The 57671-nt window shown below is 35.1% G+C and carries 41 protein-coding genes and 4 tRNA genes (1 of these 45 running past the window's edge); 38 read left to right on the plus strand and 7 right to left on the minus strand.

The window, feature by feature from the left end; genetic code table 11:
- Positions 1 to 444 precede the first annotated feature (444 nt).
- The 6 genes from gyrA to dnaA all read right to left on the minus strand — a co-directional run bounded on the left by gyrA (position 445) and on the right by dnaA (position 9253).
- Positions 445 to 2940, minus strand: coding sequence for a DNA gyrase subunit A (gyrA, locus tag EP747_RS08835; RefSeq protein WP_129689566.1), 2496 nt, complete (start codon positions 2938 to 2940; stop codon positions 445 to 447).
- 69 nt (positions 2941 to 3009) lie between these two features.
- A complete protein-coding gene (gene gyrB, locus EP747_RS08840; protein WP_129690142.1) occupies positions 3010 to 4932 on the minus strand; it encodes a DNA topoisomerase (ATP-hydrolyzing) subunit B in 1923 nt (640 codons plus the stop codon).
- Between the two features lie 96 nt (positions 4933 to 5028).
- Complete coding sequence (gene recF, locus EP747_RS08845) at positions 5029 to 6150, minus strand: DNA replication/repair protein RecF (RefSeq protein WP_129689567.1); 1122 nt, start codon at positions 6148 to 6150, stop codon at positions 5029 to 5031.
- Positions 6151 to 6167: 17 nt separating this feature from the next.
- On the minus strand, positions 6168 to 6386 hold the full coding sequence (gene yaaA, locus EP747_RS08850) for a S4 domain-containing protein YaaA (RefSeq protein ID WP_069033635.1): 219 nt from the start codon (positions 6384 to 6386) through the stop codon (positions 6168 to 6170).
- Between the two features lie 218 nt (positions 6387 to 6604).
- The gene (gene dnaN / locus EP747_RS08855) at positions 6605 to 7750 is read right to left on the minus strand and encodes a DNA polymerase III subunit beta (protein WP_129689568.1); all 1146 of its coding nucleotides are present in this window, start codon (positions 7748 to 7750) and stop codon (positions 6605 to 6607) included.
- A 156-nt stretch (positions 7751 to 7906) separates the two neighbouring features.
- Positions 7907 to 9253, minus strand: coding sequence for a chromosomal replication initiator protein DnaA (gene dnaA, locus EP747_RS08860; RefSeq protein WP_129689569.1), 1347 nt, complete (start codon positions 9251 to 9253; stop codon positions 7907 to 7909).
- Positions 9254 to 9999: 746 nt separating this feature from the next.
- Between dnaA and rpmH the strand changes: the two genes are divergently transcribed.
- The 10 genes from rpmH to EP747_RS08910 all read left to right on the plus strand — a co-directional run bounded on the left by rpmH (position 10000) and on the right by EP747_RS08910 (position 18963).
- Positions 10000 to 10134: a 50S ribosomal protein L34 gene (gene rpmH / locus EP747_RS08865; protein WP_056467137.1), complete on the plus strand. Its 135-nt coding sequence runs from the start codon at positions 10000 to 10002 to the stop codon at positions 10132 to 10134.
- A gap of 141 nt (positions 10135 to 10275) precedes the next feature.
- On the plus strand, positions 10276 to 10656 hold the full coding sequence (gene rnpA / locus EP747_RS08870; RefSeq protein WP_088012678.1) for a ribonuclease P protein component: 381 nt from the start codon (positions 10276 to 10278) through the stop codon (positions 10654 to 10656).
- A gap of 39 nt (positions 10657 to 10695) precedes the next feature.
- Positions 10696 to 11481, plus strand: a complete 786-nt coding sequence (gene spoIIIJ, locus EP747_RS08875) for a YidC family membrane integrase SpoIIIJ (RefSeq protein ID WP_069033639.1) — start codon at positions 10696 to 10698, stop codon at positions 11479 to 11481.
- Positions 11478 to 12116: an RNA-binding cell elongation regulator Jag/EloR gene (jag, locus tag EP747_RS08880; RefSeq protein WP_129689570.1), complete on the plus strand. Its 639-nt coding sequence runs from the start codon at positions 11478 to 11480 to the stop codon at positions 12114 to 12116. The genes spoIIIJ and jag overlap by 4 nt, the downstream gene beginning before the upstream one ends.
- A gap of 166 nt (positions 12117 to 12282) precedes the next feature.
- A complete protein-coding gene (gene mnmE / locus EP747_RS08885) occupies positions 12283 to 13659 on the plus strand; it encodes a tRNA uridine-5-carboxymethylaminomethyl(34) synthesis GTPase MnmE (protein ID WP_129689571.1) in 1377 nt (458 codons plus the stop codon).
- A gap of 20 nt (positions 13660 to 13679) precedes the next feature.
- Positions 13680 to 15566 carry a tRNA uridine-5-carboxymethylaminomethyl(34) synthesis enzyme MnmG gene (mnmG, locus tag EP747_RS08890; protein ID WP_129689572.1) on the plus strand — a complete coding sequence of 629 codons (1887 nt, stop codon included), beginning with the start codon at positions 13680 to 13682 and terminating at the stop codon, positions 15564 to 15566.
- Positions 15567 to 15587: 21 nt separating this feature from the next.
- A complete protein-coding gene (gene rsmG, locus EP747_RS08895) occupies positions 15588 to 16307 on the plus strand; it encodes a 16S rRNA (guanine(527)-N(7))-methyltransferase RsmG (protein ID WP_129689573.1) in 720 nt (239 codons plus the stop codon).
- A 130-nt stretch (positions 16308 to 16437) separates the two neighbouring features.
- Positions 16438 to 17244, plus strand: coding sequence for a nucleoid occlusion protein (gene noc / locus EP747_RS08900; RefSeq protein WP_390310834.1), 807 nt, complete (start codon positions 16438 to 16440; stop codon positions 17242 to 17244).
- Between the two features lie 128 nt (positions 17245 to 17372).
- Positions 17373 to 18134, plus strand: a complete 762-nt coding sequence (locus EP747_RS08905; protein WP_025568951.1) for a ParA family protein — start codon at positions 17373 to 17375, stop codon at positions 18132 to 18134.
- Positions 18127 to 18963, plus strand: coding sequence for a ParB/RepB/Spo0J family partition protein (locus EP747_RS08910; RefSeq protein ID WP_129689574.1), 837 nt, complete (start codon positions 18127 to 18129; stop codon positions 18961 to 18963). Before EP747_RS08905 ends, EP747_RS08910 begins: the two co-directional genes overlap by 8 nt.
- 102 nt (positions 18964 to 19065) lie before the next feature.
- Here EP747_RS08910 and yyaC read toward each other — a convergent pair whose 3' ends face one another.
- Positions 19066 to 19653 (minus strand): spore protease YyaC, encoded by a 588-nt coding sequence (gene yyaC / locus EP747_RS08915; protein WP_129689575.1) that lies wholly within the window; start codon positions 19651 to 19653, stop codon positions 19066 to 19068.
- Between the two features lie 194 nt (positions 19654 to 19847).
- Here yyaC and EP747_RS08920 point away from each other — a divergent pair, with 194 nt between their 5' ends.
- The 28 genes from EP747_RS08920 to EP747_RS09055 form a co-directional block, all read left to right on the plus strand.
- Positions 19848 to 20744, plus strand: coding sequence for a mechanosensitive ion channel family protein (locus EP747_RS08920; protein WP_205753815.1), 897 nt, complete (start codon positions 19848 to 19850; stop codon positions 20742 to 20744).
- 37 nt (positions 20745 to 20781) lie between these two features.
- Entirely contained in the window at positions 20782 to 20979 is a 198-nt protein-coding gene (locus EP747_RS08925; protein WP_098232427.1) for a DUF951 domain-containing protein, read from the plus strand.
- Positions 20980 to 21142: 163 nt separating this feature from the next.
- Positions 21143 to 22243 carry a redox-regulated ATPase YchF gene (ychF, locus tag EP747_RS08930; RefSeq protein WP_129689576.1) on the plus strand — a complete coding sequence of 367 codons (1101 nt, stop codon included), beginning with the start codon at positions 21143 to 21145 and terminating at the stop codon, positions 22241 to 22243.
- A 129-nt stretch (positions 22244 to 22372) separates the two neighbouring features.
- A complete protein-coding gene (gene rpsF, locus EP747_RS08935; RefSeq protein ID WP_025568958.1) occupies positions 22373 to 22663 on the plus strand; it encodes a 30S ribosomal protein S6 in 291 nt (96 codons plus the stop codon).
- A gap of 34 nt (positions 22664 to 22697) precedes the next feature.
- Positions 22698 to 23183 (plus strand): single-stranded DNA-binding protein, encoded by a 486-nt coding sequence (gene ssb / locus EP747_RS08940; protein ID WP_025568959.1) that lies wholly within the window; start codon positions 22698 to 22700, stop codon positions 23181 to 23183.
- A gap of 80 nt (positions 23184 to 23263) precedes the next feature.
- The gene (gene rpsR, locus EP747_RS08945) at positions 23264 to 23497 is read left to right on the plus strand and encodes a 30S ribosomal protein S18 (RefSeq protein ID WP_025568960.1); all 234 of its coding nucleotides are present in this window, start codon (positions 23264 to 23266) and stop codon (positions 23495 to 23497) included.
- Between the two features lie 131 nt (positions 23498 to 23628).
- Positions 23629 to 24555, plus strand: coding sequence for a YybS family protein (locus EP747_RS08950; RefSeq protein WP_165346940.1), 927 nt, complete (start codon positions 23629 to 23631; stop codon positions 24553 to 24555).
- 92 nt (positions 24556 to 24647) lie between these two features.
- Complete coding sequence (locus tag EP747_RS08955) at positions 24648 to 26624, plus strand: DHH family phosphoesterase (protein ID WP_129689578.1); 1977 nt, start codon at positions 24648 to 24650, stop codon at positions 26622 to 26624.
- On the plus strand, positions 26621 to 27064 hold the full coding sequence (rplI, locus tag EP747_RS08960) for a 50S ribosomal protein L9 (RefSeq protein ID WP_114344961.1): 444 nt from the start codon (positions 26621 to 26623) through the stop codon (positions 27062 to 27064). Before EP747_RS08955 ends, rplI begins: the two co-directional genes overlap by 4 nt.
- 27 nt (positions 27065 to 27091) lie before the next feature.
- Positions 27092 to 28450 carry a replicative DNA helicase gene (gene dnaB / locus EP747_RS08965; protein ID WP_129689579.1) on the plus strand — a complete coding sequence of 453 codons (1359 nt, stop codon included), beginning with the start codon at positions 27092 to 27094 and terminating at the stop codon, positions 28448 to 28450.
- A 278-nt stretch (positions 28451 to 28728) separates the two neighbouring features.
- Positions 28729 to 30018: an adenylosuccinate synthase gene (locus EP747_RS08970; protein WP_097976434.1), complete on the plus strand. Its 1290-nt coding sequence runs from the start codon at positions 28729 to 28731 to the stop codon at positions 30016 to 30018.
- A 140-nt stretch (positions 30019 to 30158) separates the two neighbouring features.
- Positions 30159 to 30231, plus strand: a tRNA-Lys gene (locus tag EP747_RS08975).
- Positions 30232 to 30250: 19 nt separating this feature from the next.
- Positions 30251 to 30322: transfer RNA gene (locus EP747_RS08980), tRNA-Glu, on the plus strand.
- A 24-nt stretch (positions 30323 to 30346) separates the two neighbouring features.
- Positions 30347 to 30422: transfer RNA gene (locus EP747_RS08985), tRNA-Asp, on the plus strand.
- Between the two features lie 6 nt (positions 30423 to 30428).
- A tRNA-Phe gene (locus EP747_RS08990) sits at positions 30429 to 30501 on the plus strand.
- A 350-nt stretch (positions 30502 to 30851) separates the two neighbouring features.
- Positions 30852 to 31556, plus strand: coding sequence for a response regulator YycF (gene yycF, locus EP747_RS08995; protein ID WP_088012660.1), 705 nt, complete (start codon positions 30852 to 30854; stop codon positions 31554 to 31556).
- Positions 31556 to 33391: a cell wall metabolism sensor histidine kinase WalK gene (walK, locus tag EP747_RS09000; RefSeq protein ID WP_129689580.1), complete on the plus strand. Its 1836-nt coding sequence runs from the start codon at positions 31556 to 31558 to the stop codon at positions 33389 to 33391. The genes yycF and walK overlap by 1 nt, the downstream gene beginning before the upstream one ends.
- Positions 33388 to 34740: a YycH family regulatory protein gene (locus EP747_RS09005; protein WP_129689581.1), complete on the plus strand. Its 1353-nt coding sequence runs from the start codon at positions 33388 to 33390 to the stop codon at positions 34738 to 34740. Before walK ends, EP747_RS09005 begins: the two co-directional genes overlap by 4 nt.
- The gene (locus tag EP747_RS09010) at positions 34727 to 35524 is read left to right on the plus strand and encodes a two-component system regulatory protein YycI (RefSeq protein ID WP_129689582.1); all 798 of its coding nucleotides are present in this window, start codon (positions 34727 to 34729) and stop codon (positions 35522 to 35524) included. The genes EP747_RS09005 and EP747_RS09010 overlap by 14 nt, the downstream gene beginning before the upstream one ends.
- Before the next feature lie 2 nt (positions 35525 to 35526).
- Entirely contained in the window at positions 35527 to 36321 is a 795-nt protein-coding gene (locus EP747_RS09015) for an MBL fold metallo-hydrolase (RefSeq protein WP_056467200.1), read from the plus strand.
- A 206-nt stretch (positions 36322 to 36527) separates the two neighbouring features.
- Positions 36528 to 36719, plus strand: a complete 192-nt coding sequence (locus tag EP747_RS09020) for a CxxH/CxxC protein (RefSeq protein WP_114344968.1) — start codon at positions 36528 to 36530, stop codon at positions 36717 to 36719.
- 59 nt (positions 36720 to 36778) lie between these two features.
- The gene (rlmH, locus tag EP747_RS09025) at positions 36779 to 37258 is read left to right on the plus strand and encodes a 23S rRNA (pseudouridine(1915)-N(3))-methyltransferase RlmH (protein WP_129689583.1); all 480 of its coding nucleotides are present in this window, start codon (positions 36779 to 36781) and stop codon (positions 37256 to 37258) included.
- Between the two features lie 735 nt (positions 37259 to 37993).
- Positions 37994 to 43342 carry an InlB B-repeat-containing protein gene (locus EP747_RS09030; RefSeq protein ID WP_129689584.1) on the plus strand — a complete coding sequence of 1783 codons (5349 nt, stop codon included), beginning with the start codon at positions 37994 to 37996 and terminating at the stop codon, positions 43340 to 43342.
- A 119-nt stretch (positions 43343 to 43461) separates the two neighbouring features.
- Complete coding sequence (locus tag EP747_RS09035; protein ID WP_165346942.1) at positions 43462 to 46752, plus strand: bacterial Ig-like domain-containing protein; 3291 nt, start codon at positions 43462 to 43464, stop codon at positions 46750 to 46752.
- 308 nt (positions 46753 to 47060) lie between these two features.
- On the plus strand, positions 47061 to 47747 hold the full coding sequence (locus EP747_RS09040; protein ID WP_129689586.1) for a response regulator transcription factor: 687 nt from the start codon (positions 47061 to 47063) through the stop codon (positions 47745 to 47747).
- Positions 47722 to 49803, plus strand: coding sequence for a HAMP domain-containing sensor histidine kinase (locus EP747_RS09045; protein ID WP_129689587.1), 2082 nt, complete (start codon positions 47722 to 47724; stop codon positions 49801 to 49803). Before EP747_RS09040 ends, EP747_RS09045 begins: the two co-directional genes overlap by 26 nt.
- A 158-nt stretch (positions 49804 to 49961) precedes the next feature.
- A complete protein-coding gene (locus tag EP747_RS09050) occupies positions 49962 to 51434 on the plus strand; it encodes a WD40/YVTN/BNR-like repeat-containing protein (RefSeq protein ID WP_129689588.1) in 1473 nt (490 codons plus the stop codon).
- Positions 51435 to 51878: 444 nt separating this feature from the next.
- On the plus strand, positions 51879 to 57671 hold the 5' portion of the coding sequence (locus EP747_RS09055; RefSeq protein ID WP_129689589.1) for a S8 family serine peptidase. It continues 2241 nt past the right edge of the window; the window shows 5793 of its 8034 coding nt (coding positions 1-5793); the start codon lies at positions 51879 to 51881; the stop codon falls past the right edge of the window.

A 57671-nucleotide genomic window follows, 5' to 3' on the forward strand; every position in this document is an offset into this window, starting at 1 on the left:
GACGTTTACTTCATGTTTTGTTTAGTTTTCAAAGTTCATTTTGTCGTCTGTTTCTCTTGGCGACTTCTATATAATAACAAATCTAATAACCTTGGTCAATAGTTTTTATAATATAATTTCAAAAAAAAATTAAAACATTACGCTTCATTAAAAAACCCCTTCGACTCAAGCTTTTGTTCCCTTACCTAAAGTAGTACAAATAAGGAGATATACTAATCAAAATAGAATTAATGAGATCCTAATTAAATTACAGAAAGTATTTCCGGTGCTTACTCTTTCTAACTGGAATGATTGTAATTAACTTAAAATATTGATTCTGTCCAACCAATTTAATTAGCTCCAAAATTTTCTGATTAATACTAAGCTTCATTAAACCCATAGAAACTTTGAAACCTAAAAAAAAGAGAGAACCTACTTGTTCTCTCTTTACTAGTCACCGCTCAATTATTCTTCTGTTGTTTCAATCTCATCTTCATTTTCAAGAGTCGTTAATTCAGCTTCTTCATCAATTTCTTCTTCTTCTTTTGCAGCAATTGCTACAGTCGCAACATGACCTTCTTGATCAAGTCTTATTAATTTAACACCTTGAGTAACTCGACCTAAACGAGAAATTTGTTCAATTGGCATACGGATCATTACACCAGACTCAGTAATTAACATTAAATCTTGTTCGTCGCTTACGCATTTTAATGAAATCATTTTACCGTTTTTATCTGTAACATTAAGCGTTTTTAAACCTTTACCACCACGACTTTGAATTCGGTATTCTTCCTGTGCAGTTCGCTTACCATAACCTAGTTCTGTCACAACAAGAATATCTAAGTGCTCTTCAACAACTTCCATGCCTACAACATAATCATCTTCAGAAAGTGTAATTGCTTTAACACCCGTTGCCGTTCTTCCCATTGATCTAACATCTTCTTCATTAAAACGGATCATCATACCTTTTGAAGTACCGACAACAATATCTTTTGTTCCGTCAGTTAAACGTACCGATATTACGTCATCATCTTCTTTTAAATTAATTGCAATTAATCCATTAGTACGAATGTTTGCAAAGGCAGATAAAGGTACACGTTTTGCTATTCCTTGTTTTGTTGTAAAGAATAGGTACCAATTCTCTAAAAATTCACTTACTGGAATAATTGCGTTTATATTTTCATCTCGATCAATCTCTAGCAAGTTTACGATAGGTAATCCTTTAGCCGTACGACTATACTCTGGAATCTCATAACCTTTTGAACGGTATACTTTACCCTTATTCGTAAAGAATAAAATTGTATCATGTGTTGAAGGTGTTAGTAAGTGTTCTAAGAAGTCATCATCATTAGTACCCATCCCTTGAATACCACGTCCGCCTCTACGTTGAGATCTATAAGTAGAAACTGGAAGACGTTTAATATATCCATTATGAGTTAAACTTACAATGATATTCTCCACTGGTATTAAGTCTTCATCTTCAATGATTTCAAGTCCACCAGGAACAATTGCTGTTCTTCGTTTATCATTATACTGCTCTTTTAGCTGAGTTAATTCTTCTCGAATAATTTCAAGAACTCTTTCCTCATCCGCAAGAATTGCTCTTAATTCTGCAATTAACTTGATTAGCTCTTGATATTCTTCTTCAATTTTTTCGCGCTCTAATCCAGTTAAACGTTGTAACCTCATATCTAAAATTGCTTGAGCTTGCTTTTCGGATAAGTTAAAAGTTTCCATTAAACCATTTTTAGCGATTTCTCCTGTTTGAGAAGCTCTAATTAAGCTAATTACCTCATCTAAATGGTCTAAAGCAACCTTCAAACCTTCTAAAATATGTGCACGCGCTTCTGCTTTTTCTAACTCAAACAGCGTTCTACGTTTAATAACAACAATTTGATGGTCTAAATAGTGCTTTAAACAGCTCTTTAGAGATAACACTTTTGGTTCACCATTTACAAGTGCTAATAAATTAATACCAAAACTTGTTTGGAGAGCAGTTTGTTTATATAGATTATTTAGAAGTACATTTGCGTTCGCGTCTCTTCTAACTTCAATGACTACACGCATACCATTTCTATCAGATTCATCGCGTAAATCAGTAATACCTTCTATTTTCTTATCTCGAACTAGTTCAGCAATTCGTTCAACAAGCTTAGCTTTATTTACTTGATATGGTAACTCTGTAACAATAATTGTTTGTCTACCATTTGCTTTTTCTTCAATTTCAACTTTTGCCCTAATAATGATAGAGCCTTTGCCAGTTTCATAGGCCTTACGGATACCACTTTTTCCTAGAATCATACCTGATGTAGGAAAGTCTGGGCCTTGAATATATTCCATTAATTCTTGTGTAGTGATTTCTGGCTCTTTACTTAATGCAAGAACACCATCAATTACTTCACCTAATTGGTGCGGAGGAATATTAGTAGCCATACCAACCGCTATTCCTGTTGCTCCGTTTACCAACAAGTTAGGGAATCGTGCAGGAAGAACGATTGGCTCTCTTTCTGAACCATCGTAGTTATCTTGATAATCAATCGTGTTTTTATTAATATCACGAATCAATTCCATCGAAATTTTAGACATTCTAGCTTCTGTATAACGCATCGCCGCCGCCGCGTCTCCATCAACTGATCCAAAATTCCCATGGCCATCTACTAACATATATCTGAAGTTAAAGTCTTGAGCCATACGTACCATTGTTTCATATACAGCAGAGTCACCATGCGGGTGATACTTACCAATTACTTCACCAACGATACGCGCTGACTTTTTATAGGCTTTATCAGCTGTCATACCTAAATCATTCATTGCATATAAAATTCTTCTATGAACAGGCTTAAGGCCGTCTCGTACATCTGGTAACGCTCGAGAAACAATTACACTCATTGCATAATCTAGGAAGGAATTACGCATTTCATGACTAATATTTATTTCTTTAATTTGTTGATTTTCACTCAACATCGGCACCTCCCTTTAGTTTCCGTATCTACCTGAGAAAAGGAGCATAAAGCTCCTTACACATACTTGTTAAATATCTAAATTCTTTACATACTTAGCGTTATCTTGAATAAAGTTACGTCTTGGCTCTACTTTTTCACCCATTAATGTTTCAAATGTTTCATCCGCTTCGATCGCATCTTGAAGGTTAACTTGTAGTAACGTTCTAGTTTCCGGATTCATTGTAGTTTCCCATAACTGTTCAGGGTTCATTTCACCTAGACCTTTATATCGTTGGATAACAGGTTTTGGTACTGCATTTAAAGTCGACATAATCTCATCCATTTGTCGATCATTATAAGCATATTGAATTTTTTTCCCTTGCTGGATTTTATATAAAGGTGGTTGAGCAATATAAATATAACCACTTTCAATGATTTGACGCATATAACGATATAAGAACGTTAACAATAAAGTACGGATGTGGGCACCATCTACATCAGCATCCGTCATCAATATAATTTTATGATATCGTGCTTTCTCGATATCGAAATCATCACCGATTCCGGTACCAAAAGCAGTAATCATTGAACGAACCTCGTTATTTGATAAAATTTTATCAAGTCGAGCTTTTTCTACATTAATAATTTTTCCACGTAAAGGAAGAATTGCTTGGAAGTGACGGTCTCGTCCTTGTTTAGCACTTCCACCCGCTGAATCACCCTCAACGATATAAATTTCGCTAATTGAAGAATCTTTTGAAGAACAATCAGCTAATTTCCCAGGCAAACTTGATACTTCTAAAGCACTTTTTCTTCTCGTTAATTCACGAGCTTTTTTTGCAGCCATACGTGCTCTAGCAGCCATTAAACCTTTTTCAACTATTTTTCGAGCCTCAGTTGGGTTTTCTAATAAGAATTTATCTAACTTCTCACCAAAAACTTGCTCTGTGATAGTACGAACCTCACTATTACCTAGCTTTGTTTTTGTTTGCCCTTCAAATTGAGGATCTGGATGTTTAATAGAAACGATCGCTGTTAAACCTTCACGTACATCTTCACCAGATAAATTACTATCTTGTTCTTTAATTAATCCGTTTTTACGTCCGTAATCATTTATTACTCTCGTTAAGGCAGTTTTAAATCCAACTTCATGTGTACCACCTTCATGAGTATTAATATTATTTGTGAATGAGTAGATATTACTTGTATAGCTCTCATTGTATTGAAGGGCAATCTCAACAGTTATACCATCTTTTTCACCGATAACAAAAATCGGTTCTTCGTGAATAACTTCTTTTGAACGATTTAAATGTTCAACATAAGATTTAATTCCACCTTCATAGTGGTACTCTTTCTTTTGTTTGTTTTCTCTGCGGTCTTCGATTGTTAAACGTAGACCTCGATTTAAAAAGGCAAGTTCTCTTAAGCGATTTGCTAGAGTATCAAATTCATACACTGTCGTTTCAGTAAAAATCTCTTCATCTGGTTTAAAATGTGTAATAGTACCTGTTATTTCTGATTCACCAATAATGCTCATATCAGCCACAGGAACACCTTTTGCAAACTGTTGGTAGTAAATATTACCCTCACGATGAACATGGACTTCTAATAAAGTAGAAAGAGCATTAACAACTGAAGCACCAACTCCGTGTAATCCACCTGATACTTTATATCCGCCACCGCCGAATTTACCTCCAGCGTGTAGTACTGTCATAATTACTTCTAATGCAGGTCTTCCCATTTTCTCATGTATACCTACTGGAATTCCACGACCATTATCTTTAACCGTAATACTGTTGTCCTCTTCTATAATGACATTGATTTCATCACAATATCCTGCTAATGCTTCATCAATACTATTATCAACAATTTCCCAAACTAAATGATGTAATCCTTTTCCGCTTGTTGAACCGATATACATTCCTGGTCTTTTACGAACAGCTTCTAGGCCTTCCAGAACTTGTATTTGGCTTTCATCATAATTTTGTTCTTGCATTTGCTTCTGATCCATTGTCATGAACACTCACCTACTTTTCTTATTTTACATAAAAGAATCTATAAATTTTAGCTATGCTTATTAGGCGGCTTAGTGATTTTAAAAATTTACTTATTGAGAATCATTTACTATTGTTCCATGTGAAACATTTATAATATTAGCTTGTTTTATCGTTTCGTGCTGAATTCCGTCGACACTTGTTGTTGTGACAAAAGTCTGTACTTTATTTTGAATTGCATTTAATAAGTGTGTTTGACGATAGTCATCTAGCTCTGAAAGAACATCATCTAATAAAAGTATAGGATATTCTCCAACTTCCTCTTTAATCAGTTCAATTTCTGCTAGTTTTAATGAAAGAGCTGTTGTCCGCTGCTGTCCTTGCGATCCAAAAGTTTGAACGTTTTTATCGTTTACCATAAAAACCAAATCATCTCTATGCGGACCAAGCAACGTAGTACCTCTTGATACTTCACGCTCTTTTTCAGCTTCGAATAGTTTTATGTACTCATCTTCCATTTTCGTCAAATCTGTTAAATCTGATACATTAATGCTTGGTTTATATATTATTTCTAGCTTTTCGGTCTCTCTAGAAATTTGGCTATGAATAGGCGATGCCCAATCCTGTAGTAATTTGATGAACGAAATTCGTTTTTCAATTATTTTTACGGCATGTTTTACAAGCTGAGATGTTAGGACTTCAAGCATTAAATAGTTCCGATCTCGGCTAGTTTGTAATGTTTTTAGTAGTGAATTTCGCTGTTGGAGGATTCTCTGGTACTGACTTAGTTCATGTAGGTAAACTGGCGAAACTTGTCCTAGTTCCATATCTAAGAATTTACGACGCACTTGCGGACTACCTTTTACTAAATGTAAATCTTCCGGTGCAAACATAACGACATTCATCACGCCTATATATTGACTTAACTTCATCTGTTCAAGATGGTTCAGCTTTGCTTTCTTACCTTTCTTTGAGAGGATTAGCTGTAGTGTTACTTGCTGATTTTTTTTCTGTAACGTACCCTTTATTGTACCATATTCTTCATCCCAACGTATCATTTCTTTGTCGTTGCTTGTTCGATGGGACTTTGTTAAAGCTAGCACATAAATGGATTCCATTAAATTTGTTTTACCTTGAGCATTCTCACCAATAATGACATTAACATTATTTTGAAAATTTAATTCAAGTTTTTCATAATTACGGTATTGTTTTAGTTGTAAATCTTTAATATACAATGGGATTCCCCCAAAACTTATGAAGTTATAATATACGAACCTTTTCCAGTTATAGAAATTGTATCATTTAAAACTAATTTTTTTCCTCTTCTGTTCTCAGGTTCATTGTTTACAAAGATTTCATGCTCCGATAGAAACCATTTAGCCATTCCACCTGTATCAATTACACCAGCAAGTTTTAAAAATTGGCCTAATGTAATATACTCTGTATTTATTTTAACTTTTTCTGTTTTCATTTTTTATCACCCTCATTTATCCATTCCTTAATTGTACTAAACTTCTGTAAGAAAAAAAACACTTAACCCTTATTTTGTCTATTAAGTACAAAAAGACTGACCTAAATGTACTATGCACTCCCCAAACAAATTTGTAGAATAAATTTTTTATTCATTCTGCTCGTTGGAGATTGCTAGTACATTCTATTAGGTCAGCCCCTTTCGATAAAATTTACTAACTAGTATGTGCGAACTGGTAAAATTAATTGCAATGTTCTTGAATCATTTACAGTACGAATTAAAAATGGTCTCATAGCTCCTGTGAATTGAATATAAATTTCTGGGCTTTCTATTGCTTTTAAAGCATCCATAACATATTTCGCACTAAAAGAGATTTTTAACTCTTCGCCTTTAATATCTTCGCAAACAATTTCATCTACTACTTTACCAATTTCAGGAGAATAAGAAGAAATGTTGACTACTGAGCTACCAACAGTTTCTAAGTGAACTACATTATTTCTACCTTCTCTTGCTAATAAAGAAGCACGATCAATTGCTTGTAGGAATTCTTTAGTCATTACAGTTAGTTCCGTTTTACTTTCGCTTGGAATTAACTTTGATGTATCAGGATAATTACCTTCTAATAATCGAGTAAAGAATAATAGATGTTTTGTCTTAAATAGAGCTTGGTGTTCCGTTAAGACGATTTCTACTTTTTCATCATTATCATCTAGAATTTTACTTAATTCATTTAGACTTTTCCCAGGAATTACTACACTAGCTTTAAATTTACTTGTAATAGAACTTTCGTCAATTTTAGCTTGTCTTAAAGCTAGTCGATGGCTATCAGTCGCAATACACGTTAGATCACCGTTTTCGATTTTCCAGTTTACACCGGTTAAAATTGGTCTGGTCTCAGAAGTTGATACTGCAAATACTGTTTGACGAATCATAAATTTTAATAAATCTGCAGAAATAGAAATTGTTTCATGTTCTTCAATTTGAGGAAGTAGTGGATATTCCTCAGAGTCAAAACCATTTAAGCTAAATTCAGTTTTTCCCGCTCTTATTGTTGTTACATAATTATTATCAGATTCTAATTCGACAAAATCTGAAGGTAATTTTTTTACAATATCACTAAAATATCGAGCATTTAATACAATGCTTCCAGTTTTTTTTACATCAACTAGTTGTTGATCATCCAATACTGTTGGTAAATAAGATTCTATAGATATATCTGAATCACTACCTGTGAAAGTTAATCCTTCATTTGTAACGACTAATTTAATTCCAGTTAAGATTGGAATTGTTGTTCTTGATGAAACAGCTCTCATAACCTCTTGTACAGCTTTAACAAGATGATCTTTTTGTACAGTAAATTTCATTGTTTGTACTCCTTATATAATTTATAAAATAATATAGTAATAGTAGTAGGGCCTGTGAATTTGTGGATAACTACATTTTATTAAAGAAAAATAAGTCTATCAACATGTGGATAGACTGTGTAAAAAAGTGAGAAAGTTATGCACAGGTAAATAACTCTACTGATTTAATTTTTCATTGATTTCTTTAACTTGAGATTGCAGCTGTGAGTCAGTTTCCATTAATTTTGAAATTTTTTCATGCGCATGAATAACAGTTGTATGATCTCGGCCTCCAAACTCTTCTCCTATTTTAGGTAAAGAATGGTCTGTAAGCTCTCTTGAAAGATACATTGCAATCTGTCTTGGGAAGGCTACGGATTTTGTACGTTTCTTTGCTTTAAAATCCTCTAATTTAATACTAAAAAATTCTCCAACTGTTCGTTGAATGTCGTGTATTGATACTGTTTTAGGCTTCGTCGCTGTAATTAAATTCTTTAAGGCTTCAGCGGCCACACTAGCGTTTATATCCTTGTTAATTAACGATGAATAAGCGACTACACGAATAAGAGCTCCTTCTAATTCACGGATATTCGTATCAATTTGATTTGCAATATATAACATTACCTCATTTGGAATATCTAGTCCCTCAGCCTTAGCCTTTTTACGTAAAATCGCGATCCTAGTTTCTAAATCTGGTGGTGTGATATCCGTAATAAGGCCCCATTCAAATCGTGAGCGAAGTCGATCTTCTAATGTAGGAATTTCTTTAGGTGGTCGGTCACTTGAGATAACAATTTGTTTACTTTCTTCATGAAGAGTATTAAAAGTATGGAAAAATTCTTCTTGAGTTTGTTCTTTTCCAGCTAAGAACTGAATATCATCTATAAGTAGTACGTCTACATTACGGTACTTATTTCTAAATTCAATTGCTTTATTATCACGAATAGAATTAATAAACTCATTTGTAAATTTTTCTGATGATAAATAAACGACTTTTGCATTCGGATTATGTTCGAGTACATAATGTCCAATTGCGTGCATTAAGTGAGTTTTCCCTAACCCTACTCCCCCATATATAAATAGTGGGTTATAGGCTTTTGCTGGCGCCTCAGCAACCGCTAATGATGCTGCGTGTGCAAAACGGTTACCTGAACCAATTACGAATGTATCAAAAGTATATTTAGGGTTTAACATACTTTGTCCGAACTCTACCGGTTCCTCAAATTTAACTTTTGCCTTAACTGCCGGTATATTCATCTCTATTTCTTCTACATGATTTTGAGGAAGGATAAATTTGATTTCTAATTCCGCTCCAGTTATTTCTAAAACTGTATCCATTATTAAAGATGAATACTTTGACTCAAGCCAATCACGGGCGAATTCATTTGGGGCAATAATTGTTAAAGTATCGTTCTTTAAAGAAAATGCCTTTGTTGATTTTAGCCATGTTTCAAAACTTGGTTTACTTATTTTTTTTTCTATTTCTGCTAGAACCCTGGACCACAGATCCCCTATATTCTCCAAACAATAATCCCTCCTTACAAAGCTTGTTTAACTTTTGTACAAGCACATAAATTAAGTATTTATTTTTATACATGTCTTTGAATATGCGTTATTTTATAAAACTGCAAAAATCCACTTTATTTGACAGTATTCACCTATGTGGATAACTTTAAAATGGTACAAGTGTAAAACCTGTCCACAAGTTATTAACATCTGTGGACAAATAAAAATAAAAAACAACTTGTCCAAAGTGGAAAACAAATTAATAATATCAAAAATCTTTAGCTATTTCAATGAGTAGTTAATGTTATCCACATGCTAATCCACCTGTTTAAAAAAATTGTCCACAGAAAAAGAACTTGTGTAAAAATTGTCAGTAACTGCTGTGGGTAAAAAATGTGTAGAAAAATATTATCCACAGAGCACTTAACAATTTTAAGAAAAGGGGAAGTAGTGCTCTTTTGCAGATTTTTATATTCATTTAAAAGTCCGTTTAAAAAAATCTTTCGACACCATGTTTTTTGCTTGGATTAATCGTTTATAAATTTATTGGAAGGAAATGATAGGAGTAAATCGCATTTCTTTTATTTAAATAAGTGACTTTATTTTATTTTTTTCTTACTAAAACTTACTGGATCAACCATTCTTCATAAATTGGAAATAATTATTCATCATGATTTAACATCTTACATTGACATTAATAGTAGTTATTCTTTATAATTTATAGGACTGTCTATTACAGTAATTCCTCAGGGAGGTGTCATATAATGAAAAGAACATTTCAACCAAACAAACGTAAACGCAGCAAAGTACATGGTTTCCGTAGCCGTATGAGCACTGCAAATGGACGTAAAGTTCTAGCTGCTCGTCGTCGTAAAGGAAGAAAAGTATTATCTGCGTAGGCCACTGTCAACAGTGGTCTTTTTCACTAATAAGAAGGCCTTTTTTGCTTTTATGTCACAATTTGTAAGTAAAAAAGGCCTCATTTTTTATAAAAAAATTGTTATGATAATTGAAGGAATCATTTGAGGTGTCAGTGGAACATGAACAAGAAAAACAGAATAAAAAAGAATGCAGATTTTAGTCGCGTTTTTCAAGAGGGATCGTCAACTGCAAATCGACAATTTGTAATCTATACATTAAAAAAGGAAGATCAAAAGCAATTTCGTATAGGATTATCTGTTAGTAAGAAGTTAGGTAATGCTGTCGAGAGAAATCATATTAAGCGGTATATAAGACAAGCTCTTACTGAATTAAGTGATGATCTTCGTGTAAATATGGATTATGTTGTAATCGCAAGAAAGCCCTGTACTGAACTACCTTTTAATGAATTTAAAAAAAGTTTAATTCACGTGTTGAAAAGGGCGGAAGCGCTTAAAATACGTGATTCAAAACATAAATTAGATAAAAATCAAATTAAGTAATTACATATTTAAATGTAACTTCTTAAAGGAGGAACTAGTTTGAAGACTAAGAAGTACCAATTGCTAGTTACAGTTCTTTTATTAGTAGTCGTGTTAGCTGGATGTTCGCAAACAAACCAACCGATTACATCTGAAAGTACGGGGATTTGGAATGAGTATTTCGTTTATCCACTATCATGGTTAATCACAGCTGTATCTAAAATTTTTGGTGGAAGTTATGGAATGTCGATTATCGTCGTAACACTTTTAATCCGTTTAGCATTACTACCATTAATGATTAAACAAATTAAAAGTACGAAAGCGATGCAGTCAATCCAGCCTGAAATGGCCAAACTTAAAGAAAAGTATTCTTCTAAGGATCAAAAAACTGTCCAAAAATTAAATGAAGAAACAATGAAGTTGTACCAACAACATGGTGTAAACCCATTATCTGGTTGTTTACCAATTTTTATTCAAATGCCAATCTTAATTGCTTTCTATCATGCAATTATGAGAACAATGGAAATTAAAGCACATGACTTCTTATGGTTCCAATTAGGGCATCCGGATCCAATTTATGCTTTACCAATTATCGCTGGTATTACAACTTTCATTCAACAAAAGGTATCAATGAGTACTGGTTCAATGACAGGACCTGCTGCTCAACAAATGAAAATCATGCTTTATGTTATGCCAATCATGATTTTAATATTTGCCGTTAGACTTCCATCTGCTTTAGCTTTATATTGGGTAGTTGGTAATACATTTATGATTCTTCAAACATTATTTGTTAATAGAGGTAATACTACCGTTAAAAATAACAATGTAGGAGGGGCTAGTAAGTGAGAGAAGTAACTGCTACTGGTCAAACAATCGAACAAGCAGTTCAAATAGCACTTCAGCAACTTAGTTCAACAGAAGAAGACGTAGAAATTACAGTAATCGAAGACAGTAAAAAAGGATTTTTAGGATTTGGTGCTAAGCCTGCTAAAGTATTAGTTGTAAAAAAGAAGACTTTAATTGAAAAAGCATACGACTACCTTTTGAACATTGTTAAGAGTCTTGATGAAACTGCAGATGTAAATTTCGAATTGCAAGGTACTAAGGAACAAACCTTCTTATTTACAGTAAAGGGTGATAAGGTTGCTCTTATTATTGGAAAAAGAGGTAATACTTTAAATGCTCTTCAATTCTTAGTTCAAACATTTGTAAATCGTCATTCAAAACAATTGGTTCATGTTGTCGTAGACGCAGAGAACTATCGATTAAAACGTAAGGAATCGCTAGAGATTCTTGCAAAAAAGACTGCTCAAACAGTTTTAAAAACAAGAAAAGCGATCTCTTTAGAGCCAATGCCTTCTTTCGAAAGAAAAATTATTCATCATATACTGACAGATATGCCAAATATCTCTACGAAGTCTGTAGGCCAAGATCCGCATCGTCAATTAGTTATAGATTTAAAGAAACCAATTAAGGGTTAAGCCTTAATTGGTTTTTTAATGTTCTTCATTCAAGTCATATAAGTTTACTTGTACTTTCGTACGGTTATAATATAAAAACATTCAATTATAAAATTCTTTATGCTATGCTATAGATTTAGAAGTAACATGTTAACTTTTGTTTAACATGGTCCGAGGTGATTTTTTGATGGAATTCGATACAATTACAGCGATATCGACACCAAAAGGCGAAGGGGCAATTGCCATCGTTCGTTTAAGTGGCGATGAAGCTGTTCAAATAGCGAATAAATTATTTAAAGAAAAAGATTTAAATATAGTAGATTCACACACAATTCATTACGGACATTTAGTCGATCCTAGTTCCGGGAATACTGTTGAGGAAGTTATGGTCTCGATCTTAAGAGCACCAAAAACATTTACACGTGAAGATGTTGTCGAAATAAATTGTCATGGTGGAATTTTTTCGGTTAACAAAGTACTTGAATTAGTACTATCACAAGGGGCTAGATTAGCCGAGCCTGGTGAATTTACAAAAAGAGCATTTCTTAATGGACGAATCGACCTATCTCAGGCCGAAGCAGTAATGGATTTAATTCGTTCAAAGACTGACAGAGCAATGGCTATAGCAATGAATCAAGTAGAAGGTCGATTGTCTAAACTAGTTAATAGCTTAAGACAAACATTACTTGAGATTTTGGCTCATATTGAAGTAAATATTGATTACCCTGAATATGATGATGTTGAAGAAATGACCAATACTGTTTTAATTGAAAAAGCAAAAACGGTTCGAGTTGAAATACAAAAACTGCTAGAAACATCAAAACAAGGTAAGATTTTACGTGAAGGACTATCTACTGTCATTATAGGTAGACCAAATGTTGGGAAATCATCTCTTTTAAACACACTTGTCCAGGAAAGCAAAGCAATTGTTACTGATATTCCAGGTACAACGCGAGATGTTATTGAAGAATACGTAAATGTAAAAGGTGTACCATTACGACTAATTGATACTGCTGGTATTCGTGAAACTAAGGATGTTGTCGAAGCAATCGGTGTTGAAAGATCTAAAAAAGTATTGAATTTGGCTGACTTAGTTTTATTTGTTTTAAATAATAATGAACAATTAAGTGACGAAGACTGTAAATTATTTGGCGAAATGAGCGGTAAAGACGTAATTGTGATCATTAACAAAACAGATTTGTCACAAAAGCTTGATATGAATGAAGTAAAAGCGTTAGTTGGTAATGCTACAATTGTTACAACTTCCTTAAAAGAAGAAAAAGGAATTGATGACTTAGAAAAAGCAATAGCTAACTTATATTTTGAAGGGCAAATTGAGGCACAAGATTTAACTTATTTATCTAATGCTAGACATATTGCGCTATTAAAGCAATCAGAACAGACAATCAATGACGCAATTGAGGCCATGAAAGATGGTATGCCGATTGACTTAGTACAGATTGACTTAACAAGAGCATGGGAATTGTTAGGTGAAATCGTTGGAGATACAGTTCAGGAAAGTTTAATCAACCAGCTATTTTCTCAATTCTGTTTAGGAAAATAAAATGGTTAGGAGGAGAAAAAATGAGTTTTGAAGCAGGCAATTATGATGTAATCGTTATTGGAGCTGGTCATGCTGGATGTGAAGCCGGTTTGTCATCTGCTCGAATGGGCGCAAAAACATTAATGCTAACAATAAATCTCGATATGGTAGCATTTATGCCTTGTAACCCATCAGTAGGTGGTCCTGCCAAGGGGATTGTTGTACGTGAAATTGATGCACTTGGCGGTGAAATGGGTCGAAATATCGATAAAACACATATTCAAATGAGAATGTTAAATACAGGTAAAGGTCCCGCAGTACGCGCATTGCGTGCTCAAGCGGATAAATTTGCGTATCAACATGAATTAAAGAAAACAATTGAAAATACGGAGAATCTAACACTAAAGCAAGGTTTAGTAGAAAGATTAATTATAGAAGATGGACAATGCACAGGTGTAATTACACAAACTGGTGCAATTTATCGTTCAAAGACAGTTGTCATTACAACTGGTACTTTCTTACGTGGAGAAATTATTGTAGGAGAATTAAAATACTCTAGTGGTCCTAATAACCAACAACCAGCAATTAAGCTTTCTGAGCACTTAGAGGAATTAGGAATAGAGCTTGTTCGTTTTAAAACAGGTACGCCTCCTCGTGTAAATAGTCATAGTATTGATTATTCAAAAACAGAAATACAACCTGGCGATGATGTACCTCGTGCATTTTCATTCGAAACAGAACCTGTTGAAACAGAACAAATTCCTTGTTGGTTAACTTATACAAGTGAAACTACACATCAAATCATCGACGATAACTTACACCGTTCGCCGATGTACTCTGGTATGATTAAAGGTACTGGACCACGTTATTGTCCTTCTATTGAGGATAAAGTTGTCCGATTTAATGATAAACCGAGACATCAAATTTTCTTAGAGCCAGAAGGAAGAAACACTCAAGAAGTTTATGTACAAGGATTATCAACTAGTTTACCTGAAGATGTACAGGAAAAGATGTTGCGTTCGATTGCAGGTCTTGAAAATGTTCAAATGATGAGAACTGGATATGCAATTGAATATGACGCGATTGTACCTACTCAATTATGGCCGACATTGGAACTTAAGCAAATTAAGAATCTGTATACTGCTGGTCAAATTAACGGAACTTCGGGTTATGAAGAAGCAGCGGGTCAAGGTTTAATCGCAGGAATTAACGCTGCATGTCGTTCCCTAGGTAAAGATGAGTTAGTTTTAGATCGCTCTGAAGCTTACATTGGTGTTTTAATAGATGACCTTGTAACTAAGGGGACAAATGAACCGTACCGTCTTCTTACTTCTAGAGCAGAATATCGATTATTATTACGTCACGATAATGCCGATTTACGTTTAACTAAAATCGGTCAAAGACTTGGTTTAATAAATGATGAAAGATATGCAGAGTTTGAACAAAAGAAAATGTTAATTGAAGAAGAAATAGAACGTTTAAAAGCAACTCAATTAAGACCGACAAAAGAAGTGCAAGAATTAATTGCACAAAATGGTGGTAGCGAACTGAAAGATGGCATTCGTGCAGCAGATCTTTTACGTCGTCCTGAAATGCTTTATGAACATATCCATCTTCTTTCTCCATCTGAAAAAGACTTACATTCAGATGTTAAAGAGCAAGTTGAAATACAAATTAAGTATGAAGGTTATATTGAAAAATCATTAAATCAAGTAGAACGCATGAAAAAAATGGATTTAAAGAAAATCCCTGAAAATATCGATTATCAAGCTATACACGGCCTTGCTACTGAGGCAAGACAAAAGCTTGAGCAAGTGCGCCCTCTATCAGTAGGTCAAGCTTCTCGTATATCTGGTGTTAATCCAGCAGATATTTCAATTCTACTTGTTTATTTAGAACAAGGAAAAATTGCAAGAATATCGAACTAATAATAGATAGGGGTATTACTAGTGAATAAAGAACAATTTATCGCTGCTCTTAAAGATAAAGAAATCCATTTGTCAGATTTTCAAATAAAACAATTTGATATATATTTCCACACATTAGTTGAGTGGAACAATAAAATGAACTTAACTGCTATTACAGAAGAAGATGAAGTATATTTAAAGCATTTTTATGATTCAATTAGCGCTGCCTTTTATTTCGACTTCGCTGATAAAATTACTTTATGTGATATTGGTGCAGGAGCGGGCTTCCCCTCCATCCCAATTAAAATATGTTTCCCATCTATCAAATTAACGATCGTAGACTCCCTTCAAAAAAGGATTACATTTCTAAACCATTTAGCGAAGGAATTACAATTAGAGAATGTATCATTTATTCATGATCGAGCAGAAACTTTTGCTAAAAAAACTGGTATGAGAGAATCTTTCGATGTTGTAACTGCTAGAGCAGTTGCTAGAATGTCTGTGTTAACTGAATTATGCTTACCACTTGTTAAACAAAATGGCCATTTTGTTGCACTTAAAGGCGCTGCTGGTCAAGAAGAATTGGATAAAGCAAATTATGCTATAAAAACACTTGGTGGAGAAGTTAAATCAATTAATCACTTCACTCTCCCAAGTGAAGACAGTGATCGAAATATTGTTATAGTAGAAAAGAAACGTAAAACGCCAACTAAGTACCCTCGTAAACCGGGTACTCCTGGTAAAGAACCATTAGAGATTTAATATGATAAACTAACAAATGTTTCACGTGAAACATTTGTTATGTTTATTCTATTGTGAACGAAATTCTAAAAGGGTGGGAATCACATTGAAAAGCACATTATCTAGGTTATTTGGCTTATCAGAAAAAGAAATTAGTGATGATGTTCAAGATTCGGTTTCGAGTAATGAAGTTATTCGCCAAATTCCAGTATCGGACATTGTACCGAATCAGTATCAGCCTAGAACATTCTTTGATGATGAAAAAATTAAAGAACTAGCGCTAACGATTCGAACTCATGGCATTATTCAACCAATTGTTGTTAGGGAAATTAGACCAAACTTTTATGAAATTATTGCCGGGGAAAGAAGATTCAGAGCTGTTTCATCTTTAGGCTGGGATACAATTCCTGCAATTGTGAAAACGTTTAACGATACAGAAACTGCTTCCGTCGCTCTGATTGAAAATTTACAACGTGAAGAACTATCTCCTTTTGAAGAAGCCGTAGCTTACCAAAAACTAATTGATTTACATAACTTAACTCAAGAGGCTCTAGCTCAGCGACTAGGTAAAGGTCAATCGACTGTTGCAAATAAATTGAGATTGTTGAAACTTCCTGGAGAAATACAACAAGCATTATTAGATAAGTCGATTACTGAGCGTCATGCACGAGCACTTATTCCATTAAAGTTGCCTCAACTACAAATTACTCTTCTTCATGAAATAATTGAAAAGCAATTGAATGTTAAACAAACAGAAGAACGAGTAGTAACATTACTTACTGAGAAAAAACCGAAGGCTAAACGTAAATTTAAGGCCATTAGTAAAGATATAAGAATTGCGATGAATACGATCCGTGAATCTTTACAAATGGTTACTAAAACAGGCATGAATATTGATAGTCAAGAAGAAGAACATGATGACTATTACCAAATAACAATTAAAATACCAAAGAAATAAACATTAAATTCACCTCTTTTCAGTGGTGAATTTTTTTTATTCATTTTTAAATCTAGACACAATGATGAATCTATTCATGGTAAAATAGAAAATAAGAATGGTTTGTTGTGGAAGGAGTAGATTACATAGTGGTTAAAGTAATCTCTATAGCTAATCAAAAAGGTGGTGTTGGTAAGACTACAACATCGGTTAATTTAAGTGCTTGTTTAGCTCACTTAGGAAAAAAAGTATTACTAGTCGATATAGATCCTCAAGGTAATGCAACTAGTGGTATTGGAATTGAAAAAGCTGATGTAAATCAGTGTGTTTACAATGTATTAGTTGATGATGTTGAGGCGAAAAATGTCATTTTAAACACTGCTATTCCAAATTTCGATATTATTCCGGCAACAATTCAACTTGCAGGAGCTGAAATTGAATTAGTACCTACTATTTCTAGAGAAGTACGATTAAAACGTGCTTTAGATACAGTAAAAGGTAACTATGATTATATTTTAATAGATTGTCCTCCATCATTAGGGTTATTAACTTTAAACTCACTAACTGCATCTGATTCAATTATTATTCCAGTTCAGTGTGAGTATTACGCACTTGAAGGTTTAAGTCAGCTATTAAGTACTGTACGTTTAGTACAAAAACATTTAAATAAAAATTTAGCAATTGAAGGCGTATTATTAACAATGCTAGATGCTCGTACAAATTTAGGGCTTCAAGTTATAGAAGAAGTAAAAAAGTATTTTCAAGATCGCGTCTATAAATCAATTATTCCAAGAAATGTACGCTTAAGTGAAGCACCAAGTCATGGTAAACCGATCATTACATATGATCCAAAGTCAAGAGGTGCAGAAGTATATCTCGATCTAGCAAAGGAAGTGATTGATAATGGCTAAAGGCTTAGGTAAAGGTATTGGAGCATTTTTTCAAGATATTAATCAGCAAGAAGAGTTGGTCCAGGAAATTGATCTTAAAGAACTTAGACCTAATCCATACCAACCTCGCAAAGTATTTGATGAGACTGCTATGTTAGAATTAACTCAATCAGTGATTGAACATGGGATTCTTCAACCAATCATTGCTAGAAAAAGCATAAAAGGTTTCCAAATCGTTGCTGGAGAAAGACGATATCGCGCTGCAAAAAATGCGGGTTTAAACACAGTTCCAGTTATTGTTAGAGACCTTTCTGAAGAGCAAATGATGGAGTTAGCTGTATTAGAAAATTTACAGCGAGATGATTTAAATCCTCTTGAAGAAGCTGAAGCATATCAAACTTTAATTGAACAATTACACTTAACACAAGAACAACTGGCAAAAAAACTTGGAAAAAGTCGTCCACATATTGCTAACTATTTAAGAATTTTAACTTTACCTAATTCTGTTCAAAAAATGGTCGAAGAAGGCACTCTCTCAATGGGACACGGAAGAGCACTTTTAGGACTAAAACGAAAAGGGTTAATTGAAGGTACCGCACTAAAAGTAATTGAAAAAAACCTAAGTGTTCGAGAGGTTGAAACGTTAGTCAGTGATTTAAATGAAAATGTTTCACGTGAAACATCAAAGAAAAATCCAACTAAGAACATTTTTTTTAGTGAGTATGAGGATCTTTTACAAGAAAAATTCGGAACGTCAGTTAAAATTAAATCGGCTAAAGATAAAGGGAAAATAGAAATCCAATTCTTTAACAAAGAGGATTTGGAAAGAATTCTTTCAATTATAAAATGAATTACTCATAGGGAATATTAAATGTGTTGGCTTCCAATGCAGTTAATACTCCCTTTTTGTTTGCATCTGACTTTTTTAATTGAAAGTTAGGAAACTATTATGTTAAAAATCTAATTGGTAGGTGAATTTTCTTTCAGTTTCTTTAATTGAATTCGCAATAAACTTAGCCATTTTCATTACCAGGCTTAATCTAGTATTTTGTAAAACGTAGAATTCCATAAATCCACTAACATTCACAACTCCGGTTAAGTTAATTTCACCTACTAAAGGTAATTCTTTTTTCATTGCAGCACCAGGCTTTAACGGACCATTGGATAAGCGTACGCTACCAATGCTTTTTACTCTGCCTAAACATGCATCTACAGCAATGATAAATGGGTTGTTATACTTGCCTTTAATAATTTCAAGTTGTTCTGAAAGATTTAACGCATGAATTGGCTCATCAAGAGTACCATAATAATGAAACCTACTTAAGTTTAATTCTCCTAACATGGTTCCAACTAAAGGACCTAAAGAGTCTCCCGTAGAACGGTCAGTTCCAATACATACAAAAACAATTTCTTTAGTGTGTACACTTGGAAGCGACTTACATAAACGATCTGCAAATCTGTTAATAGCGTTTTCGTCATCTAGAAATACAGAATAATCATCCTTGAATAGGTTACGCAAAGGATTTGCTGAAAATTGCATAATATCGCCTACTTTTCATTTAAGAGAGTAGTATTAGTTTATGCAAAATTTAAACAATTTATACTTTCATCAAGCGATCTTCGTTGTTAAATTAAACTATTATTACATTTGTTCATATTTGTAGTTTTAAAGTGATAATTCGTTTAGTATTACGTTTGAAGTCATTTGAAAATAGACAGGGGGAAAAAGACAGTATGAATAATGCAGCAGATAAAATAGAAAATGCTGAAAAAGTAATAAAAAAAAGCATGCTAACACCAGAACAATGGGACAATATTTTAAATTCATCAATTAAAATAGCTCTAATTATTATCGTTTCTGTATTGGCTGTAAAACTCGGAAGAAAGCTAATCCGTAATCTCTTAAAGGTTAATGCTAGAGGACCGTTACAAGTATCAGAAAGAAGATCAGTAACACTTATTAAATTGATGGAAAATGTACTTGCATATGTAATATTCTTTATTGCTGCTTTGACGATTCTCCCGATATTTGGCGTGGAAATAAAAGGACTTTTAGTTGGAGCAGGAATAGGTGGCGTAGCAATTGGTTTTGGTGCACAAAGCTTAGTAAAAGATATCATTTCTGGATTTTTTATTTTGTTTGAAGATCAATTTTCAGTTGGTGACTACATTAGAGTTCAAACTTTCGAAGGAACAGTATTATCAATCGGTTTAAAAACAACTAAAATTAGAAGCGGAACCGGTGAACTTCATATCATCCAAAATGGAATGATTACTGAAGTAACCAATTTTTCATTACATAATGCTGTGGCACTGGTAGATGTTAGTATTTCATACGAGGGCGATATTGAACATGCGCAAAATGTAATTGAAGAGCATTTAGAAACTATGCCAGCTAGATATGAAGAAATGGTAAAACCTCCAGAGTTTCTTGGGATACAAAACTTAGGACCATCTGAAGTAACATTGCGAATCGCTTCAGAAGTTAAAGCAATGACACAGTTTAAGATTTCTAGAGCAATTCGAAAAGAAATTAAGGAAGTACTTGAAAGAAATAACATAGAAATTCCATATCCAAAGATGGTATTATATAAACAACCAGAAACTAAAAATGAAAATGCGAATGTATAGTTTGTATGCTACTATTTTAAGGAAGTGAAGTTTTCACATGGAAGAAAAAGAATTTAACCTAAATGATATAGTAGAAATGAAAAAACCTCATCCTTGTGGAGTGAACAGATGGAAAATTATTCGAATGGGTATGGACATTCGATTAAAATGTGAAGGATGTGAGCATAGCGTATTAATACCTCGCAGAGAGTTCACACGAAAATTAAAAAAGGTTCTAGTTCGATCTGAAGAGTAGGACGATTTTTAAATCAATGGGTATCTAGTAGAGCAACTTGAAGGATCGCTCGTATTAGATACCTTTCGTATGTTTAGAATTAATATTCAGATTTTCTTGTTATTTTTTTTTGAAATCAATATAATTGTGAAAGATTAACTAAGTTCGTATAGGAGTGGAAAATATGCCATTAACAGCAGGGATCGTAGGATTACCAAACGTAGGAAAGTCGACATTATTTAATGCAATTACACAAGCGGGGGCTGAATCAGCAAACTATCCGTTTTGTACAATTGACCCAAACGTAGGTGTGGTAGAAGTACCAGATTACCGTTTAGTAAAATTAACTGAATTAGTTCAACCTAAAAAAACTGTTCCAACAACTTTTGAATTTACTGATATCGCAGGGATCGTTAAAGGTGCAAGTAAAGGTGAAGGGTTAGGAAATAAGTTTTTATCTCATATTCGTGAAGTGGACGCAATTTGCCAAGTAGTACGTTGCTTTGCAGACGATAATATTACTCACGTATCTGGAAAAGTTGATCCAATTGCAGATATTGAAACAATTAACTTAGAACTAATTCTTGCAGACTTAGAATCAGTTGAAAAACGTATTGATCGTGTAGCTAAATTAGCTAAGCAAAAAGATAAAGATGCGTCTTATGAACATGAAATTTTGGTGAAATTAAGAGAAGCATTTGAAAATGATAAGCCAGCTCGTTCAGTAGAGTTTACGGAAGAGCAAATGAAAGTAGTAAAAGGATTACATTTATTAACAACTAAGCCAATGCTTTACATCACTAATGTTGGTGAAGATGACATCGCAGATTCTTCATCTAACGAATACGTTGAAAAAGTAAGAGCATTTGCAGCTGAAGAAGGTTCTCAAGTAATCGTAATCAGTGCAAAAATTGAAGAAGAAATTGCTGAGTTAGATGATGAAGAGAAACGTACATTCCTTCAAGAACTTGGAATTGAAGAATCAGGTTTAGATCAATTAATTCGTGCAGCTTATTCTTTATTAGGATTAGCAACTTATTTCACTGCAGGTGTACAAGAAGTAAGAGCCTGGACATTCAAAAAAGGTATGAAAGCTCCACAATGTGCTGGCGTAATTCATAGTGACTTCGAACGTGGCTTTATCCGCGCAGAAACAGTTTCTTTTGAAGATTTAGCGACTTATGGTAACATGACATCAGCAAAAGAAGCAGGTAAAGTACGTCTTGAAGGTAAAGAGTACATCGTGCAAGATGGAGATGTAATGCATTTCCGATTTAATGTTTAATGAAATAGCAACTGAATTATTGATTTGCTATCTAAAAAAAACTATGCTATAATTTTAACTCGTGAGTGATTAATAAAATTGCTCCTTGCCCTTAACTGGGCCGTTAGACCAAAAGGAGGTGACATTGTGATGAATAAATACGAAATCATGTACATCGTTCGTCCAAACATGGAAGACGAAGCACAAAAAGCATTAGTTGAGCGTTTCAACGGCGTTTTAACTGAACAAGGTGCTGAAATCACAAACGTTAAAGAGTGGGGTAAACGTCGTTTAGCTTATGAAATTAACGATTTCCGTGATGGACACTACATGCTTGTAAACGTTTCTGCTAAGCCAGAAGCAGTACAAGAATTCGATCGTTTAGCGAAAATCAGCGAAGATATCATCCGCCACATCGTTATCCGTGAAGAAGAAAAATAATATTTTTTAAATGCTTTAGGGAGGTAGGAATCAGATGATTAATCGTGTTGTACTTGTAGGTCGCTTAACAAAGGATCCAGACTTACGTTATACGCCAAGTGGGGTTGCCGTAGCAACATTTACTCTAGCGGTGAATCGTACCTACTCAAATCAGCAAGGTGAAAGAGAAGCGGATTTTATTAACTGCGTTATCTGGAGAAAGCCTGCTGAAAACGTAGCGAACTTCTTGAAAAAAGGAAGCTTAGCTGGCGTTGAGGGTCGTATTCAAACTAGAAGTTTTGATGGTCAAGATGGTAAGAGAGTATATGTAACTGAAGTTGTAGCCGACTCTGTTCAATTCTTAGAACCAAGAAATGCATCAGGTAACCAAGGTGGTTCATTCGGTATGAATCAACAAAATCAAGGTTTTAACGCTGGAAATCCTTTCGAAGCACCATCTCAAAAGCCTAGCTTTAATGATGATCCATTTGGTGGGACAAGCAAAACGATTGATATTACTGATGACGATCTTCCTTTCTAATAATAAAAACAGTGTAATGTTGAACGGTTAGCATTACTAAAAAACTAATTTTTAAGTAGAGGAGGGAAATAACAATGGCAATGGGTGGACGCAAAGGTGGACGTGCTAAACGTCGTAAAGTTTGTTACTTTACTTCAAACGGCATCACTACAATCGACTTCAAAGATACTGAGTTATTAAAACGTTTCGTTTCTGAGCGTGGTAAAATTTTACCTCGTCGTGTAACTGGTACTTCTGCGAAATACCAACGTAAATTAACGATCGCAATCAAACGCGCTCGTCAAATGGCTTTATTACCATACGTGGCTGAATAAGCTAAGTAATAAAAAGTACAGCATTCTCGTGCTGTACTTTTTTTGTATTTATGAAAAAATAAGTTTTATGGTAAAATAAGAAATAGTATGCTTACTTGAAATAAGTAGGGGTAGTTGAAAGGAGCTTTATTTTGAAATCGACTCGATTTATTACCGAGGGTGCAGTACTATTAGCTATTTACTCAGTACTACTGTTAATATTTAGATTTGTACCGTTTCTCTCATTTATTATGGCATTCCTTATGCCGCTGCCGTTTATTATTCTAAGTATTAAATACTCAATTAAGGAATCACTTTTACTTTGCTGTGTGGCGCTGGGATTAACAATTGTGATTACCTCATTTAATTTACTTCCAGTTACTTTAATGTACTCAACAGTTGGTATAGCATTTGGGTATCTATTAAAAAAGGAGCGAAGTAAAGGCGAGATTTTACTTACTAGTACTTTTTTATATTTAATACATACAGTACTATCGTACATACTATTCAAAACTGTTTTTCATATTGATTTTGTTAAAGAGAATATAGACTTGGCAACGGAAGCTATAGAAAAAAGTAAGGAACTTAGCGCTAGTCTTGGTACAAACACCAATGAAAAGGCTTTAGATAGTCTTACAAATGCTATTAAACTAATCCCTACATTAATTCCTTCATTGTTGTTAATGGTTAGTTTTATACTTGCTTTTTTAACACAACTAGTAACTTTTCCATTAATAAGGAGATTAGGTTATAAAACACCGAAATTTAAGCCATTTAGAGAGTTTAGACTCCCAGTAGGATTCATGTGGTTCTTTTTAATTGTAATGATTTTTTCGTTCTTCAATTTGAAACAAAGTAGTTTCCTCAGTACAGCAGTGATTAACTTAACATATGTACTTCAAATTTTACTGCTCGTTCAAGGTTATGCATCGATATTTTATTTTAGTTATTTAAAACATTTTTCTAAAGCGGTACCAATTATTATATTGATCGCAAGTTTTATCATTCAACCATTAATTTATATTGTTTTACTAATTGGAATCGTCTCAATTGGAATATTTAATAGAAGAAAAATTTAAACTTAAAAACATATTTGATACTAATTTGTTGTGAAAAAGTGAATAAACTTTAATATGTAAGTTAGATTTTATTTGGCTTAGGGGTTGAACATATGCAAGATTTTCATAAGAAACAGATGTTTCTTATACCCGTCTATCTTTTAACTGCTCTTTCAGTGTTTCTGATCGGAACTGTGGTCTATATTCAGCCTAAAATAGGGATAATTTTTATCATTATCTTTTTATGCGTTATTTTTCTAGTTGTAAAGTTAGAAATTAAGTATCGCTACGTTTTAGATATGTATATAGAATCAGTTATGTCGAGAGTGAAAAATTTAAGTAACGAAGCAATTACAGAAATGCCAATTGGAGTATTACTTTATGATAGAGAGTACCATATTGAATGGGGCAATCAATATATTTTAAATATTTTAGACGATCGTTCATTAATTGGTAAACACATATATGATCTATCTGAAGGATTAATGGCTTTAATTTCGAAAAAAGAGAAAAAAGAAGATGTATTGAATATAAGTAAAAGAACATATCGGGTAGTCATTAAAAGAGAAGAGCGATACATTTACTTATTTGATGTGACAGAACAGGCACAACTAGAGAAGTTATACGAAGATCAAAGAACAGTAATCGGAATTATTTTACTAGATAATTACGATGAAATGACACAGGGATTAGATGATCAAGAGCGTTCTAGTGTAAATGGTGCAGTAACAACGATGTTAAATAGTTGGGCTAATAGCCATGGTATTTTCTTAAAACGTGTTTCATCCGATCGATATAGTGTAGTTTTAAATGAAGGAATTTTGGCAGCATTAGAAAATAATAAATTCTCTATATTAGACCAAGTAAGGGAAGAAACTACAAAACGTAATTTACCGCTTACTCTAAGCGTCGGTGTCGGAGTAGGCAGTTTAAATTTAACTGAACTTGGTCAACTAGCGCAATCTGGTTTAGATTTAGCACTAGGGCGCGGGGGAGATCAAGTAACTGTTAAAAATATAAACGGTAAAGTAAAGTTTTTCGGTGGAAAAACAAACCCTGTAGAAAAGAGGACGAGGGTTAGAGCGAGGGTAATCTCGCATGCTTTAAGAGATTTAATGAAGAGTAGTACCAATGTTATGATAATGGGTCATAAGTTACCTGACATGGATGCTCTTGGTTCAGCAGTTGGTATCTTAAAAATGGTAATGCATAATGAAGTAGATGGTTATGTAGTAATTGATAAAGATGAAGTAGATAAAAGTGTTAATCGGTTGATGAGGGAAATGTCTAAAAATGAACAATTTATGTCTTGTTTTATTTCACCCGAAAAAGCAAAAGAACTTATTTCTGAAGATACATTAATAATCGTAGTAGATACCCATAGACCAACAATGGTTGAAGAAGAATCACTTTTAAATGAGACAGATAAAATTGTTGTTATAGACCATCATCGAAGAGGAGAGGACTTCATTAAAGATGCAATTCTCGTTTATATGGAGCCGTACGCTTCCTCTACTGCAGAATTAGTAACTGAGTTATTGGAGTACCAACCTAAGAAAATCAAATTAAGCATGCTTGAGGCAACAGCCTTACTTGCAGGAATTATTGTTGATACAAAGAGTTTTACTTTCCGAACAGGAGCACGAACTTTTGACGCAGCATCATACTTACGTTCGAATGGCGCAGATACGATCCTCGTTCAAAATTTACTAAAACAAGATATGAATGAATATATTCGCAAAGCAGAATTAATAGAGGAAGCCTATATGTACAAAGAGGGCTTTGCGATTAGCTTTGGAAAAAACAATGTAAACTATGATCAAGTTTTAATCGCGAAGGCTGCAGATACATTATTAACGATGACTGATGTCATTGCATCTTTTATTATTGCGAAAAGATCAGATAATGTTGTTAGCATCAGCAGTCGTTCATTAGGGAATATAAATGTTCAATTAATAATGGAAGAGCTTGGCGGTGGCGGTCACTTAACAAATGCTGCTGCACAAATTGAATCTTCTTCAATCAGAGAAGTTGAACAACATTTATTGAGAATAATCGATGAATATATTGAAGGGAGAACAAACAAATGAAAGTAATTTTCTTAAAAGATGTAAAAGGAAAAGGTAAAAAAGGAGAAACTAAAAATATCGCAGATGGCTATGCAAGCTTCCTAATCAAAAATGGAGATGCTATTGAAGCTACTGCAGGTAATATGAAAACTCTTGAGGCGAAAAAAAATAAAGAATTAAAAGATGCACAAATCGAATTAGAAAATTGTAAAAAGCTAAAAGAAACAATTGAAACTCTAACAGTAGAATTAAAAGCTAAATCAGGTGAGGGCGGTCGTCTATTCGGATCAATCACAAGCAAGCAAATTGCTGATGAGCTTCAAAAAGTACATGGTATTAAACTAGATAAGCGTAAATTCGAAATGAATGATGCGATTAGAGCACTAGGTGTAACAAATATTAAAGTAAAATTGCATCCTGAAGTAAGTGCAACTTTAAAAGTACACGTTAAAGAACAATAAGAAAAACAAGCATCTGGAGGACTAGAAATGAGTGATTTGCTAAATGATCGTACTCCACCACAGAATATAGAAGCTGAACAGGCTGTATTAGGAGCCATATTGTTAGACTCAGAGGCGCTAATATCAACTTCAGAACGGCTTTTACCAGATGACTTTTATCGAGCTGCCCATCAAAAAATATTTGAAGCGATGCTTAAGATTGCTTCAAGGAATGAGCCTCTAGATGTTATCACGCTAACTTCTGAACTAGCTAATCAAGGAGTGTTAGAAGAAGTAGGAGGAGTATCATACTTAAATGATATGCTGGCTTCAGTACCAACGGCATCTAACGTTGAATACTATGCAAAGAGCGTTGAAGAAAAATCTACTTTAAGAAGATTAATAAGAACCGCGACAAATATTGTAACGGAAAGCTACGCGCCAGATATTCCAGTGGATGTTGTACTAAACGAGGCTGAAAAAAGTATTTTAAAAGTAGCACAGCGCACGAACGTTTCTGGTTTTCAAAGCATTAAAGATGTAGTATTTACTACATTTAGTAAAATTGAGACCTTATTTAATCAACGTGGTGAAATCACAGGTGTACCGACAGGGTTTACTGATTTAGATCGTATGACAGCGGGATTTCAACCGAATGACTTAATTATAGTAGCCGCCCGTCCTTCTGTAGGTAAAACAGCTTTTGCATTGAATATCGCACAAAACGTAGCGACTAAAACAGATGAAAACGTAGCAATTTTCAGTCTCGAGATGGGCGCAGATCAGCTTGTAATGCGTATGCTATGTGCGGAAGGGAATATTAATGCACAGGCATTGCGTACAGGTAATCTTGAACAAGAGGACTGGAATAAGCTTACGATGGCTGCTAGTAGCCTAGCTGGTACAGGCATATATATCGATGACACACCTGGTATTAGAGTAAATGACATACGTGCTAAGTGTAGAAGACTGAAGCAAGAGCATGGCTTAGGAATGATCCTAATTGATTATCTGCAGCTAATTCAAGGTAACGGCAAAAGCGGAGAAAATCGTCAACAAGAAGTATCTGAAATTTCACGTTCTCTTAAAGGACTGGCGAGGGAATTAAAAGTACCTCTAATAGCCTTATCTCAGCTATCACGTAGCGTAGAGTCAAGACAAGATAAACGTCCAATGATGTCTGATATCCGTGAATCAGGAAGTATTGAGCAAGATGCGGATATTGTTGCGTTCTTATACCGAGACGATTACTATGATAAAGAATCAGAGAATAAAAATATTATTGAAATTATTATTGCTAAACAAAGGAATGGTCCAGTAGGTACTGTTTCATTAGCATTCGTAAAAGAATATAACAAGTTCGTAAACTTAGAACGAAGGTTTGATGAACAAGCACCAGGTGCCTAAAAATAGTTTGTAATCAGACAGTCGCCAATATGTTCAAGCAGTCTGATCTCTACTATTTGGGATGCCATCTAAAAAATAATCACATAGTGAATCTATGTGATTATTTTTTTTTTTGTTAGGGCAAACTATTTTTATCAAATTCTTTAGTTTGTATTTACGAACAAATAAAACTTAGAACAGAATTATTCAAAGAGATTTATTGACAAATTCCGTAAGTTTGATATACTAGTTTTGGTTTTAGTTCGGAAATAGCGTATTTTAATCGGAGGTGCAGTACATTGTCATCAGTAGTAGTAGTTGGTTCTCAATGGGGAGACGAAGGAAAAGGAAAAATTACTGACTTTTTATCACAACAGGCAGAAGTAGTTGCTAGATATCAAGGTGGTAACAATGCAGGTCATACAATCGTATTTAATGGTGAAAAGTACAAACTTCATTTAATTCCATCAGGTATTTTCTTCTCAGATAAAATTTGTGTTATTGGAAATGGTATGGTTGTAGATCCTAAAGCTTTAGTTCAAGAGCTAGCATACCTACATGATAAAGGTGTTTCAACTGACAACTTACGTATTAGTAACCGTGCTCATGTTATCTTACCTTATCATTTAAAACAAGATGAGTTAGAAGAAGAGCGCAAAGGTGATAATAAGATTGGTACTACTAAAAAAGGTATTGGACCAGCTTATATGGACAAAGCTGCACGTGTGGGAATCCGTATGGCAGACCTTTTAGATAAAGAAGAGTTTTACGAAAAATTAAAACGTAATCTTGAAGAGAAAAATAATTTATTTGAAAAAATGTATGATTCAAATTCATTAAATATCGAAGAGATTTTTGAAGAATATTATGAGTTCGGACAACAAATTAAAAAGTATGTGTGTGATACTTCTGTTGTATTAAATGATGCAATTGATGGTGGAAAACGCGTATTATTTGAAGGCGCACAAGGGGTAATGTTAGATATCGACCAAGGTACATACCCATTCGTTACTTCTTCTAACCCAGTTGCAGGTGGAGTAACAATTGGATCTGGTGTTGGTCCAACAAAAATTAATCACGTTGTTGGTGTATGTAAAGCTTACACTACTCGTGTTGGTGAAGGTGCATTCCCAACTGAGCTTTTCGACGAAATTGGAAATACAATTCGTGAAGTAGGTCGTGAGTACGGTACAACTACTGGAAGACCAAGACGTGTTGGGTGGTTTGATAGTGTAGTAGTTCGCCATGCTCGTCGCGTTAGCGGTATTACTGATTTATCACTTAACTCAATTGACGTATTAACAGGACTAGAGACTGTAAAAATTTGTGTTGCTTATAAATTCCGTGGAGAAACAATTACTGAGTTCCCTGCTAGCTTAAAACAACTTGCAGAATGTGAGCCAGTTTATGAAGAACTTCCAGGTTGGACAGAAGATATTACAGGAGTAAAAACGCTTAATGAACTACCAGTTAATGCAAGACATTATGTAGAACGTGTGTCTCAATTAGTAGGTATTCCATTATCTGTATTCTCAGTTGGTCCAGACCGTAACCAAACGAATATCGTACGTAACGTTTACGGAGCTTAATATAATAAAAAGCCCTTAAATAAAAATTTAGGGGCTTTTATTATTTTTTTTAAAAAACTATTGCAAAATTATTAGAAAGTATGATAAGATAAATCTTGTCGTCATAACTAGTACATAGTTTATGAACTTAATCATTTTATGAGCCATTAGCTCAGTAGGTAGAGCATCTGACTTTTAATCAGAGGGTCGAAGGTTCGAATCCTTCATGGCTCATCTTTTCTTTAATTAATGTGGCCCGTTGGTCAAGCGGTTAAGACACCGCCCTTTCACGGCGGTAACACGGGTTCGAGTCCCGTACGGGTCATCTTTTTTTTAATAAACTTATCTTGGTCCCGTGGTGTAGCGGTTAACATGCCTGCCTGTCACGCAGGAGATCGCCGGTTCGATCCCGGTCGGGACCGCCATATAATGGCTCGGTAGCTCAGTCGGTAGAGCAGAGGACTGAAAATCCTCGTGTCGGCGGTTCGATTCCGTCCCGAGCCATCATAAAAACTACTGTATATACAGTAGTTTTTTATTTTATATCAACCTTATAGAGAATAGATTTCTAGTTTGAATAAAACAGTTCGATTTTACAAAAAAACATACTTAATTTAAAATAGAAGTAAGTGGAGTAGACCTCTAGCAACAAGCTAGAGGTTTTTTTCAAAAATCTAGTGTTTATATATAAAATGAATAACACGTAAGATCGTAGTCGTATTATATTTAGAGAGATAGTCCACAAAACGAAATTACTATGAAAAGTTTATTTGTTGCCTAATTTAATATTAAATTGCAAAAGATAGGTATAGAATTGAAGGTAGCAAAAACTGACTAGAAAAGGAGTGCGGGGAATGAATAAAAAAATATTAATAGTCGATGATGAAAAACCAATTGCTGATATATTGAAGTTTAATTTAGAAAAAGAAGGTTTTGAAATTGTTTGCGCGTATGATGGAGAGGAAGCATTACAAAAAGTAGATGAGTTTCTTCCTGATCTAGTTTTATTAGATATTATGTTACCAATTAGAGATGGTTTAGAAGTTTGTAGAGAAATTAGAAAGAACCATGAAATGCCGATCATTATGATTACAGCAAAAGATTCAGAATTAGATAAAGTACTAGGTTTAGAAATGGGTGCAGATGACTACGTAACAAAACCATTTAGTACACGTGAGTTGCTTGCCAGAGTAAAAGCAAATTTACGTAGACACCAAACAGGAACTACATCTGAAAAAGAGGAGTCAGTTGAAGTTATTATTGGCTCGCTTGTTATTAATCCAAATGCTTATATCGTAACAAAACGTGGCGAGAAGATAGAATTAACTCACCGCGAGTTTGAATTACTATATTACTTAGCGAAGCATATCGGACAGGTTATGACGAGAGAGCATTTGCTTCAAACCGTTTGGGGTTATGATTACTTTGGAGATGTACGAACTGTCGATGTAACAATTCGAAGACTTCGTGAAAAAATTGAGGACAATCCAAGTTATCCACTTTTCATTGTAACAAGAAGAGGAGTAGGATATTACCTGCGTGATCCGGAGCAAGATTAATGGCAGCTTATAATAAAGTTGGTTTATTTAAATCAATTGTATTTAAATTTGTACTTGTTTATATTTTACTCATCTTGGTAGCTATGCAAATTATTAGCGTTTATTTTTCAAGAGAGCTTGAAAAGCAACTAGTAAATAGTTTTACAGTTGCGATAAACGAACGTGCTAAGCTACTGGCTTATAATATAAAAATAGAGTATGAAAAAAAGAAAACTCTGGACGATCCAGAAGTAAAAGCTAATATCCAAAAAATAGTTTCTGACTTTGGAAAAAATATTGGAATATCAGACGTAAGAGTTATTAACCAAAATAGTGAAGTCATAGCTACTTCGGATTCTAGTAATCGATCTATTGTTGGTAAAAGGACTACTGATATTTTAGTTAAAAGAGCACTCTTAGTAGGTACTAGAACTGAGAAAGTGTTAATTGATCCTAAAAATGGGCATCGAATGAAAACCATCGTTACCCCAGTAATGGAAGGCGATGAAATTGTTTCAGCCATTTACACGAGTGCTTCAATGGAAAGCACTTATGAAAGAATGGAATTAATTAACCGTATTTTTTCAACTGGTACACTTATAGCAGTCGCGATTACATCAATTTTAGGGATATTATTGGCTAAAGCAATTACGAAGCCAATCTCTGAAATAAGAAGACAGGCACAAGAAATGGCGAAAGGAAATTTCTCTCGCAAATTAAAGGCCTATAGTGAAGATGAGATTGGTGAATTAACGATATCATTTAATAATCTATCACGTAATTTACAGCAAGCTAGAGCTTCAACGGATGGAGAAAGAAGAAAGCTTCAATCAGTACTAGAGCATATGTCAGATGGGGTTATTGCAACTGACCGAAGAGGGAAAATTATTCTCTTAAACGATCCGGCTGAAACGATGCTTAATGTTTCACGTGAAACAGTATTAAATAAATCAATCTTAGAGGTATTGGGAATCGAAAAGATTAATACTTTAGATGATTTATACGATGAGCCAGATTCTATTATGTTAGATTATAGCGATAATAAGAGACCAATGATTCTACGAGCTAGCTTTTCAACTATACAAAAAGAGTCTGGTAAAGTTAATGGTCTAATCGCCGTACTCTATGATGTAACTGAACAAGAAAAAATAGAGCAAGAACGTAGAGAGTTTGTGGCAAATGTTTCGCATGAATTAAGAACACCGTTAACAACGATGAGAAGTTATTTAGAAGCATTGTCAGATGGAGCTTGGGAGAATAAAGAAATTGCACCTAAGTTTTTACAAGTAACTCAAGATGAAACAGAACGAATGATTAGACTAGTAAATGACTTATTACAATTATCTAAGTTAGATAGTACAGAATATCGTTTAATGAAAGATTGGGTTAACTTTACAGAATTGTTTAATCGTATAATTGATCGACATGAAATGAGTAAGTCTCAAGCAGTGTCGTTCAAACGCGAGTTTATAAGTAAGACAAGATTTGTATTTATAGATGAAGATAAAATTACACAAGTGTTGGATAATATTATTTCGAATGCATTAAAGTATTCACCAGAGGGTGGGACTGTAACTTATCGTATTAAAGAGTCTAGAGATCAAATATTAGTTAGTATTACTGACGAAGGCATGGGAATTCCAAAAGAAAATCTATCAAAGATATTTGATCGTTTCTATCGAGTAGATAAAGCTAGATCGAGACAAGTTGGAGGCACTGGCCTAGGGCTTGCTTTGGCAAAAGAAATGATTTACGCGCACGATGGTCATATATGGGCTAAAAGTGAAGAAGGAAAGGGTACAACAGTCTATTTCACACTTCCAGTGGCTGATGACCAAGAGGATGAGTGGGAATGAGAAGAGAACATATAAAATCAGTTATATTAACTACTCTTGTTATAGTAAGCTTAGTTCTTTCATATAGCTTATGGTCATATCAACCAACATACGATGTACTTCAAAATCAAGACTATGTCCAAAAAGTTTCAATTGGTGCAAAAAGAGACTTTAAGGACATAGTAATTCCGAATTTATTAGTTGTTCATGAATCAAATAAAAATTATGAAACAACTAAACAGAGTAATATATCACCAATTTATAGATCATTGCAGAAATCCGAAATCACAAATTTTGAAAACCTGACAAATAAAACGTCTGAAGTTGCCTACCAATCAATAACAAAAGGAAAAAATAAATTAGAAATTATTTTTCCAACTGTAGTGCCAGTAGAGACATTAGGTAAAGTTCTTAATCTAGATGCAAAACGATTACAAAATGTTTTATTTGACCGAATGATCATCAATTTATCTACTAAACAGGATTCTTCAGCAAGGATCTATTTTTCAAATGAGGCACAAAATATTCTCTATGGAGCATCGTTTGATAACTCTTCAATCATTGCTTCAGTTGAAAAGATAAGAGACAATTACCAAAGCTTTACTGAAAGCTTAAGATATAAGTTAGACTCAGGTAAAATAATTTATTTACCTAAAAAACCAATCAAATTAACAACGATGGAATTCCTTACAACGGATATAGATGTTGATAAATTAAAAGATGCAATATTTAGTGATCCTTCAAATGTCCGAAAAGAAAGTACTGATTCGGGAGATACATTCACAGACGGTACTAGATTAATGTCAGTTTCACCATTAAATCGTTCGGTTTCATTTGTTAACCCGACAACACCTGAAAACAATAATAATCAAAGTCCTAACTTATTAGTCCAAAGAAGTGTTGATTTTATTAATGCTCATGGTGGTTGGACTGATGGTTATATTTTGTCTGGTGTTAAACCTGAAAATAATGAAGTTTCATTTAGACTTTTTGTAAATAATTTACCTGTGTATAATAATTCAACAATTACGACGAGCTGGGGAGTAGACGATATAGAAACCTTTAAACGTCCATTGTATAAATTTAGAATCCAGGTGGACAAGAAGGAAAGTGAAATGGAGTTAATGGCAGGTTCTCAAATTATGGAGATCATATCTAATAATAAGTCTATTAACAAATCTCTTATTAAAGATATTAGCTTAGGGTACGAGACGATATTTGATGAAAGTAATTCAACAATAAATCAACCGTACTATAATAGAGCAATCCAGTTAAAACCTGTTTGGATCATAAATTATGATGACTCCTATAAGAAGATTGATCAAGATTTGCTAAGTAGAACTGGGGTGAATATTGTTGGATTGGAGTAGAATCAAAACAATATTTATTTTAACTTTCTTAGTATTAGATTTATTTTTAGCGATTCAATATTATCAAAAGCGAAGTAGCGATCAGTTTGATACGATGGCTGAATCGAGTATTGAGGAGCAATTAAAGGAAAATGATATCACATATGTGACATTACCTAAAAATTCTTTAAAGGAATCTTATATATCGGGTAATAGTAAGGATTTCTCGAAGAAAACTATTGCTGATAGAAAAGGACAGAATATACAAATCTACAAAGATGTATTACAAAGTCAATTGAAAAAACCAGTTCCAATTGCAGATACAAATAAAATACTCTTCTTAGAAAACTTTGTGAAGGAGTATGTTTGGAATGGTGGTAACTATCGTTATTGTCAAATAGATCAAAAGTCAAAAACGATATACTTCTGTCAAACCTATAAAGAACGCCTAATTTATAATATCGAAAGCTCAGTAGTTGAAATAAAGTATAACGATAATAATGAGATTTACGGGTATCGCCAAAGATATTTAGAAAACTTAAAAGAAATGATCGATAAAAAGAATGTGCAAGAAGCTTTACCGGCAATTAAAGCCATTGAAAATTTATTTGTGAAAGATGAATTAAAACCGAGTGATCGAATTACAAAAGTTGATTTTGGCTATTATACAGTAATCCCGTTATCGAATGGAGTTAAATTCATAGCACCAGCATGGCATATAGTTGTCAATGAACAGCAGGATTACTTTGTAAATGCTATTGAGGGCCAAATAATTAAGATAGATAAAGAACAATGGAGTGAATAGCGATGAGTCTGCATTTTAGTGTACTTGCAAGTGGCAGTACCGGAAATGCGTTATACGTTGGGACGGAGAAAACTAAGCTTTTAGTTGATACAGGGCTAAGCGGTAAAGCAATGGAGTCTTTATTTAAAGATATCAACAGGGATATAAAAGAAGTTTCCGGCATTCTAGTCACGCATGAGCATAGTGATCATATTAAAGGGCTTGGAGTTCTTGCCAGAAGATATCAAATCCCAATTTACGCGAATGAAAAAACATGGAAAGCAATGAACCATTTAATTGGAGAAATTCCAACAGAGCAAAAGTTCATTTTTAACATGGAAACGACGATTCAGTTTGGAGATATTGAAGTTGAATCATTTGGTGTATCACATGACGCTGCTGAACCAATGTTTTACGTATTTCATCATAACGAGAAAAAATTTGTTACAATTACGGATACAGGCTATGTAAGTGACCGAATGAAGGGAATCATTTCTAACGCAGATATGTACATTTTTGAAAGTAACCATGATGTCGAAATGCTACGCATGGGTAGATATCCATGGAGCATTAAGCGCCGTATATTAAGCGATGTCGGTCACGTATCAAATGAAGATGCTGCACTTGCAATGTCAGATGTAATTGGAGATAAAACAAAACGTATTTATCTTGCACATTTAAGCCAAGATAATAATATGAAAGAGCTTGCCAGAATGTCTGTTACACAAACATTAGAGGGAAAAGGATTTGAAGTTGGGATGCAATTTGAAATTCATGACACGGATCCTCAAAAACCAACAGATATAGTGTATGTATAAAACAAAGCGCATACTTAAGGGGAGAGTTTACTTTCTCCTCTTTTTTTTACGTTAAAAAATTATAAATTTGGCAGCAGGGAGAGGTACTCGACGTAGTCGCCAATTTTAGGAATTAAGTATAAGTGCAACTGCGCCTCTGACTTCGCCTAAAAGGCTCGTCAATCGACGAGTTTTCTTTATGTGCTAAAAAAAGGAGCTGTGTATAAGTGGAAAAAACAATTTTAAGCTGTGATGAGCATGTTGAATGGGCTCTTGACGATTTTGTGGATAAGTATAGTGAAACGCCTCTGTTGAATAAAGTCGAAAAAACGCATAATATATCCACAACCTGTGAATATTGTCAAAATGATGCCATATATATTGTATCGAACATAGATTCCCCTACTAAATGTGGATAGAAATTGTGGGTATGTGGATAACTTTTGTGTATAACTTGTTTGTAAAGTGAGGATATAGTGTGAATATCTCAATTATCAGTGTTGGAAAGTTAAAAGAGAAGTATTTAAAGATGGGAATCGATGAATACATAAAACGATTATCTAGTTATGCAAAAATGGATATTATCGAAGTCCCAGATGAAAAGGCACCAGAGAATTTAAGCGATGCAGACATGCTAATCGTAAAGGAAAAAGAAGGCGAAAGAATTTTAAGTAAAATAGCAGAAGATGCTTATGTAATTGCATTAGCAATTAAGGGGAAGGAACATACGTCTGAATCACTAGCAAAAAAAATAGATCAACTTGCCACATATGGAAACAGCAAAGTAGCATTTGTGATTGGTGGGTCATTAGGTCTAAGTGATGCTGTGATGAAAAGATCGGATGATACATTGTCATTTTCAAAAATGACTTTTCCGCATCAGCTAATGAAATTGGTATTGGTGGAGCAGATTTATCGAGCTTTTAGGATTAACAGGAACGAACCTTACCATAAGTAGAGGCGAATTTGAGGATAAAAGGGAAAAAGTCCAAACCAGGGCTTTTTTCTTTTGCTCAGTTGCTAATAGGGTACATAATTGTAAGGATTTACAAGAGACACACAAATCATATTTACTAAGTGTTTTTTTAATAGCAAATATGATTGTCAAATATTCTATCTAAATTCTTGATAGTAAAAAAGTAATATACAGAATTTCGAAAATAATCCCATCTATTTGTTTGAGACCTCTCAGTTTGCTGAGAGGTCTTTTTGATGTGCTGTTAGCTTGTTCAATAAATATATTTACCGAGGAACGAGTTCCCCCAACTTCTATTTTTGTAAAATTGAAGTAAAACAAAAGAAAATTATGGAATATTCTTCACTTTTTATCGAACTATACAAAATTATTATCATTTTTCACGAAATTCCCCCAACTTCTATTTTCGTAAAAATCGAGGTAAGTCAAAGGTAAATTATGGGGTATTCTACATTTTTTATCAAATTTTACCCAATTTATTATCATTTTTCACGAAATTCCCCCAACTTACATTTTTGTAAAAATCAAATTAAGACAAAGGAAAAAGGTACAATATTCTACATTTTTTATCAAACTATACTCAATTTATTATCATTTTTCACGAAATTTCCCCAATTTACTGTGCAGATAACCCTCAAGTATAATTTAGTATGGTCAGAAAATTGTTGAAATCTTTAGAAATATGTAAAATTTTATCGTTTAAGGGGGAGAAGAGAAATGAGACAGCGTTCAAGTAAGAGTATTGCTGCACTATCCGCGGCTGCAATTTTAATGTCAAGTGGTGTTCCAGCATTTGCAAGCGGAACGATAGCTAAAGCTTCGACAGAAAATCATTCAGGATTTGTGCTGAGTGGCGAAAAGCCAAAGGAAAAAACTGTTGCATCGCCTCTATTTGGTAGTGCAAAAAAGAATGATCCAACGGGTATGTATAAGGCATTGAATAAATCAAAAGATGCAACAATTGATCCAACAATTGATCCAAACAAAAAAGTGAGATTAATTGTTGAATTAAAAGATGCTCCTGCCAAAAATGCAAAAGAAGAGAAAGTAAAACGAAGTGGATTCAAAAAGTCACATGACAAAATAAAGAAACAAATTCGTCAAAAAGGAATCAAGGGTAAGGTTCGTCATGATTATTCCATTGGTGTTAATGGTGTAAGTATTGAAACAGAGTATAAGAATCTAAAAGCCATTAAGAGGCTACCAAATGTAGCGAATGTTCGAGTAGCGCGAACATATGATCATGAAATGGTTTCTAGTAAGGCAATGGTGAATGCACAACAGGCGTGGGAAAAACACAACTTGCAAGGCGAAGGAATGATTGTAGCGGTTGTGGACACTGGAGTGGATTATCGACACCAAGATATGAAACTAACCGAAAAAGGGAAACAACAAGCTCGTTTAACGAGTGAAAATATAAAAGATAAACTAGCTAGTACGCCGGTAAACGATCAATTTTTCACTGATAAAGTGCCAACAGGGTATGACTGGGCGGATAAAGATAGTGATCCGATGCCAGGCGAAGAGGCCCATGGAATGCACGTCGCGGGTACAGTCGGGGCAAACGGTGATGAAAACAACAATGGCGTTGTAGGAATCGCACCAGGCGCGCAAATCCTTGCGGAAAAGGTATTTCCAGATGCAGGTGGCGGAGCTTCTGAGGATGATATCATCGCAGGGATCCAACATGCTGTAGAGATGGGCGCGGATGTTATTAATCTTAGTTTAGGTTCACCGGCAGGTTCAACGGATGAAGCAATTGCTCCAACCGAAAAAGCCATTCGAAATGCTGTTGAACAAGGTGTTGTTGTCGTAGCGGCTGCAGGTAACTCCTTTTATAGCACGTATAACACTTTGGGATTCCCGCAAACAGTTACACCATATGCGGATAATCCAGATATCGGATTAGTCGGTTCACCGGGTAATAGTCCTTATGCACTTCAAGTTGCATCGTATGAAAATGATCAAATCCGAATCAATCAGATGAAACTGTCTGACGGATCAACTTTTGGCTACCAAAAACTAAACGCTGATATGGTTGATGCATTAGGTTCGGACAAAGAGTATGATTTAGTGTATGCAAATCAAGGGACAACAGCGGATTTCAACGACCTTAAATTGGCAGGAATTGATGTGAAAGGAAAGATTGTTGTCTTAAACAATAACGGTCCGGTTCAAAACTTCGGTTCTTATCAAACGGGACCAGACACTCGGGGTGCAGCTGCCGTTATTCTAAGATCAACTTCTGACTATGCACAACAAGCGACTTATTTGGATGGCATTCCAATCGTAACAACAAGTGTTGTCGATGGGAACAAGATTATTAATCGACTAAAAAGTGGCGAAAAACTAAAAATGTCTTTCACCCATAATGGCGTGTGGGTCAAAAACCCAATTTCAGGAAAAATGTCTGATTTCTCATCATGGGGAACACCAGAAGACTTAACGTTTAAACCTGAAATTACCGCTCCTGGTGGGAATATCTATTCAACCGTTAAAGACAACAAGTATGATATTTACAGTGGAACGTCCATGGCGTCGCCACACGTAGCCGGAGGAGCTGCATTAGTGCTTCAAGCATTAAAACAGAATGGCGAAAAGAAAGACATGGCAACAGCGCTAAAAGCGAAAATTATGTTGATGAATACATCAAAAATTCTGACTGATTCAAGTAGCACAGCAAATACGCCTTACTCGCCTAGAAAACAAGGCTCAGGGATGATGCAAATCGATAAAGCAATCGAAACACCAGCTCTTGTTTATAACCGTGACACCACGCTCGAAAAAGCAGGGGCAGTTGCGCTGAAAGAAATCAAAGGGAACACGACAAAATTCAACCTAACGCTCCAAGCTTTAAATGGCGAAACGGTACCAGATACGTTAGATTATACGGTCTATGTTGATGTGTTAACAGATGAGAAACAAAGTAATGCATTCGATCTTGACCATGATGGAACGAATGATCATTTCAAAGACTCATTAACCATGAAGACGACGAGAGTGTCAGGCGCTAAAGTGTCACTGTATGGCGATCCGATCTCCAACACGTCAGGCATAACGGTTCATGTTGATAAAGGGTCTAAGCAAACACTAAACTTCCAAATTGATTTATCAAATGCGACGAATCTGAAGCCAAATTCGTTCCTTGAAGGGTTCGTTCGCCTTGTACCGAAGAATCAAGACATCCCTCAATTAACTGTCCCGTATATGGGATTCGTTGGGGATTGGAATGAACTAAAGAATATCGATGCGCCAGTTTATGGAAATAGCGATAATTACTTAGGGTATACAGCGATTTGGGATCAACGTTCAGAGGACACACCGATGGGGTATGTGAATGGGAAAATCAATCCTGACCGACTCGCTGAATCACCAAGATCAACGATCTATGGACCATATGTGTCATTCACAGCCTTAAGAAATCTAAGCAAAGCCGAAGTATATGTAGAAGATAAAGATGGAAACCGTGTCAAATACATCACAGATTTTAGTGATTACGTAGATGAAGTAGGTGATCCAATCCGTTTCACCAAAAACATCTTTAATGCAGGCGATTATGCATACAAATTGGAAGGTGAATACTGGGATCTGACGGATGAAACCGGAAAAATCGTGCCAGATGGCGACTATCAGATGGTCATTAAAACAACATTAGACAATGCTGGTGCAACACCACAGATTGTAAAAATGCCAATCAAAGTCGATGCAAGTGCCCCTGTTGCTAGCAATCTTCGAGTGACGCCATTCACTAAAAATGGCATCACGAAGTACAAAGTAGAATGGGATGTAAAAGACAATGATAACGGTAGTGGTTATATGGGTGGAATCGTCTATGTAGACGGTAAACAGGTTACTGGAGTGGAAGCTCCTGCCACATCAAGTCATACCTTATCAACGTACTCAGTTGATTTAGATTCAAATCCAGAAAGCGTAGCGATTCGAAACATTGATAACGCGTATAACTTTAGTTATATCGAATATGGAAAACATGTGAATAATACTGAAATGTTGATTAATTCAACCTATTATGAAGGAAATGGACCAAGTATTCCGAAAGATACACCTGTTATTGTCAATCAAAAAACACCGATTAGTATTTCTTCTTTTGCCTTAAAGAAGCTTGATTGGACAGTTAACGTGAAGGATTCAGATGGGAATGTCGTTGATTCGACTTCATTCAAAAACAAGGACACGCTTTATGGGTTAAAGTGGTATCCGAAAAAGGACATGCCGGATGGTCAATATACCATTAATATTGAAGCTGTCGACGAGCTCGGTTTTAAAGTCACATTAGATCCAAGGAAAATCTCGGTTGATAATCACCATTCATTTGTGTTTTCTGATGCGTGGGGATTAGTAGAGGGATACCGATCAGATTACAGAAATTATGTCAACATTTATGCACAATCATCAACTGGAGAAAAATACCCAGCTTCTGAAATTTCTCCTTCTGGACTTTTCAGCATTCGTAATATTCCATTGTCGAATGATGAGTATGAGCTTGTCATTGAAGCACCGAATCATTTGAAGAGTGTACAGAAAATTAAATTAAGTCAAACGTCTGCAACTGGAGAACAAATTGGGGTCGTAGCCATCAATACAAAAGATGCACAACCGATGTCTCTAGCGGGAGATGTCAATGAAGATGGCGTCATCGACGTTCTAGACGTGAAGAAGGTTGCTGATAAGTTTGGTCAAACCAATGCACCGGCTACAATCCTTTACGTTCCTGAAAATCTAAATGCCGATAATATAATAGACGCAAAGGATATGGAAGTCTTATATAAGAATCTATATCAAAAAAATGCTGATTCAACTTTAACTCCGCAGGAAATGGTTGATGGTCAATACAGTTCAGATATTTGGAATGAATTAAATATTCCTATGGAGATCAATACATTAAAGAGCGCTTCAGTAACCTCTGATAAAGTAGCACTTAACTGGTTGTCTCCAGTGGGCGCAACGCAAGTGAAAATTGAACAATCGAGTGATAATGGATTGACATGGAGTGCTGCAAACACAGAAAAACAAGTGACGCCGATCTCGAATAGTGCAAAAGTAACTGGATTACAAATGGGTGTTTCTTACCAGTTCAGATTGAACGTAACTGGCGGTTTGAATGAGGGAATTTCAAATGTTGCCAAAGCAACTACAGGAATAAAAGAATACGTTGTGTCATTTGATTCACTTGGTGGTAGTGCTGTAACGAGTCAAACAATTAAGGGAGTTGGAACTGCTACTGTGCCAACAGTACCTACAAAAGAGGGTTACACATTTGGTGGTTGGTACACAGATTCAGCTTGTACAACACCTTTCAACTTCTCGTCACCTGTAACAGATACGATGACACTTTATGCGAAGTGGACAATTATTCAGTCAACGGTGAGATTTGATACAAAAGGTGGAAGCTTAATTAGTAGTACGAAAGTAAATTACAATACTGCTATAACGAAACCAGCTAATCCAAAAAGAGTAGGTTATACATTTGGCGGTTGGTATACAAATTCAGCTTGTACAACACCTTACAACTTCTCGACAAAAGTAAAAAATAACATCACACTTTATGCGAAGTGGACAATTATTCAGTCAACGGTGAGATTTGATGCAAAAGGTGGAAGCCTAATTGCTAGTAAGAAAGTAAATTACAATACTGCTGTAACGAAACCAGCCGATCCAAAAAGATCAGGTTATGTATTTAAAGGTTGGTATACAAGTACAGCCTACACAACTAAATATGACTTCAAAAAAGCTGTCACAAAAGATGTTACACTTTATGCGAAATGGACTGCTATTCCATCTATTATCGTAAATGGTAAGAAAGTATGGTTAATTGAAGCGAACATTCCTTCCGTTGAACAAGCAAAAACGAAGTATGGTATTCAATTCCTACAAGCAACATTAAACAAGCTTGGTTATGGTAAGTTAGTCGTAGACGGTAAATTAGGAAAGGGAACAACAGATGCAATCAAAAAGCTTCAAAAAGCGAGCGGCTTGAAACAAACGGGTATTTTTGATTCAAAAACAAGAACTGCATTAGTTGCAAAAGTTAATAAATTAATAAATTAATAAATTAGTAAATTAATCACATAAGAAAAGGTAAATTTCTCGATATGAGAAATTTTCCTTTTTTTAATCACGTAACTCAATCTTTTAAAGTATTAAAATTTGAATATGGGGGATTGAAAATGCTAGGTAAGAAAATCAAAAAAGTTTTGAGAAGCAAAATTGTTGCTTTACCTTTAAGTGCTATGCTCTTGGTAAGTGCATTTGCAACACCAATTGCAATGTCTGCTCCAACGGCACATGCCGCACAAGTAACACCACAAGGCATTGATGAGTTAACGCCGAAACCATTTGTAGCTTCTGAAGTACAAACAGCCAAACCGGTTGGTGCTACATCAAATATGGATTTATCGGGTGTCGTTGGAACTGGGAAAGTAAGCCTTCCTAATATTGCACCAGACGGTACGCTTACTTGGACTGGTTCATACCAACTAAGCGACATTCCTGCTGGTCTAGATTATGCAAATGCACCAGTTTTCTTTAAAGCACCCGCAGGCACAAAAAGTGTACGATATTACGATTCGAATGGTGCGCTTCAGAGGTTATATACTACATCGGATACGGCGTTTTCAGTCGTTTCAAATGATACCATCTCGTATATTTTAGTCCCTATTACCTTATTCAGTCAGGGAAAAGTTGAAAAAGTCACTGCTCCTCGATTTGTTTTTTTGGATCAAGACAGTGTGGCGATCGCAACAAAGACGTTTAAGTCAGATGGTTATGTGCCAGGATCCGTTTTCTTAACAGGTGATGTAACGTCGAATGCATCAACTGCTGGTGCAACACCTGAAAACATTGCAAAAATGGATCTATCAGGTGTTGGTAGCAAAATCAGTATTAATTCGATCAGAACATCAAACATTACAGGTCAACCTGGAACCATCGAATGGAAAGGTTCTTATTTGCCAAACGATATTCCTGTTGGTTTAAATTATGCAAATGTGCCCGTTTTCTTTAAAGCGCCCGCGGGAACAGTCAGTGCGAAATATTACGGTTCGGATGGCAGCTTGTTAAAAAGTTATAGTACGGATGATCTTGCGTTTTCAGTTGTGTCGGGTGGGAATATCAGTTATATTTTAGCTGGTATTACACTAGCGATTGACGGCAAAATTGAAACGTATACATCACCAAGAATTGAATTTACCGATGCGAGCGGTAAGATCACGACGAAGAAATTTCGTTCAGATGGCTTACTAACTGGTTCAAATTACGTAAAAACGGATACAGCAACCAATCCTTCGGCAATTGGTGCACCGATCCCTCCCGATATGGATTTAACAGGTGTTGGGAACAAAATCAGTATTAATTCGATTGTCGCAGGTAGTGGAGTCATCAATTGGTCTGGAGATTACCTTGCAGGCGACATCCCTGCTGGTTTGAAGTATGCAGCTGTCCCAGTTTTCTTTAAGGCACCAGCGGGAACAGTCAGTGCAAAAATGTTCGGTTCAGATGGAACTGTCTTGAATACGTATGACGCTAATATCACTGCAAATTCGATCGTATCAGGCGGAAACATCACTTGGGTTTTGGCGCCGATCAAACTGTCCAATGATGGCGCAAATGTTATTTACAGTAATCCTTCATTTGAATTTTACGATGCAAATGGTCAATTGATTGACATTAAACGATTTAAATCAAATGGTCAATTACCATCGCTTCCAAAACCGATTACGATTCATACCATTCAACCGAAAGTCGGGGAAGTGATGGATGCTGGCTTAAACCCAGTCGCCAATACATCACTTGTTGTCAAATGGTCAACTGATAATAAAGTGACTTGGAAAGACACAGATGGACTTTATCAACCAGTCACTCAGTACTGGACTCGGTATGTTTATACGGCAGACAGAGGGTTTAAATTTGATTCAACCATCTCTAAAACAAATATTACTGTACCTCCATCTCCAGCAGTTGTTTCGTACTCAGTCATTCCATCATCTGTGAACAGGGACAGTGATACTCTAACAATAGATGTAAAGTGGGCCGTAACAGGTTCATTGCAATTTGTGGATGGTGTATCAATTGGAACAGCAGCACCAGTTGCGGGAGCGGAAATGGCGGACGGAATCAACACAGTCACAACTGGACTAGCTGCAACACCAACTGTCACATGGTCTAAAAACGATGGTGCTTCATGGTCTGCAGCAAGCGGAAACTACGCAGGAGCAACAACATACAAAACAAAGTATGTGTATACGGCTGAAACTGGCTATTCATTTAACGAAAATTCAACGGTAACAGGTGTAACGGGTGGCGTAGTCGACTCGGTTGTTCGTTCGGGCCCAATGAATAACATCCTGACGATTATTGTGACATGGAATCCAACAGAAGCAGCAACATTATCAAGCATCTCTATTGCATCACCACCTTACAAAACTGATTATATTGTTGGTGATGAACTAGATATAGCGGGCTTACGAGTGAGCGGACTTTATTCAGATACTTACACACGTTTTCAAACGATCACAATGGCGAATATTAGTGGGTTCGACCCTTCGAAAGTTGGAACACAGACGATTACAGTAACAGTTGGTGAAAAAACAGCGACATTCGATGTAACGGTCAGTCTTCATCCAGATCAAGTAGCTGCAAATGATGTCATTTCAGCGATCAATGCATTACCGACTACGATTACATTGAAAGATAAAGAAGCAGTAAATGCTGCAAAAACAAAATACAACGGGCTAACATCAGCACAAAAATTATTAGTAACCAACTATTCAAAATTAACTACAGCACTAAGTGTGATTGCAAGTCTTGAGAATCAAGCAGCGGCTAAAGTAGTTATTGATCAAATCAATGCGCTAACACCTACGATTGCAAATAAAGCCAAATATATAGCAGCTCAAACTGCTTACAACGCGCTTTCTGCTGACCAGAAAAAGCTAGTTACTAACTACAACAAAGTCACATCTGGCTTATCAATAATTGCTGGATTAGAGAAGATTGCCGCTGACAAAACAAAACCAGTCATTTCTGGTGTTGTTTCAGGTAAAACTTACAAGGTTGGAACGATCGTTAAATACAGTGACAATCTTGGAATCAAATCTGCATTGTTAAATAATAAGACTTTTGTAAGTGGTACAGCTATTAAAGTAGCTGGAACTTACACACTTGTCGTAACTGATAAGAATAACAATGTGACTACAGTTAAGTTCACTATTAAAGCAATACCTGCATTGCCTACCATCAATACAGTAACGACTAAGTCTACGTCTGTAACAGGTAAGGCTGAAAAAGGCTGTACGGTCACTGTAAAAGTAGGTATAAAAATCTACAAGGCGGTAAGTGTAAGCTCAAATGGAACATACACTGTGAAGATTACAAAGCCAACGAAAAATACAGTCATCACTGTCACAGTCAAAGATGCTTTAGGACAAACAAGCACTAAGACATACAAAGTTACAAAATAATTGAAACCACAAACGATGGAAAATCCCAAATAGATTTTCCATCGTTTTCTTTTGTTAATACGGAGGAATGATTCAAACGGATTTACCAACAATTAATAATGAATGACAAAGTAAACCTCTCAGAAAACTGAGAGGCTTTTTTTAGTAGTGTGAGTTTTTAGGTTTCCACAGGAGCAGGCTATTTAAATAATAAGAAAATCTTAAGATTTACATTGAGAGGTTATTAAGATTTTACTGATATCATCCTCTTAACATGAAAAATAAAGAGGTGATACAATTTTGAAAAAGGTAAATAGGAGAGAATGGACATGAACATATTAGTTTGCGATGATGATCAGTCAATTGTAGAGGCTATTTGTATTTATTTAGAAAATGAAGGATATAGCATGTTCAAGGCTTATAACGGAGTAGAGGCTCTAGAGACTATCGAAAACCAGGAAATCCATCTCATTATTATGGACATTATGATGCCTAAGCTAGATGGAATTCGAGCTACGATGAAGATTAGAGAAAATTATAAGGTGCCCGTCATAATGCTGTCTGCGAAATCTGAGGACTCGGACAAAATTTTAGGCTTAAATTTAGGTGCAGATGATTACATAACAAAACCATTCAATCCATTAGAGCTAATCGCACGAGTTAAATCGCAATTACGGAGATATACAAGCTTAGGCAGTCTTGAAACTAAGAGTAGTTTATATCGTAGTGGTGGGCTCTTAATTGATGATGAAAGCAAAATTATCACAGTTGATGGGGAAGTTGTACATCTTACTCCCGTTCAGTATAAGATTGTAAAGCTCTTGACTGAAAATGCAGGTAGAGTATTTTCCATTGAGGAAATTTATGAAAGAGTATGGAACGAAACGGCTTTTAATCCTGAAAATACAGTATCTGTCCATATTCGAAAAATTAGAGAGAAAATCGAAATAAATCCTAAAGAACCAAAATATTTGAAGGTGGTGTGGGGAGTTGGATATAAGGTCGAAAAAATATAGTCATTCGCTAACAACAAAAATAATTGTTTTTACAATAGTCGTTCTATTTTTTTCAGGCATACTAAAATCTATTGCGAATATGGAGGCTTTAACTGACGATGATTTTGGAATAGTCTTTGAAGATAATTACTTCCTTAGCAAATCCTATATGCAAGAAGTTGAACCTATTATTAATAGCCTGACTCAATTAGTAGGTGAGTATAAGAGTGAAGAAAATATTTCAAAGGGTGGAGCATTTAGCACAGAGGATATGAGGACAATTGAAGAATCTTTATATCTTGACTTTATGGCAAAGTCGAAAATATATAATCCTAGCTTAAGTGAAGAAGAAAACTTTAAAAATTTTAAAGAAGCTTATGCAAAAGAAATTAATCAAGCAAAGAACCAGATGATAACGGATGATTTAAAAATATATCAAGGTTTAATGCAAATTTTAGCTCAAAACAAAGATTTATTATATTATGCCAGTGATGGTATTAATGAATTTACAAATAATACGTTAAAAGGTCAATTCAAAACGAACCCTTCCTATATAATTTATAAAGATTATAAAAGAGAAATTTATCCAGCAGAAATTGAAAAGAATAAGCGTTTTAATTGGATTACCGAAAATTTAGATCAGTTAAATGCAAAAAATATGGAAGTTTCTATGGCGTTCACACAAGAAGCTTTAGATCAAAAAAGTAAAGAATGGAAAGAGGATAAGGCAATTGCAACGAAAGCATTTATTCTGTTCATAACTAGTTCAATCGGATTTTTAGTATCTCTAGCATACTTAGCACTTATTATTGGTAGAAAATCATTTAATGATCGAGAACTACATTTAAATGCAATTGATAAATTATTTAATGATATTAACGTAGTACTGCTAATAGCTCTAATTTCCTCTTGGGTAGCATTAGTAGAAATGCTGACAATTGAAGTCATTAATAAGTTAGTTTTCTTCCTTACGGTACCGTTTTTAATTGTAGCACTAGTGCTGATTCTATCATTAATAAAACATATTAAAAATGGAACACTGATAAAACATACTTTAATCTATCTTTTATTAAGTAAGCTTTTTACATTTATTAAAAATGTCTATAGTAGTGGCAGTACTGGTGTTAAAACAGTACTTCTAGTAGTTGGTTACCCAATCTTAATTGCGTTAACATTTTATATATTCCCAATCACAATTGGCTTTGCGGCATGGTTTACGTATAAACAAATTAAAAAATTCAATGCGATCAAAGAAGGGGTCGGGAAAATAAAAGCAGGCGATTTCCATCACCGTATAGAGGTAGATGGGAAAGGTGAGTTTGTCGGTCTTTCTGAAAATATAAATAGCATAACAGATGGCTTGAATACTGCTGTTGAACGGGAGCTAAAAAGTGAGAGGATGAAAACAGAACTCATCACGAATGTATCACATGATATAAGGACACCACTGACTTCAATTATTACGTATGTCGATTTATTGAAAAAGGAAAAGGACCCTTTAAAAATAGAACAATATGTTGAGGTTTTAGATCAAAAATCACAAAGATTAAAGCTATTAACCGATGATTTATTTGAAGCAGCAAAAGCATCTAGCGGAACGATGCCTGTTCAACTAGAACGGATAGATATTTTATCTTTACTAACTCAGGGTCTAGGAGAAGTAAATGAAAAAATTGAGGCTTTAGATTTGGCATTTAAAATAAACCATCCTCAAGATAAACTTTATGTTGCAGCAGATGGAAAACTATTATGGAGGTCCGTAGAGAATTTATTATCAAATATATTTAAATATGCACTTAGAGGATCAAGGGTATATATAGATATAGAAGATATAGGTAATGATATACTTCTTACTTTCAAAAATATTTCTGCTTATGAATTAAATATATCAGCTGATGAACTAATGGAACGGTTTAAAAGAGGCGATGAATCGAGAAATAGCCAAGGTAGCGGTTTAGGTCTTTCAATAGCCAAAAGTCTTATTGAAATTCAAAAAGGACAGTTTTCAATTCAAGTTGATGGTGATTTATTTAAGGTGATGATTAGAATGCCAAAGCATAATCATTTGATTGCTTAATCAAATATAAATAATAATTAGCACTTCATTTTCATAATGGAGTGCTTTTTTGACATGTTTATTAAAGAGATAAGTTGGTAATCACGAATCATGCAAAAATCTAAAAAAACAAAGTATACTTTATATAGAAAAAATAGTACGACTAATTTCAATTAGGAGTGATCTACATATTGAGGGGAAACGTAAAAAGAATACTTATTTCATTATTAATAAATCCAATTTTTTTAGTTGGATACTGGATTTTTGGACAAAAGTTGGCTTCAATATGCAAGTATGGAAGCCTGAATAAGAATCTTCCTATTTTACTACTATTTATAGTAATCTTAATATCAGTTATTGTGTTTACTACATTAAAGATTATAAAAAATAGTGAGTATAAACCTAAACTAACAGATTTAAGAGTATGGAAATCTATTTCTATTATTATTTTTATAGCAATTACATTATTTTATGGGTTAAATATTTATAAAAGTTCAACAAATTTTGGTGGTAAACTAGCTTGGTATATCGAGCGATTAAAGAATGAAAGGTCAGTTAAATTTGAACATAACAATATTTATAAATATGGAGTAGAAGGTATTTTTGAAGATATAAATAAAAAAATTACCTTGCCAAAAAAATTATATATCGTCAATAATTTTTCTATTAAATTTAATTCAGATGGAAAAATTACATCATTATATACATTTATCCATGGGACAAATGACAATGGAAAAGAAGAAACCTACCTAATAACTTATGGGGAAAATAAATCACAAAATATTACTATAAGATTAAACGGATATGCAAAGCCTGACTATAATGAAGATAAACTAGTAGAACCTTTAATTAAAACAGTAAATGTTATTCCGATTAAACAAACCGTTAATAAGTGGAACGAGAATCAGTACGGTTTGGTCTATTACGGAAAAAGAAATTGGGAATACAATACAAATGGCATCGTTAATATTGATAAGGATGGAAAAGAATATAGTCTGGATGAAGCAAATTCTGAAATAATAGGCTATACAGTATCTTTATTTGTCCCTGGAAAGGAAAAAGTGATCACACCTGTTAGATATAACTTAGTAGGTGATCCAAGTTGGAGTAAGCCATCTACTACTCAAAATCAAGTAAACTCTAACGAAAAGAAAAATGAATTAAAGAATACTAACGAACAGTTTTATCTATCTAAAGAGGTCGGATATAAATTAAATGTTGCTGATAAAGCATTGGGAAGCACATTTTATTCATTAAGTAAGACAACGGATGGTGGAAATACATGGACTGTTATTAATAATGACCCATACAGCGGAACAGTAGGAGGCGCCTCTGGAGTAGTCTTTTTGGATGACAAGCTCGGATTTTTAGGAGCAGTTAATCCTTCTGGTAATGAAGGAACCTTATATCGTACGGATGATGGAGGCATTTCTTTCAAAAAAGTAAATTACTCTCCTCATGAAGTAAAGTTGAATAATGGACAGTCTATAAAACCTTTTGATACCCCGAGTATGCCTTTTGAGATGGACGGATTTTTAAGTATGTTGGTTGGTCAAGGTTCAGATGGAGATTATAACGGTAATAGTAGCGAACTCTATCAATCAGAAGATAAAGGACAAACATGGAGATTTGTGAAAGAGGTTATAAAATAGGCACTCTTAGTCAAACAGTTAATTCTATAAAGAACATAAAGAAAGATCTCTCAATTTTTTTTGAGAGGTCTTTCTTTATGTTCTTTACTTGAGTAAGTAGATTAAGAATTACTAATTTATCCCAAAGAATTGAAATTATCAAAATTAGTAGAGTAACAAGTTGCAAATTCCCCCAAATACATTCCGATAAAATACCCATGTAAAACAATGAAAAAAGGATATTACTCCAAAATTTTAACAAAATATGACAAGATTTTCTCTCCATTTTACGCTAAAATTCCCCAATTTACTGTCCTTATAACCCTCACTTATAATGAAGAATGGCGATATAATTGTCGTAAAATTTTTAAAAATATTAAAATTCTGTTATTAGAGGGGGAAATGGTTAGGGGGGAATAGGGCTTTTGCTCTATATATTAAACTAATGGAAGGAATGAATAATATATGAGACATCGTAAAATGAAAAAGATGATCATGTCAACATTTCTTGCAACTTCTACGCTGCTAGGCTACACGGTTCCGGCGTTTGCCATGACTAGTGGATCATCAGCTGAAAAAACTATTCAGACACAGCTGACTAGTAATAGTAAAGTTGACTTGAATCAAGCGCAACAATTGCAAAATTTATACTTAGAGAAGATTAAATTTGACCCAAAGTTGTTGGACTCATCAAAACAATTAGACTTAATTGTTCAGTTTGATGTGGATCCGGCTGCAATTCAAATGTTGAACCAACAAAAAAATACCTCATCAGCAAAATTTTCGGTTAATCAAGAAAGCACTAATGAAGTTACACTTGATAGCGCTAAAGCAGCTGTCAATGAAACTCACAGTAACTTTAAGAGTTTCGTAAACAGTGAGTCTAGAGCTTTGAAAGACGCTGGCGTAACGAACCAAATTAAAATAGGAAGAGAGTTTACTCAAGTATTTAACGGACTAGCTGTCAAAATACCTAAACAATCTCTTAATAATCTATTGGCACTACCATATGTAAAGAGTGTTTTTCTCAATGTTAAGTATGCGCCAATTCCTGCTTCACAGTCAATTGACGCACCTGCGAGTGTTACAGGTGATGGAAAGGTATCCGAGAAAAAGGCGGACCCAAATTTGCTGCCAGTTATTCGATCAGATCGTAGTAATGGTCAATCAACAAGTGGAACTTCTGAACAACCTGCTGCAAATTCAGGAAATTCATTCACTCCGAATGGTACTGTACCACCTCCAGGCCCAGAAGGCCCACAATCGGGTGAAACGGCAGTTCTTGATTGGTTGAAAATTCATGATCTCCAAAATGAAAACATTACAGGGAAGGGCGTAAAAGTCGGCGTTATTGATACAGGACTTGACTATAACCATCCAGATTTAGCAGGTGAGTATCAAGGTGGAAAAGATTTTGTAGACAATGACAACGACCCAATGGAAACGGTGTATTCTGACTGGTTAGCCGCGAAGAATGCGAATGATGCCCTACCTCCTGAGCAACAAGACCCATACTTCCCGACGGATTACCATAATTATATTACTTCCCACGGAACTCACGTTGCTGGAACAATTGCAGGACAATCACGTAACAACTCTCCATATGCTCTTAAAGGTGTTGCTCCTGAAGTGCAGTTATATGCATATCGTGTTTTAGGTCCTCATGGTGGTACTGATGAGGCAGTTATGGGTGGGATCGAACAATCATACAAAGATGGATGTCAAGTGATTAACCTATCACTTGGTGCGCCAGTTAATGATTCGTTATCTCCAAATGCTGTTGCGATCAACAATATTACTGATCTAGGCGTAACAGCTGTTATCGCTGCCGGTAACTCTGGTCCAGGCGCTGCTACATTGGGAACCCCAGGTACTGCTGCTAAGGCGATTACCGTTGGCGCGATTACGTATCCGAAAGAGGTTCCAACATTTGACATCCATTCATTTGGTGAAACGGGAGAAGAAACATTTACTAATGTGAATACTCGTTTAGTTGGAAGAGATTTTACGGAAACAGATACTAAGCTTAGCGATTCAACTCAGTATGACATTGTGGATGCTGGATATGGTACCCCTGCTTGGTACGAAGACCTTCAAAAGAAAAACATTATCGTTAAAGATAAAGTTGTACTTGTAAAGCGTGGTGCTGCACCAATCAACGAGCTTATGATGTATGCGGCTGGACAACATGTTAAAGCAATGATCTTGTGGAATCCGACCGACATTCCTGGTCTTCTCTTTGATGATCAAGGTTATTATCCATTTTATCTTGGCGCATCAGGCGGTTCAGTCTACACGTTACAATTAAGCACGAATGACGGACCAAAGTTCTATAATGCGTTTAAAAATGGTACGATCAAAAAGTTTTCTGTTAGAAATGCTGCAAACTACAAGATGGGTGGAAATACGCTAGCGGACTTTAGCTCGACGGGCCCAGTTTCAGGAACACTTGCAATCAAACCTGACGTTATTGCGCCAGGTGTCGATATATTCTCGACTGCTCCTTATGATATTTGGGAACCAAACAATAAAGACTATTCGAATGCTTACCAAACGATGTCTGGTACATCAATGGCAACTCCACATGTTGCAGGTATGGCTGCATTGATTTTGGCAGCTCACCCGAACTATAAGCCCGAGGATGTAAAAGCAGTATTAATGCAAACTGCAGACCCGATTAACACACAAAAAAGTGTATACCAAATCGGTTCCGGTAAGACGGATCCTTATCAAGCTGTGCATACGGATATGCTATTTAAAGTGAAGGATTATATTCAATCACGCTCGTCATTAGATGATTCATCTAATTCAAATATTATTAGCGTTACAAATACAACTTCTTCATTCTCGTTTGGCTATACAGCGCGTCAAGAAGATGGTTCAGTGATGAAAACAGGTGACTTGTATATTACGAATAACAGTAATGCTACAAAAACCTTTGACACTTCTAGCGCTTTCTTTAAGGATACGTTAGTGAAAAACGGACAAGATGGTACAACTGAAGGTGCTAAAATTAGTTTAAGTGATGCATCTGCACCGGGGGCAGAATTAACTTCGATCACTGTTCCAGCAGGTAGCACGGTTCATCTTATCGCAAAATTCACTACGCCTACTTCGGCTGCAAGTGGTTTTTACGAGGCGTATATCAACTTTGTTAATTCAACTAGTTCTACTGAAACCTATCGCATTCCTCTTGCAATAAACATTCAAAGTAGAGGTGTAGATTTCAGGATTGCACGAAAAGCAATTACACTTAGTGGTAATAAAAACTTTAATCCGAATACGTACGCAGTTACCCCGCAAACCTACGCGGGAATTAGAGTGAAAAGTCCGATTGACCCATTATTTGGCCTTAAGCTTTATGTCATGGATATAACGGGCAAAAATTATATCGGTTTTATCACGGCGCTTAACACTTCTAGTTTAGGTCTAGGGAATATATCGTATGTACCTTTTATGCTAAATGGATCGTATTTACCTTACAGTACTCCTATTTCTAAGGACGACCCTAATCTGACTTTGAAGCTTACTCAACAATCGTCAACGGCAAAAATTGCTGACGAAGGTGGGTATGTCATTCAAGCTCGTGCATTAGACGCGTCTACTGGGAAACTTTATGAAGTAAATGATACAGTTTATATTGATAACACTGCTCCGACAGTTCAAATGGATGAAGGTAGCAAACCGGGCATTTATGAGATTGACCCTAACGGTCCAATGACAGATGGTGCATTAAAATGGTTCTCAGGAAAAGCGTACGACTCGAACATTGATTATATGAAAAATGTTGGTCACGAAACATTAGCCCCTGCGCCACCTGTCTATGACACCGATACAAAAGTGAGCCAATCTTTAGGTAAAATTGATGGGATGCTAGGGGATTCTAACTCAGCACCGTATGTTAATTATTTCTTAGATATGAATGAAGATGGAAAATTTAAATTTGGGATTTCAAAAGAAGACGTTATAAATACGGATGCTGATTCTCAAAAAGAAAATTATGGGACACAGTTCAGAATTTACCCTGAAGATTATTCCTATGCAGGGAATCTTGAAACACAAGGAAAATATTATTACTTTGTTAAAAAGGGCAACGAGTATGTAGTTAACAGATTTGCTCGTCTTGATACACCAGGATCGACAACGTTAAATGGCATCGACCCAGCATTCCTTGCTGACAAAACGTTAATCGCAAAAGGTGATAATTTTAAATCAACGCTAAATATTAAATATCCTAAAAATGTTGTAGGTGCGAAGTTCTATATCGATAGACTTGATTTTACAGATATTATGGATATTGACTTTAGTGCACAATACAAAGCATTTTTAGCATCTAAAGGAATTACAGCTGATAAAAATTGGATTCATAAAGACTTGGACGTAAACGGTGATTTTATGTTCAATTTCAATCTCCCTGAAAGTGTTCAAGCTCAAGGTGTATTGAATTCGGCGGATACTATTAGTGATGGCACTGCAAAGGAAATGCCGATCCTTGACATCACTTACAAAGTTACGAATGATTCAGGACTGGATACAATGTGGCTTGTTGGATCAGGTAATATTCCTGAAATCACAACGTACAGCGATGGTAAGACCGGAATGGATCGTGTCCCAATTTTCCAAGATAAGTTCCTTCACATTAAAGGTGGGGCATCTATCTACGGTGGTATTAAACCAGAAGGATTCCAAAACTATCCGACTGCGCCTAATGTATACGGTATGTCAACACCGATAACAACAAAAGACTCAGGTGTTGAGATTAAATTTGAAGATCCGAATGCAGGTGGGATTAATTCTGTGATACCAATCGCGTCAGACCCAGCTAGCAGCTCTTCAAGTATAAACGAGGGGATCGTTCAGAATGGTTTATTTACAGCAGCTCTTCCGATGCAAGCAGGAGATAAACCATACAATTATACAATGAAAATGCCTGGACATTTATCTTATTACGGCAAATTAGCCGTGAATTCAGCAGGACAATATGGCTATTCAGCAGGAGGAAACTATTCAGTTCCTAGTGCGGTTATGCTTGCGGGTGATGTAAACGGTGATGATGTGATCGATATGAGGGACATTGAGGCGGAAAGTACTGCATACAATGACTATGTTGCAGCACCATCAACTTATTCAAGAGCAGCTGATTTAAACTTTGACGGTTCAATTGATTATACTGATTTTGAATACATCGTCAAAAACTTTGGCAAATACAATACAACCGCTCCTAATGCAGATGCATTAGCAGGAACGATTGTATCAACAACGAGCAAAGAGATTACATTAACTGGATTTAATAAGTTACCTAGCGGTTCAGATTTATCTGCTTTTAACACTGTCGTAAAACCAGTACCATATATCAAAACAAGCGACAGCACTGCTTTCGTATATTATGGAAAAGTAAATCCGTTTCAATTATTTTCTGTCAAATACAAAACACCTGATGTATTTAATGCTTCTACCCTTACGCAAATCGAAGATGTCGCTTGGAGAACAGCATTAGAAGGTAATGGTGGACAAATCTTAATTGATGGCGTTGACCGAAAAGCAGCGACGAATATCTATAACGGCGTTTCAACCAATTCGATTGTGAGTAAAGTTGTTTCTGGTAAAGGACAATACGAATTTGATCCATCGTTGTTCCAATCACCAGGAATACACACGATTGTGTTTAAAGCGCCAGGCTATATGGATCGTTCTCTGAAATTTAGAATGTTAGGTGGTGCGTTTACTTCTAGCTTTAACCTACTCGCGCCAAATAATATCACAAGCATTGGAAAAGCAGTAACTTATAGTCTTGCAGATGGGACAGGTTCAACAGCTGCGCACTATCGTGATATTTGGAAGCCAAATATGACGTCGATTACGGTAACTAAGCCAAACGGTGATGTTGCTGTAACCTATGCAGGAACGGAACTTGAGGCACTCTTTAATCAAGTAACGCCGGCAAACGCAACAACATTTAACTTTACAATCCCAGCAGGTGTTTTCTCGACACCATCAGTATTCGACGGATTAGGATTTACTGATTGGAAGATAACGATTAATGCAGACAATTACAGTTCGTATACATTCTATCAAAGAATCAATGCGTTCTCAGCTCCAACGTTGACAGCAGAATCAAATCGATATTTTAATGATGGCAATTCAAATCCGATTTCGATTACGGCTGGTACAACAAACGATACACAAGCGTGGAGAGATGCGATTACAGCTATACAAGTTGGTAGCACTACGATAGCAAGAGCAGATTTCGAAACGAAT

Origin of the sequence: Gottfriedia acidiceleris, assembly GCF_004138285.1 — a bacterium.
Taxonomy (GTDB): Bacteria; Bacillota; Bacilli; order Bacillales; family Bacillaceae_G; genus Gottfriedia; species Gottfriedia acidiceleris_A.

What these genes read in the sequence shown, in the direction of transcription:
- gyrB (WP_129690142.1), bottom strand. Translation starts at nt 4,932, where the DNA reads ATGGATCAGAAGCAAATGCAAGAACAAAATTATGATGAAAGCCAAATA.
- yaaA (WP_069033635.1), bottom strand. Translation starts at nt 6,386, where the DNA reads ATGAAAACAGAAAAAGTTAAAATAAATACAGAGTATATTACATTAGGC.
- dnaN (WP_129689568.1), bottom strand. Translation starts at nt 7,750, where the DNA reads ATGAAATTTACTGTACAAAAAGATCATCTTGTTAAAGCTGTACAAGAG.
- rpmH (WP_056467137.1), top strand. Translation starts at nt 10,000, where the DNA reads ATGAAAAGAACATTTCAACCAAACAAACGTAAACGCAGCAAAGTACAT.
- rnpA (WP_088012678.1), top strand. Translation starts at nt 10,276, where the DNA reads ATGAACAAGAAAAACAGAATAAAAAAGAATGCAGATTTTAGTCGCGTT.
- mnmE (WP_129689571.1), top strand. Translation starts at nt 12,283, where the DNA reads ATGGAATTCGATACAATTACAGCGATATCGACACCAAAAGGCGAAGGG.
- mnmG (WP_129689572.1), top strand. Translation starts at nt 13,680, where the DNA reads ATGAGTTTTGAAGCAGGCAATTATGATGTAATCGTTATTGGAGCTGGT.
- EP747_RS08910 (WP_129689574.1), top strand. Translation starts at nt 18,127, where the DNA reads ATGGCTAAAGGCTTAGGTAAAGGTATTGGAGCATTTTTTCAAGATATT.
- yyaC (WP_129689575.1), bottom strand. Translation starts at nt 19,653, where the DNA reads ATGCAATTTTCAGCAAATCCTTTGCGTAACCTATTCAAGGATGATTAT.
- EP747_RS08920 (WP_205753815.1), top strand. Translation starts at nt 19,848, where the DNA reads ATGAATAATGCAGCAGATAAAATAGAAAATGCTGAAAAAGTAATAAAA.
- EP747_RS08925 (WP_098232427.1), top strand. Translation starts at nt 20,782, where the DNA reads ATGGAAGAAAAAGAATTTAACCTAAATGATATAGTAGAAATGAAAAAA.
- ychF (WP_129689576.1), top strand. Translation starts at nt 21,143, where the DNA reads ATGCCATTAACAGCAGGGATCGTAGGATTACCAAACGTAGGAAAGTCG.
- rpsF (WP_025568958.1), top strand. Translation starts at nt 22,373, where the DNA reads ATGAATAAATACGAAATCATGTACATCGTTCGTCCAAACATGGAAGAC.
- ssb (WP_025568959.1), top strand. Translation starts at nt 22,698, where the DNA reads ATGATTAATCGTGTTGTACTTGTAGGTCGCTTAACAAAGGATCCAGAC.
- rpsR (WP_025568960.1), top strand. Translation starts at nt 23,264, where the DNA reads ATGGGTGGACGCAAAGGTGGACGTGCTAAACGTCGTAAAGTTTGTTAC.
- EP747_RS08955 (WP_129689578.1), top strand. Translation starts at nt 24,648, where the DNA reads ATGCAAGATTTTCATAAGAAACAGATGTTTCTTATACCCGTCTATCTT.
- rplI (WP_114344961.1), top strand. Translation starts at nt 26,621, where the DNA reads ATGAAAGTAATTTTCTTAAAAGATGTAAAAGGAAAAGGTAAAAAAGGA.
- dnaB (WP_129689579.1), top strand. Translation starts at nt 27,092, where the DNA reads ATGAGTGATTTGCTAAATGATCGTACTCCACCACAGAATATAGAAGCT.
- yycF (WP_088012660.1), top strand. Translation starts at nt 30,852, where the DNA reads ATGAATAAAAAAATATTAATAGTCGATGATGAAAAACCAATTGCTGAT.
- walK (WP_129689580.1), top strand. Translation starts at nt 31,556, where the DNA reads ATGGCAGCTTATAATAAAGTTGGTTTATTTAAATCAATTGTATTTAAA.
- EP747_RS09005 (WP_129689581.1), top strand. Translation starts at nt 33,388, where the DNA reads ATGAGAAGAGAACATATAAAATCAGTTATATTAACTACTCTTGTTATA.
- EP747_RS09015 (WP_056467200.1), top strand. Translation starts at nt 35,527, where the DNA reads ATGAGTCTGCATTTTAGTGTACTTGCAAGTGGCAGTACCGGAAATGCG.
- EP747_RS09030 (WP_129689584.1), top strand. Translation starts at nt 37,994, where the DNA reads ATGAGACAGCGTTCAAGTAAGAGTATTGCTGCACTATCCGCGGCTGCA.
- EP747_RS09035 (WP_165346942.1), top strand. Translation starts at nt 43,462, where the DNA reads ATGCTAGGTAAGAAAATCAAAAAAGTTTTGAGAAGCAAAATTGTTGCT.
- EP747_RS09040 (WP_129689586.1), top strand. Translation starts at nt 47,061, where the DNA reads ATGAACATATTAGTTTGCGATGATGATCAGTCAATTGTAGAGGCTATT.